This is a genomic window from Mesorhizobium sp. BR115XR7A, assembly GCF_020165315.1.
Classification (GTDB): Bacteria; Pseudomonadota; Alphaproteobacteria; order Rhizobiales; family Rhizobiaceae; genus Mesorhizobium; species Mesorhizobium australicum.
Genome location: NZ_JAIUHW010000001.1, coordinates 557,620 through 612,649, shown reverse-complemented (window position 1 = coordinate 612,649; position 55,030 = coordinate 557,620). Strand labels below are relative to the sequence as shown.

58 protein-coding genes (2 of these 58 running past the window's edge) are annotated in these 55,030 nt (G+C 63.7%); 32 read left to right on the top strand and 26 right to left on the bottom strand.

The features are described 5' to 3' along the window. The 4 genes from LB557_RS03270 to LB557_RS03255 form a co-directional block, all read right to left on the bottom strand. Positions 1 to 34: the start of a DoxX family protein gene (locus LB557_RS03270; RefSeq protein ID WP_140617165.1), read on the bottom strand. The gene continues 389 nt to the left of window position 1, outside the view; only the first 34 of its 423 coding nucleotides appear in the window; it begins with the start codon at positions 32 to 34; the stop codon falls past the left edge of the window. A 226-nt stretch (positions 35 to 260) separates the two neighbouring features. After that, the gene (locus LB557_RS03265) at positions 261 to 683 is read right to left on the bottom strand and encodes a DoxX family protein (protein WP_015318405.1); all 423 of its coding nucleotides are present in this window, start codon (positions 681 to 683) and stop codon (positions 261 to 263) included. A gap of 176 nt (positions 684 to 859) precedes the next feature. Continuing rightward, positions 860 to 2,257 (bottom strand): class II fumarate hydratase, encoded by a 1,398-nt coding sequence (gene fumC, locus LB557_RS03260; RefSeq protein ID WP_224641446.1) that lies wholly within the window; start codon positions 2,255 to 2,257, stop codon positions 860 to 862. A 155-nt stretch (positions 2,258 to 2,412) separates the two neighbouring features. Continuing rightward, positions 2,413 to 2,892, bottom strand: coding sequence for a cupin domain-containing protein (locus LB557_RS03255; RefSeq protein ID WP_140617162.1), 480 nt, complete (start codon positions 2,890 to 2,892; stop codon positions 2,413 to 2,415). A gap of 105 nt (positions 2,893 to 2,997) precedes the next feature. Between LB557_RS03255 and LB557_RS03250 the strand changes: the two genes are divergently transcribed. Continuing rightward, entirely contained in the window at positions 2,998 to 3,963 is a 966-nt protein-coding gene (locus tag LB557_RS03250) for a LysR family transcriptional regulator (RefSeq protein WP_140617262.1), read from the top strand. Positions 3,964 to 3,975: 12 nt separating this feature from the next. Here the strand turns inward: LB557_RS03250 and LB557_RS03245 are convergent, their stop codons facing one another. After that, on the bottom strand, positions 3,976 to 4,749 hold the full coding sequence (locus LB557_RS03245) for an SDR family NAD(P)-dependent oxidoreductase (RefSeq protein WP_224641534.1): 774 nt from the start codon (positions 4,747 to 4,749) through the stop codon (positions 3,976 to 3,978). A 180-nt stretch (positions 4,750 to 4,929) separates the two neighbouring features. After that, positions 4,930 to 5,568, bottom strand: a complete 639-nt coding sequence (gene betI, locus LB557_RS03240; RefSeq protein ID WP_140664782.1) for a choline-responsive transcriptional repressor BetI — start codon at positions 5,566 to 5,568, stop codon at positions 4,930 to 4,932. A gap of 77 nt (positions 5,569 to 5,645) precedes the next feature. On the opposite strand from betI, the gene choX reads away from it, so the two are divergent. Together choX and LB557_RS03230 are read left to right on the top strand one after the other, a co-directional pair. Next, entirely contained in the window at positions 5,646 to 6,578 is a 933-nt protein-coding gene (gene choX, locus LB557_RS03235; RefSeq protein WP_140726236.1) for a choline ABC transporter substrate-binding protein, read from the top strand. Beyond that, positions 6,575 to 7,408 (top strand): alpha/beta fold hydrolase, encoded by an 834-nt coding sequence (locus LB557_RS03230; protein WP_224641448.1) that lies wholly within the window; start codon positions 6,575 to 6,577, stop codon positions 7,406 to 7,408. Before choX ends, LB557_RS03230 begins: the two co-directional genes overlap by 4 nt. Here the strand turns inward: LB557_RS03230 and LB557_RS03225 are convergent, their stop codons facing one another. After that, on the bottom strand, positions 7,409 to 8,182 hold the full coding sequence (locus LB557_RS03225; RefSeq protein WP_140824689.1) for an NIPSNAP family protein: 774 nt from the start codon (positions 8,180 to 8,182) through the stop codon (positions 7,409 to 7,411). Between the two features lie 149 nt (positions 8,183 to 8,331). On the opposite strand from LB557_RS03225, the gene LB557_RS03220 reads away from it, so the two are divergent. Then, a complete protein-coding gene (locus LB557_RS03220; protein WP_224641451.1) occupies positions 8,332 to 8,964 on the top strand; it encodes a TetR/AcrR family transcriptional regulator in 633 nt (210 codons plus the stop codon). An 80-nt stretch (positions 8,965 to 9,044) separates the two neighbouring features. Further along, a complete protein-coding gene (locus LB557_RS03215; RefSeq protein WP_224641453.1) occupies positions 9,045 to 10,178 on the top strand; it encodes a metallophosphoesterase in 1,134 nt (377 codons plus the stop codon). A 27-nt stretch (positions 10,179 to 10,205) separates the two neighbouring features. On the opposite strand, the gene LB557_RS03210 is transcribed toward LB557_RS03215, so the two are convergent. After that, a complete protein-coding gene (locus LB557_RS03210) occupies positions 10,206 to 10,391 on the bottom strand; it encodes a CsbD family protein (protein ID WP_015318399.1) in 186 nt (61 codons plus the stop codon). A 167-nt stretch (positions 10,392 to 10,558) separates the two neighbouring features. On the opposite strand from LB557_RS03210, the gene LB557_RS03205 reads away from it, so the two are divergent. The 8 genes from LB557_RS03205 (at position 10,559) to LB557_RS03170 (ending at position 14,886) form a co-directional block, all read left to right on the top strand. After that, positions 10,559 to 11,227 carry a glutathione S-transferase family protein gene (locus LB557_RS03205; protein ID WP_224641455.1) on the top strand — a complete coding sequence of 223 codons (669 nt, stop codon included), beginning with the start codon at positions 10,559 to 10,561 and terminating at the stop codon, positions 11,225 to 11,227. Positions 11,228 to 11,310: 83 nt separating this feature from the next. After that, positions 11,311 to 12,063, top strand: coding sequence for an SDR family NAD(P)-dependent oxidoreductase (locus LB557_RS03200; protein ID WP_015318397.1), 753 nt, complete (start codon positions 11,311 to 11,313; stop codon positions 12,061 to 12,063). Positions 12,064 to 12,339: 276 nt separating this feature from the next. Continuing rightward, on the top strand, positions 12,340 to 12,549 hold the full coding sequence (locus LB557_RS03195; protein ID WP_010915421.1) for a cold-shock protein: 210 nt from the start codon (positions 12,340 to 12,342) through the stop codon (positions 12,547 to 12,549). Between the two features lie 342 nt (positions 12,550 to 12,891). Further along, positions 12,892 to 13,119 (top strand): hypothetical protein, encoded by a 228-nt coding sequence (locus tag LB557_RS03190; protein WP_015318396.1) that lies wholly within the window; start codon positions 12,892 to 12,894, stop codon positions 13,117 to 13,119. Next, positions 13,119 to 13,526, top strand: coding sequence for a hypothetical protein (locus LB557_RS03185; protein WP_224641458.1), 408 nt, complete (start codon positions 13,119 to 13,121; stop codon positions 13,524 to 13,526). Before LB557_RS03190 ends, LB557_RS03185 begins: the two co-directional genes overlap by 1 nt. A 1-nt stretch (position 13,527) precedes the next feature. Beyond that, positions 13,528 to 13,695 (top strand): hypothetical protein, encoded by a 168-nt coding sequence (locus LB557_RS03180; protein WP_015318394.1) that lies wholly within the window; start codon positions 13,528 to 13,530, stop codon positions 13,693 to 13,695. A 100-nt stretch (positions 13,696 to 13,795) separates the two neighbouring features. Beyond that, complete coding sequence (locus LB557_RS03175; protein WP_224641536.1) at positions 13,796 to 14,152, top strand: YkgJ family cysteine cluster protein; 357 nt, start codon at positions 13,796 to 13,798, stop codon at positions 14,150 to 14,152. A 122-nt stretch (positions 14,153 to 14,274) separates the two neighbouring features. Further along, on the top strand, positions 14,275 to 14,886 hold the full coding sequence (locus LB557_RS03170) for a LysE family translocator (protein WP_224641460.1): 612 nt from the start codon (positions 14,275 to 14,277) through the stop codon (positions 14,884 to 14,886). Positions 14,887 to 14,900: 14 nt separating this feature from the next. Here LB557_RS03170 and LB557_RS03165 read toward each other — a convergent pair whose 3' ends face one another. Then, the gene (locus LB557_RS03165; protein ID WP_140790509.1) at positions 14,901 to 15,287 is read right to left on the bottom strand and encodes a nuclear transport factor 2 family protein; all 387 of its coding nucleotides are present in this window, start codon (positions 15,285 to 15,287) and stop codon (positions 14,901 to 14,903) included. A 17-nt stretch (positions 15,288 to 15,304) separates the two neighbouring features. Beyond that, complete coding sequence (locus LB557_RS03160; protein ID WP_224641462.1) at positions 15,305 to 15,739, bottom strand: OsmC family protein; 435 nt, start codon at positions 15,737 to 15,739, stop codon at positions 15,305 to 15,307. Between the two features lie 206 nt (positions 15,740 to 15,945). On the opposite strand from LB557_RS03160, the gene LB557_RS03155 reads away from it, so the two are divergent. Continuing rightward, positions 15,946 to 16,557, top strand: a complete 612-nt coding sequence (locus LB557_RS03155; protein WP_140790507.1) for a TetR/AcrR family transcriptional regulator — start codon at positions 15,946 to 15,948, stop codon at positions 16,555 to 16,557. 182 nt (positions 16,558 to 16,739) lie between these two features. Here the strand turns inward: LB557_RS03155 and groL are convergent, their stop codons facing one another. The 3 genes from groL to LB557_RS03140 form a co-directional block, all read right to left on the bottom strand. Continuing rightward, entirely contained in the window at positions 16,740 to 18,395 is a 1,656-nt protein-coding gene (gene groL / locus LB557_RS03150; protein WP_015318388.1) for a chaperonin GroEL, read from the bottom strand. A 65-nt stretch (positions 18,396 to 18,460) separates the two neighbouring features. Continuing rightward, on the bottom strand, positions 18,461 to 18,757 hold the full coding sequence (gene groES / locus LB557_RS03145; protein WP_006203049.1) for a co-chaperone GroES: 297 nt from the start codon (positions 18,755 to 18,757) through the stop codon (positions 18,461 to 18,463). A gap of 165 nt (positions 18,758 to 18,922) precedes the next feature. After that, positions 18,923 to 19,720 carry a class I SAM-dependent methyltransferase gene (locus LB557_RS03140; RefSeq protein ID WP_224713005.1) on the bottom strand — a complete coding sequence of 266 codons (798 nt, stop codon included), beginning with the start codon at positions 19,718 to 19,720 and terminating at the stop codon, positions 18,923 to 18,925. Positions 19,721 to 19,807: 87 nt separating this feature from the next. On the opposite strand from LB557_RS03140, the gene LB557_RS03135 reads away from it, so the two are divergent. After that, the gene (locus LB557_RS03135; protein ID WP_224641464.1) at positions 19,808 to 20,659 is read left to right on the top strand and encodes a hypothetical protein; all 852 of its coding nucleotides are present in this window, start codon (positions 19,808 to 19,810) and stop codon (positions 20,657 to 20,659) included. 19 nt (positions 20,660 to 20,678) lie between these two features. Here LB557_RS03135 and LB557_RS03130 read toward each other — a convergent pair whose 3' ends face one another. Then, positions 20,679 to 21,305 carry a TetR/AcrR family transcriptional regulator gene (locus tag LB557_RS03130; RefSeq protein ID WP_140874405.1) on the bottom strand — a complete coding sequence of 209 codons (627 nt, stop codon included), beginning with the start codon at positions 21,303 to 21,305 and terminating at the stop codon, positions 20,679 to 20,681. A gap of 124 nt (positions 21,306 to 21,429) precedes the next feature. On the opposite strand from LB557_RS03130, the gene LB557_RS03125 reads away from it, so the two are divergent. The 4 genes from LB557_RS03125 (at position 21,430) to LB557_RS03110 (ending at position 26,093) form a co-directional block, all read left to right on the top strand. Further along, positions 21,430 to 22,617, top strand: coding sequence for an MFS transporter (locus LB557_RS03125; protein WP_224641465.1), 1,188 nt, complete (start codon positions 21,430 to 21,432; stop codon positions 22,615 to 22,617). 5 nt (positions 22,618 to 22,622) lie between these two features. Further along, a complete protein-coding gene (locus tag LB557_RS03120; protein WP_224641539.1) occupies positions 22,623 to 23,924 on the top strand; it encodes a D-arabinono-1,4-lactone oxidase in 1,302 nt (433 codons plus the stop codon). Beyond that, entirely contained in the window at positions 23,921 to 25,066 is a 1,146-nt protein-coding gene (locus LB557_RS03115) for an alanine racemase (protein ID WP_224641467.1), read from the top strand. The genes LB557_RS03120 and LB557_RS03115 overlap by 4 nt, the downstream gene beginning before the upstream one ends. 76 nt (positions 25,067 to 25,142) lie before the next feature. Then, positions 25,143 to 26,093, top strand: a complete 951-nt coding sequence (locus LB557_RS03110) for a helix-turn-helix domain-containing GNAT family N-acetyltransferase (protein ID WP_224641470.1) — start codon at positions 25,143 to 25,145, stop codon at positions 26,091 to 26,093. 7 nt (positions 26,094 to 26,100) lie between these two features. On the opposite strand, the gene LB557_RS03105 is transcribed toward LB557_RS03110, so the two are convergent. The 6 genes from LB557_RS03105 to LB557_RS03080 all read right to left on the bottom strand — a co-directional run bounded on the left by LB557_RS03105 (position 26,101) and on the right by LB557_RS03080 (position 32,086). Further along, positions 26,101 to 26,934, bottom strand: coding sequence for an AraC family transcriptional regulator (locus LB557_RS03105; protein ID WP_224641472.1), 834 nt, complete (start codon positions 26,932 to 26,934; stop codon positions 26,101 to 26,103). A 169-nt stretch (positions 26,935 to 27,103) separates the two neighbouring features. Then, positions 27,104 to 28,156 (bottom strand): ABC transporter permease, encoded by a 1,053-nt coding sequence (locus tag LB557_RS03100; protein ID WP_140661869.1) that lies wholly within the window; start codon positions 28,154 to 28,156, stop codon positions 27,104 to 27,106. Then, entirely contained in the window at positions 28,153 to 28,950 is a 798-nt protein-coding gene (locus tag LB557_RS03095) for an ATP-binding cassette domain-containing protein (RefSeq protein WP_015318378.1), read from the bottom strand. The genes LB557_RS03100 and LB557_RS03095 overlap by 4 nt, the downstream gene beginning before the upstream one ends. Before the next feature lie 85 nt (positions 28,951 to 29,035). Continuing rightward, positions 29,036 to 30,049, bottom strand: coding sequence for a substrate-binding domain-containing protein (locus tag LB557_RS03090; protein ID WP_023774562.1), 1,014 nt, complete (start codon positions 30,047 to 30,049; stop codon positions 29,036 to 29,038). Between the two features lie 97 nt (positions 30,050 to 30,146). Next, positions 30,147 to 31,052, bottom strand: a complete 906-nt coding sequence (locus LB557_RS03085) for a sugar phosphate isomerase/epimerase family protein (RefSeq protein WP_224641474.1) — start codon at positions 31,050 to 31,052, stop codon at positions 30,147 to 30,149. A 2-nt stretch (positions 31,053 to 31,054) separates the two neighbouring features. Further along, entirely contained in the window at positions 31,055 to 32,086 is a 1,032-nt protein-coding gene (locus LB557_RS03080) for a Gfo/Idh/MocA family protein (protein WP_224641476.1), read from the bottom strand. A 168-nt stretch (positions 32,087 to 32,254) separates the two neighbouring features. On the opposite strand from LB557_RS03080, the gene LB557_RS03075 reads away from it, so the two are divergent. From LB557_RS03075 to LB557_RS03060, 4 genes are all read left to right on the top strand, one after another. Next, positions 32,255 to 33,280, top strand: coding sequence for a LacI family DNA-binding transcriptional regulator (locus LB557_RS03075; protein ID WP_140661873.1), 1,026 nt, complete (start codon positions 32,255 to 32,257; stop codon positions 33,278 to 33,280). A 90-nt stretch (positions 33,281 to 33,370) separates the two neighbouring features. After that, positions 33,371 to 33,850, top strand: coding sequence for a MarR family winged helix-turn-helix transcriptional regulator (locus tag LB557_RS03070; RefSeq protein ID WP_015318373.1), 480 nt, complete (start codon positions 33,371 to 33,373; stop codon positions 33,848 to 33,850). Beyond that, complete coding sequence (locus tag LB557_RS03065) at positions 33,847 to 35,025, top strand: HlyD family secretion protein (protein ID WP_140661874.1); 1,179 nt, start codon at positions 33,847 to 33,849, stop codon at positions 35,023 to 35,025. Before LB557_RS03070 ends, LB557_RS03065 begins: the two co-directional genes overlap by 4 nt. A gap of 305 nt (positions 35,026 to 35,330) precedes the next feature. Next, positions 35,331 to 36,866, top strand: coding sequence for a DHA2 family efflux MFS transporter permease subunit (locus tag LB557_RS03060; RefSeq protein ID WP_224641478.1), 1,536 nt, complete (start codon positions 35,331 to 35,333; stop codon positions 36,864 to 36,866). A 47-nt stretch (positions 36,867 to 36,913) separates the two neighbouring features. Here LB557_RS03060 and LB557_RS03055 read toward each other — a convergent pair whose 3' ends face one another. Beyond that, positions 36,914 to 37,444 carry a CAP domain-containing protein gene (locus LB557_RS03055; protein WP_181166516.1) on the bottom strand — a complete coding sequence of 177 codons (531 nt, stop codon included), beginning with the start codon at positions 37,442 to 37,444 and terminating at the stop codon, positions 36,914 to 36,916. A gap of 70 nt (positions 37,445 to 37,514) precedes the next feature. Beyond that, entirely contained in the window at positions 37,515 to 38,738 is a 1,224-nt protein-coding gene (locus LB557_RS03050; protein WP_224641541.1) for a TadE/TadG family type IV pilus assembly protein, read from the bottom strand. Positions 38,739 to 38,988: 250 nt separating this feature from the next. On the opposite strand from LB557_RS03050, the gene LB557_RS03045 reads away from it, so the two are divergent. After that, positions 38,989 to 39,813 carry a DUF2189 domain-containing protein gene (locus tag LB557_RS03045; RefSeq protein WP_224641480.1) on the top strand — a complete coding sequence of 275 codons (825 nt, stop codon included), beginning with the start codon at positions 38,989 to 38,991 and terminating at the stop codon, positions 39,811 to 39,813. A 4-nt stretch (positions 39,814 to 39,817) separates the two neighbouring features. Here the strand turns inward: LB557_RS03045 and LB557_RS03040 are convergent, their stop codons facing one another. Together LB557_RS03040 and LB557_RS03035 are read right to left on the bottom strand one after the other, a co-directional pair. After that, entirely contained in the window at positions 39,818 to 40,450 is a 633-nt protein-coding gene (locus LB557_RS03040; protein WP_015318367.1) for a LysE family translocator, read from the bottom strand. Positions 40,451 to 40,573: 123 nt separating this feature from the next. Then, positions 40,574 to 42,559, bottom strand: a complete 1,986-nt coding sequence (locus tag LB557_RS03035) for a TadE/TadG family type IV pilus assembly protein (protein ID WP_224641481.1) — start codon at positions 42,557 to 42,559, stop codon at positions 40,574 to 40,576. A 258-nt stretch (positions 42,560 to 42,817) separates the two neighbouring features. Between LB557_RS03035 and LB557_RS03030 the strand changes: the two genes are divergently transcribed. Beyond that, positions 42,818 to 43,678: a TIGR01459 family HAD-type hydrolase gene (locus LB557_RS03030; RefSeq protein WP_224641483.1), complete on the top strand. Its 861-nt coding sequence runs from the start codon at positions 42,818 to 42,820 to the stop codon at positions 43,676 to 43,678. Positions 43,679 to 43,684: 6 nt separating this feature from the next. After that, the gene (locus LB557_RS03025; protein ID WP_224583201.1) at positions 43,685 to 44,665 is read left to right on the top strand and encodes a bifunctional riboflavin kinase/FAD synthetase; all 981 of its coding nucleotides are present in this window, start codon (positions 43,685 to 43,687) and stop codon (positions 44,663 to 44,665) included. Positions 44,666 to 44,694: 29 nt separating this feature from the next. Here the strand turns inward: LB557_RS03025 and LB557_RS03020 are convergent, their stop codons facing one another. After that, positions 44,695 to 45,249: an HdeD family acid-resistance protein gene (locus LB557_RS03020; protein ID WP_015318363.1), complete on the bottom strand. Its 555-nt coding sequence runs from the start codon at positions 45,247 to 45,249 to the stop codon at positions 44,695 to 44,697. A gap of 188 nt (positions 45,250 to 45,437) precedes the next feature. Here LB557_RS03020 and LB557_RS03015 point away from each other — a divergent pair, with 188 nt between their 5' ends. From LB557_RS03015 to LB557_RS03005, 3 genes are all read left to right on the top strand, one after another. Next, positions 45,438 to 46,250 (top strand): MipA/OmpV family protein, encoded by an 813-nt coding sequence (locus LB557_RS03015; protein ID WP_015318362.1) that lies wholly within the window; start codon positions 45,438 to 45,440, stop codon positions 46,248 to 46,250. 283 nt (positions 46,251 to 46,533) lie between these two features. Then, entirely contained in the window at positions 46,534 to 49,518 is a 2,985-nt protein-coding gene (gene ileS, locus LB557_RS03010; RefSeq protein ID WP_224641485.1) for an isoleucine--tRNA ligase, read from the top strand. Between the two features lie 205 nt (positions 49,519 to 49,723). Continuing rightward, a complete protein-coding gene (locus LB557_RS03005; protein ID WP_015318360.1) occupies positions 49,724 to 50,395 on the top strand; it encodes a hypothetical protein in 672 nt (223 codons plus the stop codon). Positions 50,396 to 50,429: 34 nt separating this feature from the next. Here the strand turns inward: LB557_RS03005 and LB557_RS03000 are convergent, their stop codons facing one another. Next, positions 50,430 to 50,879 carry a nucleoside deaminase gene (locus tag LB557_RS03000; protein WP_041163474.1) on the bottom strand — a complete coding sequence of 150 codons (450 nt, stop codon included), beginning with the start codon at positions 50,877 to 50,879 and terminating at the stop codon, positions 50,430 to 50,432. Positions 50,880 to 51,060: 181 nt separating this feature from the next. Here LB557_RS03000 and LB557_RS02995 point away from each other — a divergent pair, with 181 nt between their 5' ends. The 3 genes from LB557_RS02995 to LB557_RS02985 all read left to right on the top strand — a co-directional run. Next, entirely contained in the window at positions 51,061 to 53,073 is a 2,013-nt protein-coding gene (locus LB557_RS02995) for a pseudouridine synthase (protein ID WP_224641487.1), read from the top strand. After that, a complete protein-coding gene (rsmD, locus tag LB557_RS02990; protein WP_015318357.1) occupies positions 53,070 to 53,624 on the top strand; it encodes a 16S rRNA (guanine(966)-N(2))-methyltransferase RsmD in 555 nt (184 codons plus the stop codon). The genes LB557_RS02995 and rsmD overlap by 4 nt, the downstream gene beginning before the upstream one ends. A gap of 119 nt (positions 53,625 to 53,743) precedes the next feature. Then, positions 53,744 to 55,030, top strand: the 5' portion of a protein-coding gene (locus tag LB557_RS02985) for a M16 family metallopeptidase (protein WP_015318356.1). 102 nt of this gene lie beyond the right edge of the window; 1,287 of the gene's 1,389 nt are visible here — the first part of the coding sequence; the start codon lies at positions 53,744 to 53,746; its stop codon lies off the right edge, out of view.

The following is a 55,030-nucleotide window of genomic DNA, read 5'->3' as shown; positions in this document are numbered from 1 at the left end:
GCCGCGAAACCAGAAGCAATGCACTGCGACCCATGGCTCCCTCCCTTGCCGGCACGGTCGCCGGCGACCATTGCAGTCTAATGCATGTCGCCCGGGAGTGTCCTTGGTTCCGGGACAACGACATGCATAAAATCAGAAGCTTACAGCAGCTCGGGCGAAATCTATTTGCCGCGACGTGCTGTAGGCCTGTGGTCACATAACGAAAAAGCGGCACGGAAAATTCCGCGCCGCTCGTTTCAGATCCTTGGGAGGAAAAAACCTCAGCCGCGCTTGGCGTCGATCGAATACGCGCCGGGACCCGAGGAGGCCAGCAGCAGGAAACCGCCGGTGATGGCGACGTTCTTGAGGAACTGGATCATCTGCATCTGGTCGGCCCAGCCGGTGTGGGCGACCAGCCCGGTCGCGATCGTAAAGATCGCGAGCACCCAGGCGGCGACCCTGGTTTGGAAGCCGACGAGGACGGCAAGGCCGCCAAGCAGCTCGATCAGTCCGACGATGACGGCCGTCGCCGTCGGCGCCGGCAGGCCGAGGCCGCCGAAATAGGCGGCAGTGCCGGAAATGGCCGTGAGCTTGCCGAATCCCGAAAGCAGGAAAATGACCGCGAGCAGGATACGGCCGACAAGGATGGTGACAGAGCTGTTGGACGCGGTGCCGCTGCCGGCGAAGGAGGTGTTTGTGGACATGGTGGCTCTCCGAATGGGGTTGATGCCCGTCAGATAGAGCATGCCGACTGTTCACCAAAGCCGCCTATCCGGCGACACATTGTTCACAGGAATACGTTTCTGTGAACCGGTGAAAAGCGGAAATTCATGTCGGTCGATGCGCTGGCGTGAGGATATTCTCCCGCCGAAAAATGCCTTCACCCCGGATGCGTCATGTCCTGCGGCCGCACCAGACGGTCATAGTCGGCCTCGCTGACCAGTCCGGTTGCCAACGCTTCCTCGCGCAACGTAGTGCCTTTCTTGTGCGCGGTCTTGGCGATCTTGGCGGCGTTGTCGTAGCCGATGGTGGGCGCAAGCGCGGTTACCAGCATCAGCGAACGGTCGAGTGCCGCCTTGATGTTGTCCTCTCGCGCCTCGATGCCGACGACGCAATTGTCGGTGAAGGAGACCGAAGCGTCGGCGAGCAACTGCACCGACTGCAGGAAATTGTACGCCATCAGCGGATTGTAGACGTTGAGCTCGAAATGGCCTTGGCTGCCGGCGAAGGTAAGCGCCGCATTGTTGCCGAACACCTGCACGCAGACCTGCGTCATCGCCTCGCACTGGGTAGGGTTGACCTTGCCCGGCATGATCGAGGAGCCGGGTTCGTTTTCCGGCAGCGACAATTCGCCGAGGCCCGAGCGCGGGCCGGAGCCAAGGAAACGGATGTCGTTGGCGATCTTGAACAGTGCCGCGGCCGCGGCATTGATGGCACCGTGCGAGAACACCATGGAATCATGTGCGGCGAGCGCCTCGAACTTGTTCGGCGCGGTGACGAAGGCAATGCCGGTAATGGCGGCGATGCGATCGGCCACCCGCTCGGCGAAACCGACCGGCGCATTGAGGCCGGTGCCGACGGCGGTGCCGCCCTGCGCCAGTTCCTGCAGCCCGGGCAGCGTCTGCTCGATGCGCTTGATCGAGGAGGCGACCTGCGCGGCATAGCCGGAGAATTCCTGGCCCAGCGTCAGCGGCGTGGCATCCTGCGTGTGGGTGCGGCCGATCTTGATGATGTGGTTGAAGTCCCGGCTCTTGGCGGCGAGCGCCTTGTGCAGGTGGTGCAGAGCGGGGATCAGGTCATGCTCGATCCGCTCGGCGCAGGCGATGTGCATGGCCGTCGGATAGGTGTCGTTGGAGGACTGGCTCATATTGACGTGGTCGTTGGGGTGCACCGGCTTCTTCGAGCCCATGACGCCGCCCAGCATCTCGATCGCGCGGTTCGAGATCACCTCGTTGGCGTTCATGTTGGACTGCGTGCCCGAGCCGGTCTGCCAGACCACCAGCGGAAAGTGGTCGTTGAGCTTGCCGTCGATGACCTCTTGCGAGGCCTCGATGATCGCCTTGCCGATGGCCGGATCGAGCCGCTTGAGCTCCATGTTGGCTTCCGCCGCCGCCCGCTTGACGATGCCCAGCGCGCGTACGATCGAAACCGGCTGCTTTTCCCAACCGATCTTGAAATTGCCGAGGGAACGCTCCGCCTGGGCGCCCCAATAACGGTCGGCGGCGACCTCGATGGGGCCGAACGTGTCGGTTTCGGTTCTCGTCTTTGGCGTGCTCACGGCAAGGCTCCGGTCTGTCGATTTGGGCAACGGCGTATCGCGTTGCACAAATGGCTTCAAGCGGAGAATAACGCGGCTGCGGATGCAAATCGGTTGAAGATGCTTCCGATCTCCCCACTGGAACCCTTGGAGCAGAGATCGGCGGCTTCGCGTTCTCAACTCAAGGGCGAACCGACAATATCGATGCCATTTTCCGCGCAGATCCGCACCAGAGCCTCGATCATCTCGGGCGTCGGCTCGGACAGCGGCGGCAATTCCGGCTGTCCGGCGGGGCGGCTCGCCTGACGCAGCATCGTCTCGAACCCGCGGCCGCGCGTGACGGTCAGAGCGCGCGCACCTTCTGGAGATTCGACCCTGTATGTGTGCGGCAGGCCTTTCGGCGCAATGAGGGTCTCGCCGGTACCAGCGACCCGCTCCTGTCCGTCGATCCGAACGCGCAGCTGTCCTTCTAGGATATGAAACACCTCGTCTTCGTGCCGATGCACATGCAGCGGCGGAGAATCGCCATGGGGCATGCGGTGCTCGACGACACAGATGCCGTCCTCGCCCTCCGCCGACGATATCCGAATTGCAACCAGTGTGTTGTTGAACCAGAAGAGTTCCTTGCCTGTAATGGTCCCGACGGTCATTGTCATGGTTCTTCCTCCTTTGTTGACCTCGGACGGGTCGCGGTCGGAAGGATCTGATCAGGTGCATGCCGCCGATGGAAATCCAATGATCGTATGGGGCGGATTGATGCCATGAATTTAAATGCGCTCGACCTCAATCTGGTCAGGGTGCTCGATGCGCTTTTGCGCGAACGAAGCGTGACGCGCGCCGGCGAGCAGATCGGGCTGAGCCAGCCCGCCGTGAGCGCCGCGCTCAATCGCCTGCGTCATGTCCTCAACGACCAGTTGTTCGTGCGGCGCGGCAACGACATGGTGCCGACCCCGCGCGCCGAAAGCCTGACGGAGCCGGTGCGCGCGGCACTGCGCGAGATCGAACGCGCCTTTCATTCGGCGCATTCGTTCAATCCGGCGGAACTTGAGCGAACCTTCACGCTCATGGGGGCGGACTTCTTTTCCATGCTACTGATGCCGACACTGGCGGTGCGCGTCGCGGCTATCGCGCCGCATGCGTCGTTACGGTTTCTCGATAGCGCGCGAGGCGATGTTTCGCGTCTGCTCCAGGACGATGAAATCGATGTGGCTCTCGAACGTCCGCTGGAGGTCTTGGATTGGGTCTCCAGCGTACCGCTGTTCCATTCGCCATTCGCAATCATTGCGGCGCAAAACAATGCTGCAATCAGAATGGCGGGGATCGCAGGGGGCGAGCCTATTCCGCTTGAGCTTTTTTGCGAACTGCCGCACGTTCTTCGCTCTATCGACGGCTCGATGTCGGGCTCCACCGACGAGGCGCTCCGCAAAATCGGGCGAAGCCGCCGTGTAAGCCTGGCACTGCCTCACTTTCAAGCTGTCGCGTTGGCCGTCGCAAACGGAAACTACCTTTCCGCGGTTCCCAGGCAGTTCGCGGTTTGGGCAGCCAAGACCCTGCCTCTCGCCATCTTCGAGCCGCCACTTCCCATCGCCGTTCCTGAAATCAGGATGTACTGGCACGCACGCCGAGACGACGAGCCCCCTCATCGCTGGATTCGCCTTCAGATCCTGGACGTTGTGGGCGCTCTTGGATTTGTGGAAAGCGCCGCTGGTGAAGTTGCCGCGCCATAGCGGCCAGGCAGTTCACCCCGCCGTGTAGCCGCCGTCGACGGCAAAGATGCCGCCACTGGTCCAGCCAGCCTCGTCGCTGGCGAGATAGACCGCCATCCCGGCGAGGTCGTCAGGCCGGCCGATGCGGCCGAGAGGATAGCTGCGCTCGACATAGGCTTTCAGTTCCGCCTGTGCCTCGGCCGGCAGGTTGTCGACGGTCTTGCGCCGCATTGCCGTATCCACCGTACCGGGTGCGATTGCGTTGACGCGGATGCCGCGCGGACCGAGTTCGAAGGCCAGCGATTTGGTCAGCGAGTTCAACGCGCCTTTGGACAGGGAGTAGAGGCTTGATGGCCGTTTCGGGATCATCTTGTTGGCGAAATAAGAGGAGATGTTGATGACGGATGCATCTGCACCGAGATGCGGCAGCAGCCCCTGGGTGAGGAAGAACGCCGCCGTCACATTGAGCGCGAAAGATTGCTGGAACTGTGCCTCGCTGACACTCTCGAACGGCACGAGATAGGCGACACCGGCATTGTTGACGAGAACGTCGAGTGGCCGGCCGGATTCTTTCACCTGCTCGACGATCGCTGCGAGGCCGGGGTTGGTGGCGAGGTCGGCCGACAATGTCGTCACCATGCCTGTCGAGCCGAGGGCCGTAAGCTTCTGGCGAGCGGTGTCGAGTTTGCCCGCGTCGCGGCCGACGATCAGGACATCGGCACCCTCGTGCAGGAATGCCTCGGCGATCGCCAGGCCGATGCCATCCGATCCGCCGGTGATCAACGTCCGCTTGCCGTGAAGCCTCATCACGCACCTCACCATGCGTTTGCCATCAAACAGAGGGATCGCACCGCATGTCCGTGACGGGGTCAAGTCATCAGGCTATCCCAGGGTATGAACTTCGGCCGGCGTCCGGCGCAAGCGCCCGACGACCGGCTGGCCTGAGACCCGTCGCAGCGCGAAAACCGGACGACGTGCGGGTCGGTTTCACGCGCTGGCGGTGGAGCGCTCCTGAGTAGCCAGCCGCGCGGCGACATAGCCCTTGACCTGCCGGATCGCCTGTTCGCGCGAGACGCTGCCCGGCTGCAGGCCGAGCCGAAGCCAGAGTCCGTCGATCAAGGCCGTGACGCCAAGCGCGATATCGTCGGCCTCCCCAGGTGAGGCGAGGCCGCGCAGGCCGGACAACAGGTTCGAGCGCATGCGCCCATGGATCACCTTCTGGATGCGCGCCAGCTTTTCATCGCGCGGCACCTCGGCGCAGAGCGAAAGCCAGGCATGGCATAGAGGCGGCAGGAAGAGATGCTCCTCGAAATTGCCCTCGATCACCGCGTCCAGGCGTTCCATCGAAGTCCGCGCCCGGCGAAGCCTTGCGACCACCGCGTTGCATAGGACTGCGTTGGCCTCGCGCATGGCGTGCTCGAACAATTCCTGCTTGTTGCGGAAATAGTGCAGCACGATGCCTTTGGAGGCGCCTGCATGGGCGGCGACTTTTTCCAGCGTCGCCCCCGCAATGCCTTCGCGCTCCAGAACCGCGAAGGCCGCCTGGCGCAATTCCTTTCGGCGTATGTCGCCAAGGCGTTTCAGTTTCACGAGATTGTTCCATGCCTCACGAATCCACGTTGACATTTTCGCCCCGCGAGATCAATCATTGACCCATGGGGCAATAAAAAGACCGATGGGTCAATACAATAAGGAGAACGGAAATGGTGCGTATCCTTGCAAGCTGTCTGGCCGCGCTGGCCTTGGCCTCGCAGGCTGCCCAGGCGGCCGACGCCGAGCAATGCCGTGTGGTCCGCATGGCCGAGCCCGGCTGGAACGATCTCGCTTTCACCACGGGTGTGGGCAATGTGCTCCTGCAAGCGCTCGGCTATCAGCCACAGAGCGAGGTGCTGGGCATCAACGTCATCTACGAAGGCATGAAGAACCGGGATCTCGACCTGTTCCTGGGCTACTGGGACCCGGCGATGGTCACCTATTACGAACCCTACAAGAAGGACGGCTCGATCGAGAATGTGCGTGTCAATCTCGTCGGCGCCAAATACACGTTCGCCGTGCCGACCTATGTCTGGGAGGCAGGGGTCAAGGACGTCTCCGACCTGCACAAGTTCGCCGACAAGTTCGGCAAGAAGATGTATGGCATCGAGCCCGGCTCCAACCAGCTGATGATGGACGCCATCGCCGATCCGGCCTTCGGCCTCGATGGCTGGCACGTGGTCGAGTCCAGCGAAGCCGGCATGCTGTCGGAGGTCGGTTACGAGATCAAGGAGAAGCAGTTCATCGTCTTCCAGGGCTGGGCGCCGCATCCGATGAACACCATGTACGACTTCAAGTATCTGACAGGCGGCGACAAGTTCTTTGGCCCGAATTTCGGCGCCGCGACGGTGACGACGCAGGTCCGCAAGGGCTACCTGCAGGAATGTCCTAACGTGGCGCAGTTCCTCAGGAACCTGGTCTTCGACATCGACTTCGAGAATGTCGGCATGGGCTACCTCATCAATGACGGCATGAAGCCAGAGGACGGGGCGCTGAAGGCGATCACGCTGAACAAGAACCGTCTCGATGCCTGGCTCGCCGGTGTCACGACTTTCGATGGCAAGCCCGGTCTTGCCGCCGTCAAGGAGAAGCTCGGCCTGTGAGACCGCCGGACGCTTTGTCCATCACCTGTGTGGAACAGAACGCCTGGGCTGGTCGCAAGCAATGGGTCAATATCGGCGATCTCGACATCGCCTATGTCGAGATCGCCGGTGCCGGGCCGCCGCTGTTGCTGATCCATGGTTTCACCGACACCAGCCGCAGCTTTTCGCTGCTGGCGCCGCATCTGGCTGGCCGCCGGCTGATCATGCCCGATCTGCGCGGCCATGGTGCCTCGCAGGCGGGCGGCGGCTACCGCGTCGCTGATTTCGCCGAGGATATTGCCGGGTTGATCCGGCATCTGCGGCTGGACCGGCCTATCGTCGTCGGTCATTCGCTGGGCGGCATGGTGGCAATTGCATTGGCCGCCCGGCAGCCGGACTTGATCGGAGGCCTGGTCGTGCTGGCCAGCACGCTGAAGCCCGGCTTCACGTCGGACCATGCGTTGCCGGTCGGCATCCTGGCCTTGCACGATCCGATATCGCCGGCCGACCCGTTCTTTGCCTGGTGGCATGCGTGCCAAACCTCGGTGCCGCGGACGTTCCTCGCGGGCCTGGCGACGGAAGCTTCCGCCATGCCTGCGGCCCGCTGGCGTGCCATTCTGGAGGAAGTCCGCATCACCGACCTGACCGCCGAGGCACGGGCCGTGCGGGCCAAGGCACTGATCATCGCCGGCGCCTGCGATCCGCTATTCGACGAGCCGCACCAGCAGGCCTTGGCCGACGCGCTGACCGGATCCCGTCTCGTCTGGGCGCAAAATTGCGGTCACAATCCCCATTGGGAGGACCCGGCCTTTGTCGCCTCGGCGATGGCGGGACTGCTGTCCGGCCGCTGATCACCGCAACAGCGATCGGGCCGTGGGCACCAGCCGCAACGTTTCGGCCGGCTTAGTGCTAATGCCCTGCATGTTCTGGCCAAGTGCCTGCCACGCCGGCGAAGTGGCGAGGCGATGGCTGGCGTGGGCATCGCCGTCGGGGAAGCCGGCAACGGTGATAAAGACGTTTTCGCCGGCGCGCACGGGTAGCCGCGGGAAGGTGTTTGCGGCCGGCTCCGTCAGGAAGGCGCCAAGCAGGCGCGCGCCGGTTTGGGCAAGCCGCGCAACCATCTCCGCCTGGAAGCGCCCGGCGAAGTCGGCGCCGATGCCCGGCCGCAAATGATGAATCGAAATCTCAACCAGGCCGGGCAACCCGCTTCGTTCGCTTGTGCTTTTGGCCATGTCGGCCATTGGCCGGCGCAATCCCGACAGATCGAAGCCGGCATCCGGCCACGCCGGCCGCAGCAGCAACACATCGTCGGAATCGATCATCGTCGCGTTGGCCGCGTCGCGGTGCGCCGCCCATACCGGGCCGTCATAGAACGCGCTCAGAGCATCCTTGCGCGCATCCATGCTCTCGAAACCGCGCATCCAGACGAACATATCGGGGCGGTCCAGGTCGCGGAACTGGCCGATGATGGTCATCCCCGCGTCTTCCTGGCTTTCGATGAACTGCGTGTCGAAGATATCGATCAACGTTTCGCGCCGGCCAGGCTTCAACGTGTACTGCCGCAATTCGACGATCGGCGAGGCGAGTACCGCCGGCTTAGGCGTGGCATTCGGGATCGGGCTCATCCGCGGGTTCTCCAAAACAGGTTGATCGTCCTGTTTATAAACAGACCGGTTGCCCTGTTTTGTCAACATGCTATCCTTTTACAATGTCAGCAGAGCTCAACACCCGGCCAGGGCGAGTCCGAGGCAAACGCATCAACGACCCCGAAGGCATGCGCCGCAAAGTGCTCGATGTCGCCGAGGCAGCGTTTCAGGCACGCGGCTATCATGCTTCCAGCCTCGGCGACCTGATGGCGGCGGCAGGCGTCAGCGGTGGCGCGTTGCATCATCACTTCCCGACCAAGAAGGCGCTGGCGCTGGCGGTCATCGACGAGCGCGTGGCGGCGGCGGTCGAGGAGACGTGGATCGCGCCGGTGCGGCAGGCGGCTTCGGCCCGCGAGGGCGTGCGTCAAGTGTTCGACGCCGTGGCGGCGGAACTGGAACGGCAAGGTTTCGTGCGCGGCTGCCCCCTCAACAATCTGGCCCATGAACTGTCGCTCGCCGATCCCGAATTTCGGAATGCCCTTGCCGGCGTCTTTTCGGCATGGCGCCAAGCGATCGCCGACAAGATCAGGGCCGACCAGCGGGAGGGCAGGGAGCAAGGCACGGATCCCGAGCATTTTGCGGTGTTTGCGGTCGCCGCCTATTCCGGCGCCATGTCGATGGCCAAGACGGCGCAGGACGCCGGCCCGTTGCGCGATTGCCTAGCGGCGCTGGAGCGGAGCGCCTCGCAAGCGGCATCATCGCAGGGCGAGCCGGTGGCGCGGCGACGTCGCAGGGTGCTGCGCCGGCATGGCGCCACTTGAGGCAGGTGGATCGCTGGGGCCCGGCTCTGACGTCGCGACCAAGCTGGACGGACAGACGCCGCTTGTGCTGAATTCCGCCGATGATGAATCGCCTTCCGTCCCTATTGTTTTCACGACGCGGCTTTCTGGTGCAGGCCGCCGGTCTTGCGGCTGCCGGTACGCTTTCGCGTCCGGCGCTCGGCCAGACCGGACAGCGCATCCAGCCCGTCGACGCCACCTTCCTGTTCGTCGCCGACGTCCATGCCTGCCGCATGGCGAGCGGCTTGAGCCCCAATTGCAAGTTGGAAGGCAAGACGGACGCGGCGCTGCTGCGCAACGTCGCGGCGTTGAACGCCATCAGTGACAAGGATTGGCCGGCGCGGATCAACGGTATCGCCACGGGCCTGCGGCCGGCCGGCAGCCGCATCGGCACGCCGCTCGGCCTTGTCGTTGGCGGTGACATCACCGACGATGGCGGCGGCCAAATCACCGAGCCCAGCGAAGGCACCCAGCTTCTGCAGTTCAGCCAGCGCTATCAGCAAGGCATGGGCCCCGACCGTGTACACATTCCGGTTTATGTCGGGCTCGGCAATCACGACCTCGATCAGAACGGCCCGCCGCACCATGTCGACTGGTACCGGCGTGAAATGCGCGACTATGTCGAGGTCAATCATCGCGCCGGCGTGTTCTTCAAGCCGCCGGTGCCGGCCACCAGCTACGACGTCGACACTGACTGCTATTCCTGGGACTGGGGTGGCCTGCATCTGGTGCAGACCCATCGCTTCGCCGGCGACACCGGCCATGGCGCCGACAGCAGCCTGCCTTGGCTCAAGCAGGACCTCGCAACTTATGCGGCGGATGGGCGCCCGGTCATCCTGTTCCAGCACTATGGCTGGGATACTTTTTCGATAGAACGGTGGGACCCCGCCAAGAGAGCATTCGACGATGACGGCAAGGGCGCGCCGCATTGGTGGAGCGATGCGGACCGCCAGGCCTTGCTGGCCGCCCTGAAGGGTTACAACGTCGTTGCCGTCTTCCACGGTCACCAGCACGAGGTGCCGATGATCTATCAACGCGACGGCCTCGATCTCTTCAAGCCGAAAGCCGCCTATATGGGCGGCTTCGCCTTGGCACGTGTCACCAGCGACAGCCTGGACGTCGTGCTGGGCGAAGCCGGCGACGATCATGGCGCCGTGGTTTTCACCACCGCTTTCAGCAAATCGCTGAAGACGTGAAAAGGGCCGCTCGACGCGGCCCTTTCTTCAGCGGTCAAGCGATTTCTTGACCTTGTCCTTCGCGTCGCCATAGGCCTTCTGCACCTTGCCGGTGGCCTTGTCGGCCATGCCTTCTGCCTGCGTCTGCCTATCGCCGGTCACTTTGCCGGCGGCTTGCTTGACCGAGCCTTTTACCTGCTTGGCCGCACCGGCGACCTGATCCTTGTTCACCATTTTCGCATCTCCCGGGTTTGGTTCGCCTTGGCAAACGAGCCGGCACGGTTTCGGTTCCGACAGCCGCCGCTTATGTCGGCGAAACAGGGTGTCTTTCGGGCGCCGCGCCGGCAGGCTAGGGTGCCGGCCAGCGCACTCCGCAAGGAGCAAACCGCCAAGGGGGACAAATGTCGGAATTCACGCTCTATATCGGCAACAAGTGCTTCTCGTCCTGGTCGCTCAGGCCCTGGGTGGCGATGCGGCACCTGGAGATACCGTTCGAAGAGGTCTTGGTGCGGCTGCGCACCCCCGAAACCGCCGCCAACCTGGCGAACGTGTCGCCGACAGGTCAAGTCCCTGTCTTGGTTCACAAGCCCTTGAACCACACTGGCGGAATGGTCTGGGAAACCCTTGCCATCCTTGAATACCTCGCCGATCTCTTTCCGGAGAAAAAGCTCTGGCCGGCCGATATCGGCGCCCGGGCGCTGGCGCGTTCGGCGGCGACCGAGATGCATTCCGGTTTTCGCGAAGTCCGCTATGGCTGGCCGATGAATTTGCGGCGGCCAAAGGGCCACAAGCCACTCGACGCCGAGGGCGAGGCGCAACGCGCCCGCATCGAGGCGCTGTGGCGCGAGTGTCGCGAGAAACACGGCAAGGGCGGCCCGTTTCTGTTCGGCCATTTCACCGCGGCCGACGCCATGTATGCGCCTGTCGTCACCCGCTTCGACACCTATGGTGGGGATCTGGCGCCCGACACCAAGGCCTATGTCGACGCCATCCTCGCGCTGCCGGCCATGCGCCAATGGTATGCGGAAGCGGCGAAGGAGCCGTGGCCGGAGCCGGGGCCGGATGAATAGGACCCATCTGCGAAGTGGCCTTCCCCGTTTATCGGGATGGCCTATCTAGGAGCATTGGCGCGGCGCGCTTTGGAGATGTTGCAATGACCGTTTCTTCCATGCTTGCCGGCAAGGTTGCTCTCGTCACCGGCGCTTCCTCGGGCATTGGCGAGGCGACGGCTGCGGCACTGGCTGCTGCCGGGGCAAGGGTGGCGGTCGCCGCCCGTCGGGTCGATAGGCTCGAAGCTCTGGCCGCCCGCATCGAAAAAATCGGCGGAACGGCTTTGCGCATCGAGGCCGACGTCACCAGCAATGACGATGTCGCGGCCATGGTCGGGAAGGTGGTGGCCGAATGGGGTCGGCTAGACATCCTTGTCAACAATGCCGGCGTGATGCTGCTCTCGCCGGCAGCGGAGGCAACGCTCGATGACTGGCGCCATATGGTGGAACTCAACCTGCTGGCGCTGATGGGCGTCACCAAGGCGGCGCTGCCGCATCTCAAGGCTGCCAAGGGCCATATCGTCAATGTCTCGTCGGTCGCCGGCCGCGTCGCCAATCCCGGCGCCAGCGGTTACGCGGCGACCAAATTTGGTGTTGTCGGTTTTTCGGAATCACTGCGGCGCGAAGTCTATGCGGACAAGGTTCGCGTCACCGTGATCGAGCCCGGCCTGGTGCGCACAGAGCTTGGCGACCATATCACCAACGCTGCCTCGAAGGCGGGGCTGGACCAGCGCCTCGCCACGATGGAAGCGCTGACCGCCGAGGATGTCGCCGCCGCCATCCTCTATGCCGTCGGCCAGCCGGCGCGCGTCAACGTCAACGAGATCGTCATCAGACCGACCGACCAGGAACGCTGAGCGGCCGCCGGCAACGCTCAGGTGCGGGCGCTTGTTCAGCATGGACATTGGCCAGATGACGCGCTTCCAGCCGTCGAATTCTCGGATCGATGGCGCAACATTTGACAGGCGTCTGAAACACGCGTAGAAGAAAGTCGTCGATATTTGTTTGACTGACTTTTGTTATCCGCGCTTCCGAGCGCGCCTTTGACGAACTTCCCACATCAAAAATCGAGACAAACGACGTTGTGCATCCGCATGACGGCGAACGAATATTTGCCATGGAAAGGGTTCGTCATGAGCACCGGCACAGTTAAGTGGTTCAACGCCACCAAGGGTTTTGGTTTTATTCAGCCTGACGACGGCTCCGCCGACGTTTTTGTCCACATCTCGGCCGTGGAACGCGCCGGTATGCGCGACATCGTCGAGGGCCAGAAGCTCGGCTACGAGATGGTCCGCGACAACAAGTCGGGCAAGATGTCCGCCGACCAGTTGAAGGCGGCCTGAAGAAAGAATTCAGCCGTCCCGGTGACCACGGATGTACTGGCACCGGTGAACGGCGAATTCGGGCGCATGGCTACGGGAACTTGAGTTTCCACGGCTTCTGCTGCCCATCAGGAGCTGCCTTGTGCATCCAGTTGGATGCGCGGCGCTCCCAGGGAAGGTCAGGCGGTGCCTGGCCTTTTTCATTTTACGCTTGTTGCCGCCGAAAATGCGCTGCGCATTGGGCTGAACGTGCTAAGGGACGCTCCAGCATCTTGAATCCGCTGCCGCATCGCTTTGTGCATGGCCCCGACCGAAGACCCGGTCTCGTCCTATCGGCACCAGGCTCCTGACAGGAGAAAGATTTTGACCGCCCATTCGAAGACAGCCGTCGATCCGGCCGTGTCGCTGTTCAGCAAAACGCAAACCCAGTCGATGTCACTTAACCGCATCATTTCCGAACGCGATGCCGTCAGCGAAGCGCGGGAAGCCAAGACCGCGCGCCTGCGCGAGCTGCGGCTGGAGAAAGAGGCCGACGAGATGGCGGCGGCCGCGGCACTCGCGGCGCTGCCGAAACGAGCCGGAAAACGCTGATGGGCACCAAGCGCGTACCGCAAACGCCAATCGCGGCCGATGCGACCATCGCCGACATGGTCGAGACCCTGGACAAGCCGGTCGAATATGTCCGGCGCGTGCTGGAAAAGCTCGAACGCTGCAAGCGCGCCCATGGCGATGCCCAGGTGCGCGTCGGCGTGCGCGGCCGGGCCGAGTGCCCGAACTACCTCATCGAATATGTCCGCGAAGACGCCAAGACCCATGAGCGGGTCACCTATCAGGATGCCGCCTATAGCGGCAGCACGCATCGTGAGCTGGCCGCGCACCACATCGCGGAAGCCAGGAACTGGTCGCCCGAGGAAATGAACATCACGGCGGTTTCGGCGTTGATCGGCCGCTTGCGCAATCCGCGCGCACCATCATCGCGTTTCGCCGACGAGGATTGAAATGGCCATAAAATTCTCCGCCAAGGATCAGCCGGCAGCGCCGGCTCCCGCCGCAAAGCCGGCCAAGCCGGTTGCCGCGCCGAAGGCCGCCGCCGCCGACCAGGCAGCGACCGATCTGTTCAAGTCGCCAGCGGACGCACCGAAGGGCAAGACCGGCAAGAAGAAGTAGCGCCTTGCCGCGGGACGCCGATCGCAATCTTGCCGCGGCGGGGCCGTTTGCCCAGGCAGCCACGACCAGCCTGCCGTCGGCCCAACCAGGCATCGCTCCTATGTTCGATTGCCAGAGCTGCGGCGCGTGCTGTTCCTATTCAGCCGAGTGGCCGCGCTTTTCGACAGAGGACGATGCGCAGCTCGACCGCATCCCGGAAAAATACGTGGCGGCCGACCTGTCGGGCATGCGCTGTAACGGCGTGCGCTGTTCGGCCCTGTCTGGCGAGGTCGGCAAGTCGACCGCCTGCGCCATCTATGACCTGCGCCCGGATGTCTGCCGCGCCTGCATGCCTGGCGACGACGAGTGCCTGATGGCGCGCCGGGCGCTCGGATTTCCACCTCTTAGCGGCGGCTTCCTGGCGGCGAATGCATGTCGCCCGGAAGTGTCCTCGGTTCCGGGACGACGACAAGCATAAAATCAGAAGCTTACAGCGGGTCGGCGAATCCTATCGCCGCGACATGCTGTAATGACTGTCGCTTGTGCGCACCCCGCTTGCTGGCTAGGCTGCGTCAGGGTAGGGCGCCGGAGGAAATCATCGTGAGCATCGAATTTCTGTTGACGTCGCTGATCGTCGTAGCTTCGCCGGGCACCGGCGTACTCTATACGCTGAGCGCCGGGCTTTCGCGTGGTGCGCGGGCCTCGATCATTGCCGCCTTCGGCTGCACGCTCGGCATCATCCCGCATATGGCGGCCGCCATCACCGGTCTGGCGGCGCTGCTGCACACCAGTGCTGCCGCCTTCGAGACGCTGAAATATCTGGGCGTCGCCTATCTGCTCTACATGGCCTGGAACACGCTGAAGGAAAAAGGCGGCCTGAGCGTCGAGGACAATGTCGCGCCGCGCTCGGCTGGCAAGGTGATCGCCACCGGCATCCTCGTCAACGTGCTCAATCCGAAACTGTCGATCTTCTTCTTCGCCTTCCTGCCGCAATTCGTCAGCACCACCGAACCCAACGCACTGTCGAAGATGCTGGAGCTCAGCTCGGTCTTCATGTTTTTGACCTTCGTGGTTTTTGTCGGCTACGGCATCTTCGCGGCGTCGATCCGCAGCCATGTCGTGTCGCGGCCAATGGTGCTGACCTGGATGCGCCGGACTTTTGCCGGCGCCTTCGTCATGCTCGGCGCTAAGCTGGCGCTGGCGGATAGGTGATCGAGGCGCTTAGTCTAGCCCTTGACATAACCCATCGCCTCGACGATCCGCCCGTCCGCGACGCGCATCAGGTTGACGCCGCGCAGCGAATTGCCGTCGGCCATCCAGTAGCGCCAGCGGATCGTGGCGCGGTCGCCGGCCACGAAAGTCTCTTCGAGGTCGAAGCGCGTACCGGGTGCGGTGGCGATCGCCGACCATAGCTCGACGCAGGCTGCCTTGCCGGCGCGGCGCGCGCCGTCCGGCGCCGGCGTGGTGTTCTCGATCACGCAGTCCTGCGCCACCAGATCGTCGAGAGCCGAGGGATCGTGACCCTGAAACACATCGTTGTAGCGCCGCATGATTTCAGCCGTTTCGCCGGAGCGGCTGGCCGTGGTGATGTCGATGATCAATTCCTGGGTCATGCGATTTCTCCTTCCGTTCAGTGACTTATGAGGTTCGCTTTCAGCGTGATCGTGGCGACGCCGGCCAGCGCCCGCGACACGAGGCATCCCGCCTTGGCCGACTGCGCCAGCCGCTCGAAGTCGGCGGCGGCGAGCCCGGGGACGGTCGCCTCCGTCTCCAATTCAATGCGGGTAATCGTCGGCCCGGCCGCGGTGGCGCCCAGATGCACCTTGGCGGTCGTATGGATGTCGCTCGCGATATGACCTTCACTGCCGAGGACGGCGGTGAGCGCCATCGAGAAGCAGCCGGCATGGGCGGCCGCGATCAGTTCCTCCGGATTGGTGCCGGGGCCGTTTTCGAAGCGGGACGGGAACGGGTAGGCGCCCTCGAACACGCCGCTGCCCAGCCTGAGCCGTCCGGAACCTTCCTTGAGCGGGCCGTGCCATTCGGCCGATGCTTCGCGAATTGTCATTGCTGTCTCTCCTCTGGTTGATGAAATGAAGGCGCAAGCACCGCGACCGCTTCCGCGCGCATCCTCGAGCGAGGCCGCCGTCGCGTCCTTCCAGCCGATACTCCTCCAAATCTGCCCCGAAATATGTAGACCGATTTACATACTATGTAGACCGATTGTCATATTTCGGGCAAGCCTTATAGTGCGCACTCCTGACAGAGGTTGACATGGCGACGGACACACGCACGCGGATGATCGAGGCGACGGCACTGCTTTTGCGGCGGCGCGGCTATCACGGCACTTCGCTCAACGACATTCTGAGCGCCAGCGGCGCACCCCGCGGCTCGCTCTATTTCCACTTCCCAGGTGGCAAGGATCAGCTGGTCGTCGAGGTGACGAGCGCCAGCGTCGCCGAGGTAAGCGAGCGGCTGGGTGAGGCTTTGGCCGCCGAACGCGACCCTGCGGTCGCCGTCCATCACATCTATCAGTCGGTGGGACGCATGCTGGAAGACAATGAGTTCTCACTCGGCTGCCCGGTCGCGCCGGTCGTGCTGGACTCGCCAGGCGACGTGCCCGACCTTGTCGAACTGTGCCGCTCTGCCTTCGAACAGTGGATCGGCTTGCTGCGTGAGGCTTTCGTCAGGGCAGGGGTGCCCGAGCGTCGCGCGCAGGCGCTGGCGCTGCTGGTCGAGTCTTCGCTGGAGGGCTTGATGGTGATTGCCCGCGCCACCCGCGACCGCTCATCGCTCAACGCAGTGGCCGATGAGGTGGCCATCCTTATCGAGCAGGCCGTGCTCGCCGGCAAGGTGGCACAGCGGGCGGAGACTACCGCTGTCTGACCGCTAGTCCCAACTGACTGCGGTGGAACACCAGCCTCAAGACGAAAAGAAAAGGGCGACCTCGAGGGCCGCCCTTCGGTAGCTGAATGCAGATGGAAGCGTGGATTAGAAGTCCATGCCGCCACTCAAGCCCGCTTGCGGGCTTGAGCAACTTGGATTCATGGGCGTGCTTTATGGACTTCTTAGAAGTCCATGCCGCCCATGCCGCCCATGCCGCCGCCGCCCATGCCGCCAGGCATGCCGCCGCCAGCCGAATCCTTCTTCGGAGCTTCGGCGATCATGGCTTCGGTGGTGACGAGCAGGCCGGCGACCGAGGCCGCGTCCTGGAGGGCCGTGCGCACGACCTTGACCGGATCGACGATACCCATGACGATCATGTCGCCATATTCGCCGGTCTGGGCGTTGTAGCCGAAGGTCGCGCCCTTGTTCTCAAGGATCTTGCCGGCAACGATCGAGGCTTCCGCACCAGCGTTGGCCGCGATCTGGCGGGCCGGAGCCTGCAGCGCACGACGCACGATGTTGATGCCGGCGGCCTGGTCGGCGTTGACGCCGGTCACCTTGATGTTGGCCGAAGCGCGCAGCAGGGCGACGCCACCGCCAGCAACGATGCCTTCTTCCACGGCCGCGCGGGTCGCGTTGAGGGCGTCATCGACGCGGTCCTTCTTTTCCTTGACTTCGACTTCCGTCGCACCGCCGACGCGGATCACCGCAACGCCGCCGGCGAGCTTCGCCAGACGTTCCTGCAGCTTCTCCTTGTCGTAGTCCGAGGTGGTCTCCTCGATCTGCTGCTTGATCTGGGCGACGCGGCCCTGGATCTCGGCTTTCTTGCCGGCGCCGTCGACGATGGTGGTGTTCTCCTTGGAGATCGACACCTTCTTGGCGCGGCCGAGCATGTTGAGGCCGACATTCTCGAGCTTGATGCCGAGGTCTTCCGAAATGACCTGGCCACCGGTCAGGATGGCGATGTCTTCCAGCATGGCCTTGCGGCGATCACCGAAGCCCGGCGCCTTGACGGCGGCGATCTTCAGGCCACCACGCAGCTTGTTGACGACCAGCGTGGCGAGCGCCTCGCCTTCGACGTCTTCCGAGATGATGAGCAGCGGCTTCGAGGTCTGCACGACGGCTTCGAGGACCGGCAGCATCGCCTGCAGGTTGGAGAGCTTCTTCTCGTGCAGGAGGATGTAGACGTCCTCCAGCTCGGCAACCATCTTGTCGGCGTTGGTCACGAAGTAGGGCGAGAGATAGCCGCGGTCGAACTGCATGCCTTCGACGACTTCGAGTTCGGTCTCGGCGGTCTTGGCTTCCTCAACCGTGATGACGCCTTCGTTGCCGACCTTCTGCATCGCTTCCGCGATCATCTTGCCGACCGACTCGTCGCCATTGGCCGAGATCGTGCCGACCTGGGCAACTTCCTCGGAGGTCTTGATCTTCTTGGCGGCCTTGCCGAGAGCAGCGACCACTTCGGTGACGGCCAGATCGATGCCGCGCTTCAGGTCCATCGGGTTCATGCCGGCCGCAACCGACTTGTGGCCTTCCTGGACGATCGACTGCGCCAAAACGGTCGCGGTCGTGGTGCCGTCGCCGGCGATGTCGTTGGTCTTCGAAGCAACTTCGCGGACCATCTGCGCGCCCATGTTCTCGAACTTATCTTCAAGCTCGATTTCCTTGGCGACGGTGACGCCGTCCTTGGTGATGCGCGGGGCGCCGAACGACTTGTCGATGACGACGTTGCGGCCCTTGGGACCGAGCGTGACCTTCACCGCGTCGGCGAGGATGTTGACGCCGCGCAGCATGCGCTCACGGGCATCGCGAGAGAATTTTACGTCTTTGGCAGCCATGTTTTAGCTCCTGGCAGGGGCTCGGATAGAGCCCGAAAAATTCAAGTTGAGGGTGAGGCCGATAATCAGCCGATGATGCCCATGATGTCGGATTCCTTCATGATCAGAAGGTCTTCGCCATTGAGCTTGACTTCGGTGCCCGACCACTTGCCGAACAGGATGCGGTCGCCGGCCTTGACGTCCAGCGGGACCAGCTTGCCAGCTTCGTCACGAGCGCCGGAGCCGACGGCGATGATCTCGCCTTCCTGCGGCTTTTCCTTCGCCGTATCCGGGATGATGATCCCGCCAGCGGTCTTGGATTCGGATTCGACCCGGCGAACGACCACGCGGTCATGAAGCGGGCGGAACTTCGACTTTGCCATTTTTTCTTCCTCGATGAGAACGGTGAGAAACAGTTCCTCCGTCCGGCGGCGCCGGACACATAGTTAGCACTCACCAAAGGCGAGTGCTAACGTGGCGCTGAAATAGGCCGCCGACCTGCCAGAGTCAAGGCGCGCCGAGCGCCTCTTGGTACGATGGCGATGAACTTATCGAAGCTTGGCCGAACCGAGCACCAGGAGCGGGCAACGTTCCGCCAGGGGATAACTGCCGCTTGGCACAACGCGCACCTGGTCGAACCAATCTCGCGCCTCATCCTCCAGCATGGCCAGCGTCGCGAAGCTGTACCTCGTTTCGGAGCCCGCATAGACGTCGATCGTGTTGATGGATGCCATGCTCCATCCGGTGCATGCGGCAAGGGCCTCCCGATCCGGAAACAGCTTGTCGAATGCCGCACGGATTGCTTGCACATGGACGCTGCTGTCGCAGTCGCCGGTCGTGCACGCCATGGCTATCCGCCATTTGAGCGCGTGGAAATTCTCGATTCCGCCGGCCAGGACCAGAGCTTCGATGCCGCGCAGGTCATCCGCGGTTTCCGGCCGAGCGAACACGCGGATCGCCGCATGCCGGCCAGGCTTTAGCACCCTTGCGATTTCACCGAACAGCGAACCGCGCGCGGCCTTGGTGTCGACCGCCGACAGGCAGCCGTCGCCGATGACCGCGTCGAAACATTCCCGCTCGACCGGGAGGTCAAGCCAGTTGCCGGCCATCGCCCTTCGCGAGATGTTGTCGCCGGCCCATACGCCGGAAATCATGGCAGCCGATTGATCGATCGCCAGCATCGATCTGCCTAGAACCGCCAGTTCAGGTGTCACCCCAAGCAGAAGGACATCGGCATTTCCGAGATCGAGTTCGCGCTCGAATATGCCGACGGTTTCCGGCGTCGGCCGGAGCGGGGCGTCCAGGAGCTTCCAGTGCCGATGATAACTATCCCAATGATTCGTCATGCAGACCCGTTGGAGCCCAGGAAAGTCTGGCATTGATTGATTAGAGCCGCTTAATGGAAGTGGGGATGGAAGCCAAGGGGTTAGCTGGTGGCGCGCATCATTGTCATAACGCATGAGCATGACCGGTTCCTGGGTCGCGGCGGCCTTCTGCTGCGCCGGAATAGCCGTTACATGCTTTTCGATATTCTGGAGGACCTGAAGAGGCGGGGCCATTCGGTCCGGATTCAGCCTGGCCTCTCCGGACAATCCAGCGCCGATGTCGCGGTTCTGCACGTCGATGCGACCACGACGCCGGCAGATTATCTCGACTATGCGCGGCGTTTTCCCTTATGCCTCAATGTCGGGGCCGCCGACATATCGAAACGGCGGGTAAGCGGAGCGCTTCTGGCCGAGGGCGACGGCTGGCTGGGCCCGGTCATCGTCAAAAGCAATCTCAACAACCAGGGCATTCCGGAGACACGGCTCAATCGGCGGTCGAGGCGTGCCGGCCAACCGGCACCCTTTGCGCACGTGCCAGCCATGCCGTCCTACGCGGTCTACCAATCCCGGGACGACGTTCCCGATGGCGTCCTCGATCGCGATGATCTGGTCGTGGAAAAGTTCATCCCGGAAAAAGAACCTGACGGCTTTGCGGTGCGCTTCTGGGTGTTTTGCGGAGAGCGCGAGCGCTGCACCCGCTACGTCTCGCCAAACAGCCTGGTCAAGGCATCGGAAACGATCCGGCGCGAGCCCGCCGCTGTTCCCGACGAACTGCGCGAACGGCGGCGTGAACTCGGCTTCGACTATGGGAAATTCGATTTCGTCATGCATGAGGGCAGGGCTGTTCTCCTCGATGCCAACAAGACGCCCGGCCGCCCGCAGAACCTGGTGAAGATGTTCGCGGCCGGCGCTTCCGACCTGGCCGATGGTTTCGAAGGCCTCATCCGCCGGGCGAGATAAGGTCCCCGGTTGCCGGTCGCTAAAGAAACAGCCGCAACTGGGTGTGGATGATCGATCGGTAATCCTCGATGGTCCGGCGGCTTTCCGCTTCGCCCTGCGCAAGCGCCAGGCGCACAACGCCGCCGGCGAGCTGGAAGATCAGCAGAACCATGCGTTCGAATTGCTCGTGCTTTTCCGGCTCGAGCAAGGCGATGACGTGGTCGCAGAACATCTTGGCCTGATGCCGGGTTTCGGCGATGTCGAGGTTCTTGAGCGCCTTGTCGGCCTGGATGGCGTTCTGCAGATCCTGGATGGCCGGATCGCCGGCGACCCGGCTGAGGTAGTCGTCAAGCAGCCGGTCGGACGCGGCGATGACGTCCTTGGCTTCGCGGACATCGGCAACGATCGCCGTCAATCGCGACCGGCTGACCTCCGAGAACCGCTCATAGAGCATCGCCAGGATCGCCGATTTGTTGGGGAAGTAGTGGTAGACGGTGGCGATCGGCCCGCCCGCCAGCATGCCGACCTCCTTCATGGTGACGGCGTCGATGCCCTTCTCGCCGATCAGCCGCATGGTGGTCGACAGGATGGCGTCGATGCGCTCGCGGCTGCGCTCCTGCTTGGGCCTGCGCCTGGGCTCGGTGATCGTTCGACCTGCTTGCGTCATGCACCGATCTTTCGCACGAGTTCCCAAATTCCGGTTGACAAGAAATATGATCAAGTATCAGTTTCTGGAATGCTGACAGACTGTCAGCTTTTTTGCCGTGCGGCAAGAACGTTGGGGGGCGCCTATGGCTTCGACAAGCGCTGATCTTCAGGGCGAAGGCGACTGGCTGGTCGGCAATCCCAGCGGCGGGCAGCTCGCCTCGGCCCTGTGGATCGGGTCGGTCGGCCTGCTCATTCTCGGTCTGCAGCCCGTCCTGCTCGGCGCCCTCTATACCGAGGGCCATGTCAGCGGCGACGAACTGGCGTTGGTCGCCACCGCCGAGATGATCGCCATCGCGATTGGTTCGGCGATCGTCGCGATGCTGCTTTCCGCCCACAACATGCGCTGGAAAAGTGCCGTCCTCCTGCTGCTCTTGGCGCTGGCCAATGTGTGGACCGCCTATGCCGCCGGCGCCCACACGCTGATGGCGGCCCGCGCGCTGGCCGGCCTTGCCGAAGGCGGCCTTGTCGCGGTCGCCACCGAACTGATTGCCCGTTCGCGGCGCGCCGAACGCATCGGCGGCTATTTCGTCACCATGCAGACCCTGGCGCAATGCGCTCTTGCCCTGGTGCTGGCGCTCTATGTCATTCCAGCCGCCGGGTCGGCTGGCGGCTTCCTCGTTCTTGCCGTCGTCTGCGTCGCGTCGCTGGTGGTCGCCTTTGCTGTCCCCGCCGATTATGCCGATCTGCCGAAGGACGAAAACCTCGCCAATGTGCTGACGGTTCCCTCGATCACCGCGCTGTTGTCGGTCTTCTGCTACTTCATGTTCTTCGGCGCCGTATGGGCCTTTCTGGAGCCGCTTGGCGCCCAATTCGGCATCGACGGCCGCACCGTCGGGCTGATCGTCTCGGCCAGCCTCGCGGCGCAGGTGCTGGGCGCGATGACGGCGACCGTGTTCGAGGCGCGCATCGACTATCGGCTTGCCATCACGGCGATCGGCCTCGTCGCGCTTGTCGCCTCGCTCGTGCTTGCCAGCGGGCCCGGCCTCACGATGTTCTGGGTCGTCGCCCTGATCATGGGTTTTATCCTGCTGTTCATCGTGCCCTACCAGATCCGGCTGGCGATCACCGCCGACGAGACCCGCACCGCCGTGCTGCTGGTGCCGGCCGCCCAGCTTTTCGGCCTGGCGATCGGACCGGTCGCGGCGTCGCTGCTCATCGACGGCAAGGAGTTTCGCCCGGTTCCCGAGTTCGCCGCCGCAAGCGCTGTCGCCAGCGTGGCGTTGCTCGGCCTGTTTGTCCTGGCGGCGCGGCGTCGCCGCGCGATTGCGTGAGCACTATGTCGAACAGCTGGAGCAACTGGTCCGGCTTTGTCACCGCCGAACCGCGGCTGCTTGCCAGTCCGGCCGATGCCGGCGAACTCGGCGATCTCATTCGCACCGCGCCCGGCCCGGTCCGCGTCGTCGGCGCCGGTCACTCCTTCACGCCATTGGTGAAATCCCAAGGCACCATCCTGTCGCTGGAGAAGCTGGAAGGGCTGGTCGCGCATGACGCGAAAAAACACCAGGCGTGCGTGCGGGCGGGGACGCGGCTTGGTCCGCTCATGCACATGCTGCAAGGCATCGGCCAGGGCCTGCCCAATATGGGCGACATCGACCGCCAGGCGATAGGCGGCGCCCTGGGCACGGCCACCCATGGCTCGGGGCCGACGCTGGGCGCGTATCACACACAGCTGGAAACGGTGCAGATCGTCGACGGGCTTGGCAAGGTCCGCGACTTCAAGCGGGAAGGGGATCAGGAAGCGATCCGTGCGATCGGCGTTGCGCTTGGCGCCTTCGGTGTGCTCAGCGAAATGACGTTGAACAACATCGCGACCTACCGGCTGCGGCGCCGCAAATGGGTGCTGCCGATAGCCGACATGCTGCGCGATTTCGAAACGATGATGAGCGAGCACCGGTCGGCCGAATTCTACTACATCCCATTTTCAGGCTACGCGCAGTTCATCGCCAGCGACTTCAGCACCGAGGCGACCACTCCGCGCCCGACCGACGATGACGAGGGCTCCCTGCGCACGCTGCGCCGCTTGCGCACTGGGCTTGCCTGGCTGCCGTGGCTGCGCCGCAGGCTGATCCTGGGCGCGGTCGCCAAGGTGCCGGCCGAGGATTACGTGCAGGACTGGCTCAACGTCTATGCCAGCGACCGGCAGACCAGGTTCAACGAGATGGAATATCACCTTCCGTTCGAGGAGGGGCCGAAGGCGCTGGCCGAGATCATCGAACTGACCGAGAAGCATTTTCCGGAAGTCTATTTCCCGATGGAAGTGCGGTCGGTGGCATCGGACGAATTCTGGCTCTCGCCTTTCCACAAAAGGCTCACCTGTTCCATCGCCATCCACCATGACGCGGCGAACGATCCGTTGCCGTTCATGCGCGCGGCCGAGCCGATCTTCCGCGGATATGGCGGCAGGCCGCACTGGGGCAAGATGCACAGCCTGAAAGCGGCCGACCTGAAAAAGCTCTATCCGCGCTGGGACGATGCGATGGCGGTGCGCCGCGACATCGATCCGCAGAACCGCTTCGTCTCGCCCTATATGGCCGACCTGTTCGGCATCGAACCCAGTTCTTTCGGCATCCAGCCATGAAGGCGTATTTCGCCACGCTTTCGGATGCGCTGAGAGAGGCGGACATTTTCCAACCCTGCCTGCTGCTCGACCTCGATCGGCTGGATGGCAACATTGCCCTGGTGAAGAAGCGGCTTGACCCCAGTCTTGCCGTCCGTTTGGTCGACAAGTCGCTCGCTTGCCTGCCGCTGCTCTCCCATATCGGCAAGGCGCTTGGAACCCACCGCCTCATGACCTTCCATCCGCCGATCAACGAGGCGGTGCTGAGGGCGTTTCCGGATGCGGATCTGCTGTATGGCAAACCGATGCCGGTTGGTGCGGCAAGGGCGGTGCTTTCTAGAGGCGATGCAGTCTGGTCGCGCGTCTGCTGGCTGATCGACACCCAGGAGAGGCTGGCGGAATATGGCGCGCTCGCCGACGAACTCGGCGCCGAATTGCGCATCGCTTTCGAAATCGATGTCGGACTGCATCGCGGCGGCTTTGCCGAACCGGCGGCCCTGTCGCGGGCGCTGAATGCGCTGCCCACCCACAAAGGGCTGCGCTGCGAAGGCGTCATGGCCTATGAAGCGCATGCGCCGCACATACCCGGCCTGTTTGGTGGACCGGCCAAGGCGTTGGCGCAAGCCTCCGAACAGGCCGCCGCTTTCGTCGCGCGCCTCGGCGCCGACCAGCGCCATATCCTGAACATTGGCGGCAGCAAGACCGCGCTGCTTCATCATGGCGGCATTGCCAATGAAGTTTCGATGGGCTCGGCCTTCGTGCTGCCCGTCGATTTCGACACGCCCGGCCTTGATGGCTTCCAGCCGGCGGCCTTCATCGCAACGCCAATCCTGAAAGTGGTCGAGCCGATGCTGCCTGGCCCGCCGGCGGTCTCGCGTCTGCTGCAGGCGCTGGGCCGGTTTCCGCGCAAGGGCTGCTATCTCTATGGCGGCAAGTGGATGGCCGAACCGGTGTTTCCCGACGGCATGACGACAAACGGCCTGCTTGGCCTGTCTTCCAACCAGCAATTCATGGGTCTGCCCGCCCAGGCCGTCGTTAGGCCCAGTGACTATGCGTTCCTGAGGCCCACGCAGAGCGAGGCCATGCTGCAGCAATTCGGACCGATCGCGGTATTTTCCGGTGGCAGGATCGTCGACCGCTGGCCGGTGCTGCCGATGATGTAAGCATCTCGGGCGCCTTCTCTGATAGTTGACTCCGTCAAGTAAATGATCGATCCTGTGCCAGCAGGAGATGACTCGAATGACAATCCACCATCAGCCAGACAAGGCTGCGCCCAACAAGGGCCTGATCGATGCGGTGCGGGCGTTCAACCGCTTCTACACCCGCCAGATCGGACTGCTCGATGAAGGGCTGCTGAAGAGCGCCTTCTCGCTGACCGAGGCACGCGTGCTCTACGAACTGGCGCATCGTGACGGACTGACCGCGACCGATCTCGGGCGCGATCTCGGTCTCGACGCCGGCTATGTCAGCCGTTTGCTGAAGAAGTTCGAGCGCCTTCACCTCATCTCCAGGGCCACGCTGGCTTCGGACGCTCGGCAATCGTCGATCGCGCTGACGCCGGCGGGCAGGAACGCCTTCGCGCCGCTGAACCAGGGTTCGCACGACCAGGTCGCGGCGCTGCTCGATCGTCTGCCTGCGTCGGAACAGGAGCGTCTGGTCAAGTCCATGCGCACGGTGCAGCGTCTGCTGGATGACGATGCCGAGCCCAAAATCCCTTATCTGCTGCGGCCGCCGCAGGTCGGCGACATTGGCTGGATCATCCGCCGGCAAGGCATGCTCTACGCGCAGGATTATGGCTGGGACGAAACCTATGAGGCGCTGGTCGCCGAAATCCTCGCGGCGTTCGTAAAATCCTACGATCCGAAATGGGAGCGCGGCTGGATCGCCGAGCGCGAAGGCGAGGTCGTCGGCTCGGTCTTCGTCGTGCGCAAGTCGGATCAGGTGGCCAAGCTCAGGCTGCTCTATGTCGAACCTTCGGCGCGGGGCCTCGGCATCGGCAAGCGCCTGGTCGAGGAATGCATCGGCTTTGCCCGCGCCAGAGGGTACAGGACGCTGACCCTATGGACCAACGACATTCTGACCGCCGCCCGGCACATCTACCAGACGGCCGGTTTCAGGCTGATCGAGGAAGAGCCTCACCATTCCTTCGGCAAGGATCTGGTCGGCCAGAACTGGGAACTGGAGCTGTAGCAGCGCGTCATGCCTTGACGGGCACCCAGATCTCCAGCCCGCCATTGCCGGTGTGGGCATCGAATTCAGGCCCGTAGCGCTCGAATTCCGGCGCATCGGCAACCTCATGGCCGGACGCCGGCAGCCAGCTGTTCCAGATCGTATTGATCGTCCGCCGGATGGTCGAGATGTGTTCGCGATGCGTGAAAACGGCGTACTTCCGCGCCGGCACCCGCACCCGTTGGAACTCCTTCGGCAGATCGGCGAAGTCGCGCACCTCGACGCCGACGACATAATCGAAATTGCCGGCATCGTCGCCATTGAGGCAGACGCCGTAGAAAACGCCGGCCACTTGCCCGGGGATGTGGCCGATATGGGGAGCGAAGCGCTGCCATTGCATTGGAATGCCGGCGCTGGACTCACAACTGTAGCGCTCGCCCAGTCCGGCGATGAGGAATGGCCGGCTGGTCTCGAAGCGCGGTGGTTCAAGTGTGGTCAAAAGCGAATTGTCCATCAGGATGGGCTCCACGAGGTCGAGGGTCTCAGTCGAACCTTGCGCGCGCACCAGTTCCGGCGTGGTGCCGAACTGGTCGCGGAAGGCCCGGGTGAATGCCTCATGCGAGTTGTAGCCGGCGTCGAGCGCGACGCACAGGATGTCGGGCGCCCCGCCGGCCAGCCTGCGCGCCGCCTCGGTCAGCCGGCGCGAGCGCATGTAACCCATGACGGAGCGGCCGGTGGCGGCGCCGAAGGCGCGCGTCACATGAAAGCGCGATACGCCGCTGCTTTGGGCCACGTCGTCGAGCGTAACAGCCTCCGGCAGGTGGCTTTCGACAAACCATAGCGCCTTCTCGGTCGGGTTCATGTGTTCCTCGCATGTGGCGTCCTCACTCTGGCGCCTCGTTGCCCGGCCAGCTTGATCGAAATTGCGCATCGCGCAAATAGGCGATCGGGCCCGCGCGGTGTCGTCCGCGCGGCCCGTCGTCTATCGTTGGCTCGGATGACCGGCAAATCGCCGTTGAACTGCCGCTGGTTCAGCGGTAGCGCGCCTGGTTCCATTTGTGGCCAAGCAGCGAAAGGATGATGATCAGCCCGTTGAAGAACTGGACGTAGAAGCCGCTGAGCCCAGCCGCCACGACGCCGGTTTGGATAAACGACACGGTGACGGCGCCGATCGCGCCGCCGGCCACGGTGCCGATGCCACCCCAGGTCGGCGTGCCGCCGACGAACACCGAGGCCAGCACCGGCAAGAGATAACCGTCGCCGGCGGTTGGCCACCAGGTGAAGTTGATCATCACCGAGAACGTGCCGGCGATCGCGGCCCCGATGCCGACGAAGACGAACACTTTCACCCGCACGCGCTTGACGTCGATGCCCATCTGCTGGGCACTGTCGGGGTTATCACCGACCACCTTCACCTGCGCGCCGAAGCGGTGGCGGTTGTAGAGCATCGCCGAAAGGACGACGAAGGCGATGGCCCAGAAGATCTGCACCGGAATTCCAAGGACCTGGCTGGAGAAGATCCTGTAGGCCCAACTGTCGGCAAGGCTGGTCAGCGAAGTCGATCTGCCCTCATTGATGATCTGGATCAGGCCGCGCAGCAGGAAATTCATGCCGAGCGTGGCGATCAGCGACGACAGCCCGCCATAGACCACCAGCGACCCGACGAGGAAGCCGAGCAGCGTGCCGGTGACCAGTGCCGCCGCAATGCCGAGGAACGGATCGTAGCCCGCCTGCACCACCAGCGCGAAGACCCAGGAGGCAAAACCCATCGTCGCGGGAAACGACAGGTCGATCTCGCCGCAGGTGACGACGAAGACCAGCGGCACGACCACGAACAGCGCCACGGGAAGCGTGGTGAGCACGGCGCTGTAGAGATACCAGGTTGTGAAGACCGTCGGGTTGGCGATCATGAAGACCGCCATCATGACGACGAACACGCCGAGCGTGCCAAGCGACGCGCGGTTGTCAAGGATGAAGCCGCGCATCCAGTGATCGGACGGGTGCTTCCACTCGTTCTGGGAACTGCCTTGGCGGGAAATGCCGGCCGACGGCTCGTGCAGATCGGGCTCCATGGTCTTGCTCATCGTGCTCTCTGCTCCGCGTCGCCGGTGTCGTGCAGCCCGGCCAACCCGCCCGGATGCGCGACGTCTTCCATAAAGTTGATGAGGTCTTCGGCCGACTTGACCTCGCTGCGATCGGCGGTGAGCGCGACCTTGCCGCGATCCAGCACCACGAAGCGATCGGCGATATCGAAGACATGATGGATGTTATGGCCGATGAAAAGGATCGAGCGGCCGCTCGCCCGCACCTGGCGCACGAAATGGAAGACCTTGGCGGTCTCGGTCAGAGACAGCGCCGTCGTCGGCTCGTCGAGGACGATCAGTTCGGCCTGCTTGTAGATGGCGCGCGCGATCGCCACGCCCTGGCGTTCACCGCCCGAAAGCTGGCCGACGATCGAATGCGGCGTGAACACTTTCGAGGTGAAGCCGATCTCGCGCATCAGCCGGCTCGCCTCCTCGATTTCCTTGCCGACCTTCAGCCAGCCGAAAGGGCCGGTGAGTTCGCGGCCCATGAAGATGTTGCGGACGATCGTCTGCTGCACGGCCAGCGCCCGGTCCTGGAACACCGTTTCGATGCCGGCCTCGCGCGAACGTGCCGCATTCCATCCGGTCACCGGCTTGCCGCGGATGAGGATCTCGCCGCTGGTCGGCTTGACCACACCGGAGAGGATCTTGATCAGCGTCGACTTGCCGGCGCCGTTGTCGCCGATGAGGCCGACCACCTCGCCGCGATCGACGCTGAGATTGACCCCGCCAAGTGCGTAGACATGGCCGTAGGACTTAGCGATATCGCGCAGTTCTATGAGACGTTCGGCCATAGCATCCTCGCTTGATTGTCGGCGCCAGCGTTCTCGCCAGCGGCCCCGCCGGCCGGGGCCTGATCCCGGCCGGCGGCTTGGGAGGTCAGCGCAGCGCCTGCTTGGCGAGTTCTGCGACGATCTCGTAATTTTCGGGCGTGACGAAACCGGCGCCGGTGTCGACGTTCATCGGCGCCAGACCCAGCACCACCTGCTGGCACAAGCTGAGGATCGGCAGATAGCCCTGCAGGAATGGCTGTTGGTCGGCCGTCAGTTGCACCCAGCCCCCCTTGAAGCCCTCGACGATCTGCGGGCTGGTGTCGAAGCCGAAGTTGAAGATATCGCCAGGCTTTCTGCCAGCTGCCTGCATGTATGTGGCGACATTGCCGAGCATCTGTCCGCCGGGATAGCCGACGGCCTTGACATCAGGGTTGTTGAGCAGCGCTGCCGTAAGCACCGGTATCGCCAGATTGGGGTCGGAAGCCCATTCGCCGCTCGGCGGCGACGACAGCTGGATGACTTCGACGCCCGCCTCCTTCAAGGCCGCCACCGTGCCGCGCTCGCGTGCGCCGCGGCTCTCGTTCTCGAACGGGCCGATCATGATCGCCTTGTCGCCGGCCTTCAGCTTACCGAGCTTGAACGCTTCGGCGCCAAGTGCGCGGCCCTGCTGTTCCTGCTGCGCGCCGATATAGCCGCCACCGAACGCCGCCGTCACCTTCGGCACCGGGACGTTCTGGTACATCATCTTGATGCCCTCCTTATGGGCCTCGTCGGCGAGCGGCATGATCGCGGCGTCGCCCGGATGGCCCATCATGGCGATGCCCTGGGGCTTGACCGCGACCGCTTCGCGCAATTGCTGCACCATCTTCTCCGCGTCCCACTGGGAGAAGATGTAGTCGACCTTGGGTCCGAGATCTGCCGCCGCCTGCTTGGCGCCATTGTAGACGATGGTGCCGAAGGCGTCGCCCTCGGCGCCGCCGACGAAGAAGCGGATGTGGACGTCCTTGCACCATTGGGCGTCGAGCGCCTGCGCCGGCAAGGTGAAGATTGCGGCGGTAAGCGCGGTGGCCGCCGCCACGACGGTCGTGCGCAGAAGTGTCGTCCTGATCGCGATGCTCATGCACGTTCCTCCCATTGTTTTCCTCGTCAGCCGAGGGGCCTTTGAACGATTGCTTTGGCAATGCCACTTGCGGCCGGCTCCTCCCGCCGACCGATCCTCACGCCGGATTTGGCAGGTAGCTCGCACCTCCCCGGCATAGTTTGAGATACTCCAGGGCGCGTGCCTGCCCCGTGATCTCGAGGTCGCCGCGATAGACCGGGTCGTGCCAGCCTTCGATGTCGATGGCGCCCTTGTACCCGGCCAGCCTCAGTTCACTGATCACCCGGGACCAGTCGCTGTCGCCGAAGCCGGGCGTGCGCATCTGCACGAAGGGCAGGCGGCCGAACACGCCGTTCTCGCGGATGACGTCCCAGCGCACCGTGGCGTCCTTGCCGTGGACATGAAAGATGCGATGCGCCCATTTGCGGATCTGCGGCATCGGATCGATCAGGTAGACGAGTTGGTGGCAGGGCTCCCATTCGAGACCGAGATTGTCGTTGGGCAATTCGTTGAACATCAGCTCCCAGGCATCCGGATTGTGGGCGATGTTCCAGTCTCCGCCGGCCCAATTGCCGTCCATGGCGCAATTCTCGAAGGCGATGCGCACGCCCTTGTCGGCGGCGCGTCTGGCCAGTTCGCCCCAGACTTCGCGATAGCGCGGCAGGCTGTCGGTCAGCGGTTTCCCGCGGATGCGGCCGGTAAAACCGCTGACCAGCCTGGTGCCGAACAGATGGGCGTTGTCGATCACCGTTTTCCAGGCCTCGAGCACGCCGCGGTCGGTGTCGCCGCTCTCGAGCGGATTGCCGAACACGCCGATCGAACTGACGGTGACGTCGGCATCGCCGATCGCCTCTTCAATCTCTCCGGCGAGCCGCGGCAGATCCTTGCCGCCGAGCGTCTGCCAGAAAAAGGGCTGGATGCTCTCGAAGCCGAGCGGCAGGATTTGCCTGATATAGGCGGCCGGGTCTTCGAGATTGGCCCGCACCATGGTGCCGATCCTGATGTCGAGAAGCGGGTTCGGCATGGTCATCCTTCCTGCGATGCGATGTTCACGCGACGACCGGTCTCGGCGCTCTGGATCGCCGCGAAGACCATGGCCAGGCTCTTGATGTTGTCCGAGCCCCGTGTCTCCGGCTCGGTGCCGGTTTCCACGGCTTGCACGAAGTCGGCAATGACGCCGAGATGCCCGCCGATACGGTCGGACGGATCGAGGGGAGGCACTGTCACCGGCCCGACCTTGTCGATCAGGCCTTCGCGCTCCGGCAGCACGACTTCCGCCTTCACCTCGTCATGGCCGTCCCAGATCAGGCTGCCGCGCTCACCGACGACACGCCAGCTGCCCTCCCAACTGGTGCGAAAGCCGTCGGCGCACCAGCTGCCCCGATAGGTGAACATCCTGTTTCGGCCGAGCCCGAAAGTGGCGCTTGCCGACGACCCTTGCCGATACCAGGAATTGGCCGGCTCCCATTCCTGGCAATAGACATCGGCCGGTTCGCCATTGACCATGTAGCGAGCGGCATCGAAGGTGTGAATCGCCATGTCGAGCAACAGCACGTGACGCATCTCTTCGCGGAAACCGCCAAAGTGCGGCGCCACGAAAAAATCCGCGTGGATGCTGGTCGGCGCGCCGATGGCGCCTGAATCCAGAAAGCGGCGGATGCGCCGGACATTGGCGACATAGCGGCGGTTCTGAACGACGGCGTGGACGCGGCCGGCGCGCCGCGCGGCGTCGACGATGGCGCGGGCGTTGGCCGGACTGTCGGCGAGGGGCTTTTCCGTCAGCAGGTGACAGTGATGGGCAAAGGCCGAATTGGCCACCTCGCGGCGGGCGGCCGGAACGACCACATCGAATACCGCATCGGCTTTGGTCTGATCCAGAATGACGTCGAGATCGGTGCCGATCGCGGCCCCGGCAACGTCGTATTCGCGGGCTCGCTCGCGTGCCCTGTCGGCGTCGAGGTCGACGAGACCGGCAATCCTGATTTCAGGGGACTGACGGGCGGCCTCGAGCCATGTTTTGCTCATGGCTCCGCACCCGACCAGGACGACATGCAGCATCCGGCGCTCCTCCGCCAACCCCTCCCGGTTGGCATTCACGGTTCTTCCGTAAACGTTTACGATGACACACCCGAAGGCGTAGAATGTCAACCGGATTTGTGGTCGTTCGTCTGAGTGGCCTTGGCCGCAAGGTCCGCTAATGTTAGCGGGAACGGAAGGGGATTGGTCTTGGCATCCAGCATTCACGATCTTGCGCGTCATTTGAATATTTCGATCGGCACGGTGTCGCGGGCGCTCAATGGGCGCGCCGATGTCAATGCCGAGACGCGGCAGCGCGTGCTCGATGCGGCGCGCCTACTCAACTATTCACCCAACCAGTCGGGCAGGAACCTGCGCCGGGGCACCACGCATGCCGTCGCGTTCATGCTGCAGCCCCACCCGGGTGATCAGCAATATGGCGAGCCGTTTTTCATTCCGTTCCTGAGCGGGCTGCAAGCGGCACTGGCCGAGCACGGGCTCGACCTGATCATCGTCATGGGCGCGCCCGCCGACTATCAGCAGGAGCGCCTGCGACGGGTCGTCGAGACACGCCGCGCCGATGCCGTGTTGCTGGCCTGGACCCGGCGTGAGGACGATCGCATCGACTATCTCAGCAGGGCCGGCTTTCCCTTTGCGACGCTCGGCCGAAGCCAGTCCGGTGACGAGACCTATCCCTCGCTCGACCTCGATTTCGAGAAGGCGGGCGCCGACGCAGTCGACCGCCTGGTTGCACGCGGCCACCGCCGCATCGCCGCCATCCGGCCGTCACTCGACCTCAACTTCGGCTATCTGTTTCTTGACGGCTATCGCAAGGCGCTGCGGCGGCACGGCATCCACATCGATCCCGAACTGATCGCCGACGGCTTCATCAACGAAGCCGGCGGCTACGCGGTGACGCCGCAAGTCATGCGCTCGAAGGATCCGCCGACAGCGATCATCTTCAACAATGACGCGATGGCGCTCGGCGGCTGCAAGGCGCTTGCCGAGATGGGGATCATGCCCGGTCAGGGCATCGCGGTGATGGTCATCGTCGATACGCCGCTCTGCCGCTATTTCTCCCCGGCGCTGACCGCTTTCCGCCCGGCATTGGAGCCGATGGGACGGCGGCTCGGCGAAATCCTGCTCGCCTCGCTGCCGGCTTTCGCCGGGCCCACGGGGCCGCAGACCATCAGGGAGGTCTGGCCGCTGGAACTGGTCGCGCGCGACAGCGATTGACCACACGCCTGTTTCCGCCATCCGCATTTGCCGGCTTTCATAGCGAAGTGGCATCTTGAATAGTAAGCACGCTTATTATATGTATCGCTCATGGTTTCAGATGGCATCGATAGATTGGGATTTTTGATCCACGACGTGCAACGCCTGATGCGCAAGCGCTTCGAGGCGCGCGCCAGCGGGCTCGGCCTGTCTTCGGCGCAATGGCGGCTTCTGGTCCGCGTTGCCAAGGAGGCGGGCGTTGCACAGGCGCGGCTCGCCGAACTGCTCGAAATCGAGCCGATCAGCGTTTCACGCCTGGTCGATCGGATGGAGGAGGGCGGCTGGATCGAACGCCGCTCCGACGCGACCGACCGGCGCGTGCGCATGATCTTCCCGACCGAGAAGGCGAATGCGGCCTATGCGGACGTCAAGAGCCTTGCTGGCGAGGTTTATGAGGAATCGCTCAGCGGCGTTTCGCCGGAAGACCGGCGCATCCTGATCCGGGCGCTGGATGTAATCGTGCAAAATCTGACGGACAGCGAAGCTTCGTCGCTTGAAAAGATCAAGAGTGCGGAAGGTGCGGCAGCATGAACGCGGTAGCCAAGGTAGAAGAAAACGCTCCCAAGGTGGAGATGGAAGCGCCGGTCCAGCCGGCATCAACCCCGGTCGCGGTCGCTCCTCCAGTGCAACCCGCGCCGGCGCCGAAGAAGAAGCGCCGCATCGGCCGCTTCTTCTTGATGTTCGCCTTGCCGGCGGCATTGATCATCGGCGGCGGCTATGTCTGGGTGACGGGCGGCCGCTACCAGGAAACGGAAAACGCCAATCTGCAGCAGGCCAAGGTGTCGATCGCCTCTGACACGGCCGGTCGTATCGTCCAGGTCGCCATATCGGACAACCAGACGGTCAAGCAGGGCGATCTCCTGTTCGCCATCGACCCCGAGCCCTACCGGATCGCGCTCGCCCAGGCGGACGCCGCGGTCGCTACCGCGCGTCTCAATGTCGAGCAGTTGCGCGCGGCCTATAGCCAGGCGCAGTCGCAGCAAAAGTCCGCTGCCAGCGAGGTCGACTATGCGCAGTCGCAATTCGATCGCGCCGCCGATCTTGCCCAGAAGGGCATCAACGCCAAGTCATCGCTGGATCAGGCCAAGAACGATCTCGACAAAGCCAGGCAGCAACTGGCTGTTGCCGAGCAAGGCATCATCAGCGCCAAGGCGGCACTCGGCGGCAACCCCGACATCGAAACCGACAAGCACCCGACGGTGATGTCGGCGCTCGCGGCGCGCGACAAGGCTGCCTATGATCTGGAGCAGACCACCGTGAAGGCGCCTGCCGATGGGGTCGTCTATCAAGCCGCGTCCTTCAAGGTCGGCCAGTATGTCGGCTCCGGCACGCCGTTGTTTGCGCTGGTCGAGACCGGCGACACCTGGGTCGACGCCAATTTCAAGGAAACCCAACTGACCAACATGAAGCCGGGCCAGAAGGCGGAGATCGTGGTCGATACCTATCCGGGCAGGACCTTCGAGGCGACGGTCAGGGCTATCGGTGCCGGCACCGGCGCGGACTTCTCGCTGCTGCCCGCCCAGAACGCCACCGGCAACTGGGTCAAGGTCACTCAGCGCATCCCGGTGCGCCTGGAACTGACCGACCCCGATGCCAAGATGGCGCTGCGCACCGGCATGAGCGCCTCTGTTACGGTCGATACGGGCGTCGCGCGTGGCTGGCCGTCGATCTTCGGTCACGCTACGGCCGGCGAGCCCGCGAAGTAGTCGGCAGAAGCCCGCGGAGACCAGGCGGGTGAAAGCGAGTTGAAGGATTGGTCTGACGGGAGGGGTGGGAAGGATCAGCGTTTGGGCCAGCCGCGTGGCAGCGGTCCAAAATCTGAAATCTTCGACACGGACCTGTCGGTCCTCAGGTTTCCGGGCGGCAGGCATCCGCTCATCAGAGACTTTCAGTCGATGTAACCCCCACATCGATAATCGCGTCCCACCGCGACGAAGGTCTCTCAACGGAAGGCTTTGCCGCCCGGAAACCCGTTGTACACGTTTCTGTTACCTTCTGGAAGTTCTGCGCCATGAGCACGTCCGAGCCATTCAAAGAAGTGCCGCATCGTGGCCTGATCACGGTCGCGCTCATGCTGGCGACGATCATGCAGGCGCTCGACACCACCATCGCCAACGTCGCGCTGCCGACCATGACCGGCGATCTCGGCGCCTCGCCCGACAACATCAACTGGGTGCTGACCTCCTACATCGTCGCCGCCGCCATCATGACGCCTGTCACCGGCTGGCTCGCCGACCGTTTCGGCCGCAAGGAACTGTTCCTGACGGCGGTGGTCGGCTTCACCATCTTCTCGATGTTGTGCGGCTTGGCGTGGAGCCTGGAAACCATCGTGCTTTTCCGGCTGATGCAAGGTGTGTTCGGCGCCGCGATCGTGCCGCTGTCGCAGACCTTCCTGCTCGACATCAACCCCAAGGAGCGCCATGGTCAGGCGATGGCCATATGGGGCGCCGGCATCATGCTGGGACCGATCCTCGGCCCCACGCTCGGCGGCTGGCTGACCGAGAATTTCAACTGGCGCTGGGTGTTCTTCATCAACCTGCCGGTCGGCATCGTCGCCTTTCTTGGCATGGCGGCCTATCTGCCGGCGGTCGCTCGGCGGGTGCGCAGCTTCGATTTCTTCGGCTTTGCCATGATATCGCTCGGCGTCGGCGCCCTGCAGCTGATGCTCGATCGCGGTGGCGAGGTCGACTGGTTTTCCTCGGTCGAGATCTGGATCGAGCTCGGTCTTTCGCTCACCGGCTTCTGGGTGTTCATCATCCACACGATGACATCGGAACATCCCTTCATCGATCCGAAGATTTTCCTCGATCGCAATTTCGTCACCGGGCTGGCGTTCATCTTCGTCATGGGCGTGCTGATCCTGGCCTCGATGTCGCTGCTGCCGCCGATGCTGTCGACTATCTTCGGCTATCCGACAGTCACCATCGGCATCGTCATTGGGCCGCGCGGTGTCGGCACCATGATTTCGATGCTCGTCGTCGGGCGCATCATGGGCAAGGTCGATGCCAGGATTCTCGTCGTCATCGGTTTCCTCCTGACCGCGCAGTCGCTCTACACCATGGCAAGCTTCACCCCGCAGATGGACAACTGGCTGATCCTCAGCTCCGGCGTGATCCAGGGCCTGGGCATGGGCATGGTGTTCGTGCCGCTGTCGACGGTTGCCTTCGCCACGCTCGACGCCCGCTACCGCACCGATGCAACCTCGCTGTTCAGCCTGGTGCGAAATCTTGGCTCGTCGATCGGCGTGTCGGTCGTGACCGTGCTGCTGGTGCGCAACACGCAGATCAACCACGCCGAGCTTTCAACCTTCATCAACCCGTTCAATCCCAATCTCTGGGCGATCTCGCCGGCAGCCGCCGGCGGCGACCCGACGGCACTGTCGCAGGTCGACCGCATGGTCAATCTGCAGGCGATGATGATTTCCTACGTCAATGACTTCAAAATCCTGATGATCATGACGCTGGCCGCTATCCCGTTCGTCTTCCTGTTGCGCAAGCCGAAAACGGCGCCGGCCGGCGGCGGTGCGCCCGCCGCTCATATGGACTGAAGTAGCGGCTGCTCGTCAGCGGATGTCCGCTGCCGGCGATGTCTTTGCTACCTGCCGAGCACCAGCGACCAGTAGCGCAGGTTGGGGTCGCGGCCGTCACGGACATAGGCAAGTCCGAAGCGGTTGAAGTCCGGATCGAGTATGTTGCGCCGGTGTCCCTGCGAATGCATCCAGATATCGAACAGCTTCTGTTGGTCGAAGCGGCCGGCCGCGATGTTCTCGGCCGCGGCACCGTGTACGCCATTGTCCCTCATGCGCGAGGCGAAATCCTTGCCCCAGCCGGTGGTGTGGCTCATGTTTTCACGCTGCGCCATGTAGCCGGCCTGCTGCAATGCTGCTTGCTCCAACTGCGCGTCCGGGGTCAGCGGGCCGCGCCCGGCCGTCGCACGCAGGCTTGCCAGCGTGCCGGTTGCCGAGGAGGAAACCCCGGCGCCTTGCCCTGTCGGCAGCGAGACGGTGCTGCAGGCGGCAAGCCCAAGCAAGGCCGCCAGGCCAGCCGCCTTGAGCCCAGCCGCCTTGAGCCAACTGCGCCTGTTCAAGTTCGCGATCTGGTCGCAATCGATTTTCGAAGTGGTCATGCGTGCCTGACTCGGTCCCGATCATGGCTTTTGCCGGGCAGGCGGTGAAAAATCTCGATCGAAGCGGCCCCTAGTTCACAAGCGTGATGAGGCGGCTGGAGTACATCTCTCGATTTCCGAACACCGCCGTGCAGTCGGTCTTGATGGAAGAGTTGCCTGTCATCTGCACGGTCAAGCCAACAAGCCTCAGGCAGTCCCCCTGACCACTCATGTCCGAATTGCCGGCAAACGAAACGGCCGCGTCAGGCGCATAGACGAATCCGCTGATCACGGAATTTGCGCCGCCATTCAGGGTCAAGGCTGAAATGTTCCCGCGGCTCTGGAAGATGGTGATGCCGGCGTAAGGCCCGCTGGTTGGCGGGGAAAGGTTCACCTTTTCATTGGCGTTTATGATGATCTGTGCCCCTTCGGTGAGGAATATGGTTACGCCCTGGCCGCTCAGGCTGCCATTCCCGCCCGGCTTCAGGGTGACGCCACGCAAGATGTAGACGCCCGGGTTGAACGTGATGTTTCCTGACAATGTCTTGTCGCAATAGGTGCCGGGCGACAGCGTGTAGGTTTTGCCGTTCGGCACCGGCAGGCAAAGTGTGTAGGGGGGAGGGACGATGTCGGCCAGGGGATCGAAGGACGCATATTGATGTTCGAGCGGCGTGCCGCAGGTGAGGTTGGCAGCGGGCGGAGAAAGCCCGGAAGTGCCACCGACGGCCGATACGCAGCCCGCCGAGACCTGCGCGGAACCGCCCCTGCTGACGGCATCGGAGGCGTCCGAGTTTGCCGCGATCACGCAGTTGCTCATGGCGACATCGGTCGAGCCTTGCAGGCTCACCGCCGCCGACGCATGCGGATCGAGCGCCAGCACGCAGGCCTGGGCGCCCGGGTGCATCTTGACCGTCGCCGACCGGTGAGCTGGCCAGGGGGCAGCGCCATTGATGAAGCTCGGACGGTTGATGCCGGACGACAGCGAGATGTAATAGGCGCTCGGATCGCCGCTGGCGGTGGCCGAAAAGGCGGAAACGCTGTCTGAATACTCCTGCTGGTCGGCAATGCTCAAATTGGCTGCGAAGAATGTCAGCCCAAGCCCCTGGACATCGTTCGCGCTCATGCTGGGCAGGTATTTGGTGCCGACGGCAAGGCCAGCCGCGTCCAGCGAGTTCTGCAGTTGCGCGGCGTCATCGCTCGTGCCCGTCAGGTCGAGGGTGCCGGCGACGACAGCCATTATCGGCAGCAAGGCTACGGCGGTCGCCATGGCGAAATTGCCGCGTTCGCAAGACCAGAAGCCCTTCAACGTGAACATCGCCCCTCGCCAACGTTTGTAAAGCTCAGGTGATACGCTGTGGGTCTCTACGAGTAATTTAAGCAATAGCTAAAATGCATGGATTCTAAAATGAACTCAGTGGTTCGCCAGACGATGACCGCTCAGCAAACCTTATGAGACGCGGCGACAATCCCGGGAAGATCGGCTATCATGCGAGCGTTCTTCAAGTGGCAGCTACGGGCAGCCACCCTAGGCGGTGACCGCCCCCCGAGAAAAACGGAGGAAGGTTATGGCCGGCTTTCATGTCATGGCGGACGCGTACGGGATGCATATGCAACCAGCGGTCCGCCGCATTTCCACGGCGGACCTCTGGGACGCGCTCAGGCTTGGCGCCGAGGACTTCTGGGCCAAGCCCTCGCATTACGTGTTCCTGTGCCTGATCTATCCGGTCGCCGGCCTGATCCTGACGCAGTGGACGTCCGGCTCCAATGCCATCCAGCTCGTCTATCCCTTGATGTCGGGCTTTGCCCTGGTCGGGCCGTTCGCCGCGATCGGACTCTATGAGATCAGCCGCCGGCGCGAGCTCGGCATGAACACCAACTGGCGGCATGCGCTCGATGTTCGCCATTCATCGGCGCTGCCCTCGATAGCGGTTATCGGAATCATGCTGTTCGCGCTGTTCCTGTTGTGGCTGTTCACGGCGCAGTCGATCTACACCAGCCTTTTCGGCGGCGAGCCGCCGGCTTCGGTCGGGGCCTTCCTGCGCGATGTGCTGACGACCAGCAAGGGCTGGAGGCTGATCCTTCTCGGCAACGCGGCCGGCCTGGTCTTCGCGGTGGTCGTGCTGGCGACCACGGTCGTTGCTTTTCCGCTTCTGCTCGATCGGGATGTCGGCGCCGTTTCGGCGATAGAGACCTCGGCGCGCGCGGTCATGGCAAATCCGCTGCAGATGGCGCTATGGGGCCTCATCGTCGCGGTGCTGCTGGTGATCGGCTCGATCCCGCTGTTTGCCGGTCTCGCCGTCGTCATGCCGATCCTCGGCCACGCGACCTGGCATCTCTACCGCAAGGTGGTCGAGCCGGCCCAGATCCGGCCGCTGCGCCGGCCGATGTGACGCTTCAGCGCTGCGCGTCGGTCGCCATCTTCAGCGCCAGCGCCGTCAGCACGGTTCCCATCATCCAGCGCTGGATGACCAGCCACAGCGGGCGTCCGGCGAGGAAGGTGGCGATCGAGCCGGCCGTCAGCGCGATGACGGCGTTGACGCTGAGGCTGATCGATATCTGCGTCGCGCCCAGCACCAGAAGCTGCGACAGGACATGGCCCTTGCCGGGGCTGATGAACTGCGGCAGCAGCGACAGATAGAGAACGGCCACCTTGGGATTGAGCAGATTGGTCATCAATCCCATGGCGAACAGCTTGCGCGGCCGGTCCTTCGGCAGATCGCGCACCTGGAATGGCGAGCGTCCGCCCGGTTTCACGGCCTGCCAGGCCAGCCACAAGAGGTAGAGTACGCCGGCAAAGCGCAGCACGTCATAGGCATAGGGCACCGCGATCAGCAGCGCCGTGATGCCGAACGCGGCCGACAGCACGTAGAACAGGAATCCGACCGCAACGCCGCCAAGCGAGATCAATCCGGCCTTCGGCCCTTGCGACAGTGAGCGCGAGATCAGATAGATCATGTTCGGACCCGGCGTCAGCACCATGCCGAGGCAGACCAGCGCGAAGGCGAGATGGTTGGCGGTATCGGGCATTGTTCGTTCCCCAGCCTGCCGCGATGGATGAGAGACCATGCGAGCGGCCAATCTGTGCCTGTCACCGCAGGCGCCCGCAAGGGCTTGACGGCGCCGGGCGTTGCGCCAGGGAACGAACTCGGGTTAGCCGACGACGCGCAGGTTCGACAGCTCGTTGCCGATTTCCTTGAAATCGTTTGCCAGGCTGGCGCCGGTCGCATTCCAGAACAGCTTCGCCGGTTTGCTCGGATCCGTCGCATCCTTGCGGAAGCGTGAATTCGACGAGCAGGATTTCAGCGCATCGATCGCCAGCTTGTCGCTGGCCTTGGTCGTCGATAGGTCGAGCGCCACCGTCATCACCATGATGTTGGCTGCCTTGGCGTTGTTGCAGAGCGTGGCCATCTGCTCGTTGAGGGCATTGGTGTAGTTGCCGTTCGAATAGTCGAACTGACCGATGGCGCTCGATGTGCCCATGAACAGGCGTCCGACCGAGGTGCCGTTGTAGCCGGGGTTGAGGTAGCCGAAGGAGGCGTAGGTCGATTTCGAATTGGCGGGGTCGGAATAGCCCAGCGAGGATGGCGTATAATAGGTGTTGGCGCCGTCGGTCAGCACGATCACCACCTTGTCGTTGCCTCTTTCGGCTTCCGGGCGCCCTTGCGTGAACGGCTCTCCGCTCGAGACCACCCGCCAGCCCCAGGCCATGCCCTCGGGAACATTGGTGCCGCCATTCGGCTGCATCAGGTCGATCGCCGCCTTGATCGAGGTGAGCCCGTCGGCGACGCTGACATCGGTCAGCGGCGTGATCGGGTTGGTGGTGCAGCTGTAATTCGGCCCGTTGCCGGCAGGCAGTGCCGGCGCATCGATCGGCCGCGGCTGGAAATATTTGGCCATGTTGCGCAGCCGCGATTGGCCGCTGCTGCTTGATGGATCGTCGTTCCACCAGCTGTTGATGGCACCATAAGTTACCGGTGCGGCCTCGTCGGGGTCCTGGGTGAGTTTCCAGTGATTGCCGGGTTCGTCGGGCGCGAACATCGGCACGAACATCGTTGCCGGATCGCCGACGCCGATGCCGGTGTTGGCCGAGCCACCGGACGGCGTGGCGTCGTTGACATTGTAAGGGTAGGGCCGTGCCTCGACGCAGCCTTGCCAACTGGCGAACGGACCGTAGGAATCGACATAGTCATATTCGTTGTGGCTGCTTTTGCAGGTGTTGTTCGAATTGTATGCGTCGCAGACCACGCGCTTGCTATTGACGATACGCTCGTGGTTGGTGACGACCTTCATGTCGCGATAAAGCGAAAACCGGGTCAGCATCTGGCCTTCCTCGGTTCCCCAGCCGGTGCCGCGCTTGTACCAGATGCCGTTGGTCTGCTGGGCGTATTTGTTGGCGCCGTTCAGCGTCGACCAGTCGAAATTCTCGTTCGATACCGGCGACAGACCCTCGGTGTCCATCCACGAGGCGTTGCCGTTGCCGGGGCCGACATTGACGGAGGCGGCAAAGGGCACGAGGCCGAATTGCACCGGCCTGTCGACCTGCTTGATCATCGCGGCCTGCTGGGCAAGCGTGTCGACCAGTTGCTTGGCCGCTGTTTTGAGCAGATCGATGCGCTTTTGTCCTGAGCCGGTGCCGGGCGTGACCATCGATCCGGAATTGTCGAGCACCAAGGCAACCTCCAGCGTGTTCTTCAGCCGTACTTGCGAGGTGACGTTGAAGCTGAGCCTCTGGTTGGCATCGGTCGCCGATTTGCCGACGAACTGGGCGAAGGCGGGGTAGAAATAGGGTTTGTAATTAAGTTGGGCGGTCATGGTCAGCAGGCCGCCGCCGCTGGTGTTGCTCGGCAAGGTGACGTTGAGCGTCGCGCTGGCGGGATCGATGTCGTTCAAATTGGCGTTGAAAAAGTCGAGCGCGTAGGCTCTCAGCTGATCGTCGGTGGCGCCTTCCGTCAGCCGGCGGGCCGTGGCGAAGTTGGCGGCGTCGAGCGCGTTCATCACCATCTGCTTTTCACGGTTCATTTCCGTGAAATCGACCGCGATCGCCAGGCCGCCCATCAGCGGCACCATCGCCACAGCCGTCATGAGAGCATAGTTGCCGCGCCTGTCGCGGCGGAACTGACGCCAGATTTCAAACATGCTTGCAGCGGCCCCCGCCGACGGATTCTCGGCCGGCGCCAGCTTTCCACAAAACGCTGAAGGACGGGTTTGGGAAACCGCTCTATTGCTTGGTCGGCGCTTCACCAACCGCTAACCAATCAAGGCCGCGGCTTGCGCCGCAATTCGCGCCGATCAAGGCGAAAGCTGGTGACAGCATGGGCCGGTTCGGATAATTCGAACCGGCCGCGGGGAACCGTCGGCCGCTGTAACCGCAACGATCATACTGAAGGAAACGGCATGGCGGATTCGCCTGAAATCGTCGGCTCGCTCGAAGACGTCTCGAAAGCCTATTCGGCAATTCTTTGCGATGTCTGGGGGGTGGTGCACAATGGCGAATGGCATTTTCCGGCTGCCGCGGCTGCGCTGGCAGCGGCAAGGGCGGACGGCACTCCTGTCGTTCTGATCACCAATTCGCCGCGCCGCCGCGCCGATGTCGTGGCGCAGATGAGCGTGATCGGCGTCCCGCCATCAGCCTATGACCGTGTGGTGACCTCGGGCGACGTGACCCGTGATCTGATCGCGGAAGGCCCGCGCAAGGTCTTCCACATCGGCGCCGACCGCGATCTGACCCTTTATGACGGCCTCGATGTCGAACTCGTCGAGGAGTTCGAGGCCACCGGCGTCGTGTGCACCGGGCTGTTCGACGACGAGGTCGAAAAACCCGATGACTATACGGAACTGCTGCGCCGGTTGCGCGCCAGGAATCTGCCGTTCATCTGCGCCAATCCCGATATCATGGTGGAACGCGGCGAACGGATGATCTGGTGCGCCGGCGCGCTCGCGCGCGACTACGCGCAGCTCGGCGGTCGCACGCTGATCGCCGGAAAACCCTACGCGCCGATTTACGAGGTCGCGATGAAGGAGGTGGCCGAGGTCCTCGGCCGGTCGGTTGAGCGTTCGCGAATACTGGCAATCGGCGACGGCATGATGACCGACGTCAAGGGCGCTGCCGACAATGGTTTCGACGTCCTCTATGTCTCTGGCGGCATTCATGCCCGCGACTATGGCGATCCATCCCGGCCGGATCCGGCAAAGCTCGGGCTCTTCCTGGAGCGGCACGGCTATCGTCCGGTGGCCGTGATCGCAAGACTGCAGTAGGTGGCAATGGTGGCGTTCCAGCATCTTACGACAACCGCGCCGCTGCCCGCCGATCTGCGAGGGGGCGTGGTCGCGATCGGCAATTTCGATGGCGTCCACCGCGGCCATCAATCCGTGCTCGAACGGGCATTGGCGGAGGCCGTGCGGCGTGGCGTACCGGCCCTGGTGCTGACCTTCGAACCGCACCCGCGAACGGTTTTCAGGCCTGATCTGCCGCTTTTCGTGCTGACGCCGCCGCCGATGAAGGCGCGCCTCCTGTCGCTGCTGGGCTTTGCCGCGCTCGTCGAGCAGCCCTTCACGCGCGACTTCGCCTCGCTGTCGGCGGAAGCCTTCGTCACCGATGTGCTGGAGAGGGCGCTGGGCATTACCCACGCCGTGACCGGTTTCGATTTCCATTTCGGCAAGGACCGCCAGGGCGGGCCGGCTTATCTGATGGCTGCCGGCGAGCGCCACGGCTTCGGTGTTACCCTCGTCGACGCCTTTCGCGACGAAGGCGCCGAGGTGGTTTCGTCGAGCCGCATCCGTGCCTTGCTTTGCAAGGGCGAGGTGGCCGAGGCCGCCGGTCTGCTTGGCTATCGCTTTACGGTGGAAAGCGAGGTTGTCGGCGGCCAGCAACTCGGGCGAACGCTCGGCTTTCCCACAGCCAATATGAGGCTTCCGGCGGAAGCCACGCTCAAGGAAGGGATCTACGCCGTCCGCTTCCGTCGCGCGGACGGTACGCTGCACGACGGCGTCGCCAGCTTTGGCCGCCGCCCGACCGTCGACGACAATGGCGCGCCGCTCCTGGAAACCTTCGTCTTCGATTTTTCCGGCGATCTCTATGGCGAGACTTGCGAGGTGTCGTTCTTCGGCTTCCTGCGCAGCGAGATCAAGTTCGACGGGCTCGACGCATTGGTCGTGCAGATGAAGCGCGATGAAGCCGAGGCCCGCGCGCTGCTTGGCGGCGTCAAGCCGCTCTCCGGCCTGGACGCCGCGGTGGCGTTCTGAAGCATGATCCCGAAAGGGGAAACGAGTTCCTATTTCTTCAACGCAAGGCCGACGGCGATGAAGGTCCAGCCCTGGAAGATCAGGTCGATCGCCAGGAACAGTCCGAGCACCCACAGGCTGTTGACCGGCCAGCCCATGGCGATGATCAGGCCCGCGAGCACGCTGATGACGCCCGCCGCGACAATCCAGCCCCAGCCGCGCTCCGGACGGTGGCTGTAGCCGACCCAGGCCCGCAGCGCGCCGGAAGCTACGAGCGCGATGGCCAGCAGGAAGGTCAGCACCGCCGAGGCGAGCAGCGGATTGTCGAAAGCGAAGAACCCTGCGACCGCATAAAGCAGTCCGCTGAGCAGCCAGTAGAAGAAGCGGCCCCAGGTCTTGACCCCGAAAGCATGCATGATCTCGATGATGCCGGCCACCAGCATCAGCCATCCGACAACGTAGACGGAAGCCACCGTGGCGATGAACAGATTGCCGAAGGCTACACCGCCGAGGATCAGCAGCACCACGCCCAGACCGACGAACCATCCCCATTTGTCACGCGTCCGGCCGATCGCGTTCTTCAGAGTATCGCCGTGCAAGGTCATGTCGCCACCTCCATAGAGGACCCCCAGCATGCAGGGAGGTTACCCTCGGCGCCGACCCGCGTCCAGCCGATGGCGGGCGCGATGGTGCAGGCAATGCGCGCTGGATGTCTCGCCCTTAAATCAAATTTTACCAAAGCCTCGTCAAAGCTGTCGCCGCAGGGCAGTTGTATCGTGTTAGTGGAGTGACCATGAGTCAGGTCGGGAAGATTTCTGTAGCCGTGGCTACTGTCGTGCTCGCCATGTCAGGCGCGGCCGAAGCCGGTGATGGCGCTTTCGGCTGGCTGTCCGGCGACTGGTATCTGACGGTCGGCGCGACCGGCCTGGTGGCGCCCAATTTCGAAGGCGGCAAGAAATACATGCTGAGCGCCCAGCCCATCATTTCGCTGGGCAAGGCCGGCCCTGCGGCTCGCTTCACCTCACGCAACGACAATATTTCGCTGGCGCTTGTCGACGACGGCGGCGTCCGTGCAGGCCTGACCGGCAAGTTCCTGTTCTCGCGCGACGACGGCGATGCCGACGAGCTCAGGGGGCTCGACCCGGTCCGCTGGGGCGGCGAGGTCGGCGGCTTCTTCGAATTCTATCCGACGGACTGGATGCGCGCGCGCGCGGAATTGCGGCATGGCATCCGAGCCCATAACGGCTTTGTCGCCGACATCGCCGCTGATGCTTTCTACGACCTGACGCCAACCGTCAGGATCTCGGGTGGCCCGCGCGTGTCGTTCGCCTCGGCGAACTATTTCGATGCCTATTACGGTGTCAACGCGCAGGAAGCCGTGGCCTCGGGCCTGAGCCAGTACAATCCCGGCGGCGGCCTGAAATCCGTCGGCCTCGGTGGCGCGGTGACCTGGAAGGTGACCGATCCGATGACTGCCAGCCTGTTTGGCGAATATTCGCGCTTGGAGGGTCCGGCCGCCGATTCCAGCCTGGTCAGGGAGCGTGGCGACCGCAACCAGTTCATGGTCGGCGTGTCGACCACCTACCGCTTCGACTTCAAGATGTAAGCGAATCGAACGAGACGCTTTATTCCTGCGCTCTTCTCCGCTAAAAGCCCAGCAATGACGAGCTTTTTGCGCCTTCACGCGCCGACGATACGAATTACCAGCCCGGTGTTCCCAGCAGCCTGAAGGCTGTAGGAGCCGCCGGGAATATTGCGCGCGGCCTCTCGCGCTTTTCCAGATCATCAAAGCATGTCGCCCCGAGTGGGCCCCTTTTTGGGAACGGCATGCGTGTAAAATAGAGTTTCACGCCGCAAGCCACGTGGCCCGGCATGCACATGGCAGACCAATGACCGACGAAACCCAATCGACGATCGACTATTCGAAGACCCTTTATCTGCCGCAGACGGAGTTTCCGATGCGCGCCGGCCTGCCCGAGAAGGAGCCGGTGCTGGTCAAGCGCTGGCAGGACATGGACCTCTACCGCAAGCTGCGCGAGAGCGCGGCGGGGCGCACAAAATACGTGCTGCATGACGGTCCGCCCTACGCCAACGGCAACATCCATATCGGCCACGCGCTGAACAAGATCCTCAAGGACGTCATCACCCGCTCATTCCAGATGCGCGGCTACGACTCGAACTATGTGCCCGGCTGGGACTGTCACGGCCTGCCGATCGAATGGAAGATCGAGGAACAATACCGCGCCAAGGGCAAGAACAAGGACGAGGTGCCGGTCAACGAATTCCGCCAGGAATGCCGTGAATTCGCCGCGCACTGGATCTCGGTGCAGGGTGGAGAGTTCCAGCGTCTCGGTGTCATCGGCGACTTCAAGAACCCTTATACGACCATGGCCTTCCACGCCGAGTCGCGCATCGCCGGTGAATTGTTGAAGTTCGCCATGTCCGGCCAGCTCTACCGTGGTTCCAAGCCGGTGATGTGGAGCGTCGTCGAGCGGACTGCGCTCGCCGAGGCCGAGATCGAGTACCAGGATTACGAGTCCGACACGATCTGGGCGAAGTTTCCGGTGGCCAATCTCGTCGTCGCCAGTGTCGTGGACGGGCAGCCGGCGGAGCTCGATCCGGACCTGAGCGGCCGGTCGCTTGACCTGCTGGATGCTCATGTCGTCATCTGGACGACGACGCCGTGGACCCTCCCGGGCAATCGTGCCGTCAGCTATTCGCCGCGTGTCGCCTATGGCCTCTACGAAGTGACGGCGGCCGAGAATGCGTTTGGCCCGCAGCCAGGCGAGAAGCTGATCTTTGCCGATGCGCTGGCAGAGGAAAGCCAGGCCAAGGCCAAGGTCATCTTGAAGCGTCTTCACGGCATCAGCGCCGAACAGCTTGGAAATCTTGTGCTTTCGCATCCCTTCAAGGGCCTCGGTGGCGGCTATGAATTCCCGGTTGCGATGATTGCCGGCGACCATGTCACCGACGATGCCGGCACCGGCTTCGTGCACACCGCTCCCGGCCATGGCCGGGAGGACTTTGATGCCTGGATGGACGCCGCGCCCGCGCTGCGCCAACGTGGCATCGACACCGAAATCCCGTTCACCGTCGACGATGCCGGCTTCTTCACCAAGGACGCGCCGGGCCTCGGCCCTGACCGCGAAGGCGGAGCAGCGCGCGTGATCGACGACAATGGCAAGAAGGGCAACGCCAACCAGGCGGTCATCGATGAGCTGATCAAGCGCAATGCGCTGTTCGCGCGCGGCCGGCTGAAGCACAGCTACCCGCATTCATGGCGTTCGAAGAAGCCGGTCATCTTCCGCAACACGCCGCAATGGTTCGTCTACATGGACAAGGACCTCGGCGACGACACCACGCTGCGGGGCCGCGCGCTGAAGGCCATCGACGAGACGCGCTTTGTCCCGGCCGCCGGCCAGAACCGCATTCGCGCCATGATCGAGGAGCGCCCGGACTGGGTGCTGTCGCGCCAGCGCGCCTGGGGCGTGCCGATCGCCGTCTTCGCCGACGAGGATGGCAATGTGCTGAAGGATGAGGCCGTCAACCGCCGCATCATGGACGCCTTCGAGGCGGAAGGCGCCGACGCCTGGTTCGCGCCCGGCGCCAAGGAGCGCTTCCTCGGCAATCACGATGCCTCCAAATGGAAGCAGGTGATGGACATTCTCGACGTCTGGTTCGATTCGGGCTCGACACATGTCTTCACCTTGGAAGACCGGCCCGACCTGAAGTGGCCGGCCGACGTCTATCTCGAAGGCTCCGACCAGCATCGCGGCTGGTTCCACTCCTCGCTGCTCGAAAGTTGCGGCACCAGGGGCAGGGCGCCTTACGACACCGTCGTCACCCATGGCTTCACCATGGACGAGGATGGGCGCAAGATGTCGAAATCGCTCGGCAACACGGTCGTGCCGCAGGATGTGATCAAGCAGTCCGGCGCCGATATCCTGCGGCTCTGGGTGGTGACGACCGACTATTGGGAAGACCAGCGCCTCGGCAAGAACGTGCTGCAGACCAACATCGACGCCTATCGCAAGCTGCGCAACACCATACGCTGGATGCTGGGCACGCTCGCCCATGACGATGGTGAGGTCGTTCCCCTGGAGACGATGCCGGAGCTTGAGCGGCTGATGCTGCACCGGCTGGCCGAACTCGACGAGGTGGTACGCCAGGGCTACGACGCCTTCGAGTTCAAGCGCATCACGCGCGCACTGCTCGATTTCATGGTGGTCGAGCTGTCGGCCTTCTATTTCGATATCCGCAAGGACGCGCTCTACTGCGACGGCCCGTCGAGCGTGAAGCGCAAGGCCTCGGTCCAGGTGGTGCGCCATCTCTTCGATTGCCTGGTGAAATGGCTGGCGCCGATGCTGCCCTTCACCATGGAGGAGGCGTGGCTCGAGCGTCATCCCGATGCGATGTCGGTGCATCTCGACCAGTTCCCGCAAATCCCGGCGGGTTGGAGGAACGAGGCGCTGGCGGAGAAATGGCGCAAGGTCAGGCAGGTGCGCCGCGTCGTCACCGGCGCGCTTGAGATTGCGCGTGCCCAGAAGGTGATCGGCTCCTCGCTGGAGGCTGTCCCCGTGGTCACGATCAACGATGCGGCGCTCGAGGCGGCGATATCGGACGTCGACATGGCTGAAATGGCCATCACCAGCGATCTCGTCATTGCCCATGGCGAGGCGCCGCGAACCGCCTTCGCCCTCGATGATGTCAAGGGCGTTGCCGTGGTCGTCGAGAAAGCGCAGGATCGCGGCCTGGTCAAATGCGCGCGTTCCTGGCGCTACACCGCCGATGTCGGGCAGGATCCCGAGTTCCCGGATGTTTCGGCACGGGATGCCGCGGTGCTGCACGAATTGAAAGCGCTGGGAAGGCTCTAGTGCCTGTCGCCCAAAGAAGTGCACAAATGCCACGCCGCGCGGGTGCAAACCCGCCCGTGCGTTGCCCTTAACGAGTGGTTGAGGTAAACACGCGAAACTCCGGAAGACAAATTGTCGCCGGATTTCCGTCGCAAGTGCTTGCACGATGGGGACCGGACACAAGGCCGGTGCGATCGAGAGGTTGTCTAGAGTGGGACTTTTTGGCATGACCGAAAGATATAACGCGCGCCTTGCGCTGCTGGCGCCGCTTGTCGCATCGGGCCTCGCTTTGTCCGGCTGCATGGGCTCTCCGACCTACGGCACCGACAAGACCGCCGCCGAGCAGCTGGCCGGCGATCTTACAGGCGCCGTTTCCTTCGCGCCGAAGCGCAAGGACCCGATCGACTACAAGCCACGTCCCACCCTGGTGAAGCCGGCACCTGGCCAGAAGGAAGCGCTGCCTGCCCCGCAGGAAAGCATCCAGACGGCAAACGCCGGTTGGCCCGAATCGCCCGAGCAGCGCCGCGCGCGCCTGCGCGCCGACGCCACCGCACACCAGAATGATCCGGCCTACCAGTCGGAGATCGTCGATGACGTGCAGACGGATCCGGCTTCGGTGAAAAGGGCGATGGAGGAATCAGGATCCAGCCACCCGCCGGCGTGGAAACCCGCCGATTCCGACAAGGGCCGCGCCGCCGAGATCCAACGCCGCCTTGCCGAGAGCAAGCAGGGCGATCCGAACACGCGTAAATACCTCAGCGAGCCGCCATTGGCCTACCGTGTCGCCTCCGATGCCGCGCCGCAGAACGAACTCGGCGAAGACGAGTACAAGAAAGAACGCGCTCTCAAGGCAAAGGCCGAGGGCAAGAAGGGCGGCTGGTTCGACTGGTTGCAGTAAGAACAAGTCGCCCAGGTCTTGCGGCGGCCTTGGCTCAGTCTCGACGTCCCCTGAAAAAATCCTTCAGCAGCAGGCCTGCTTCGGTCTCGGCCATGCCCGGATAGATGTCGGGCGTGTGGTGGCAGGTCGGAGAGGCGAAGAAGCGCACGCCGTTGACGACGGCGCCGCCCTTTTCGTCGGCCGCGCCAAAATAGAGACGGCGCAGCCTGGCGAAGGAAATTGCCCCGGCGCACATGGCGCAGGGCTCCAGCGTGACATAGAGATCGTGGCCGGTGAGCCGCTCGCTCGAGAGTTTGCCGCAGGCTTCACGGATCACCAGCATCTCGGCATGGGCCGTCGGGTCCGCAAGCTCGCGCGTGCGGTTGCCTGCACTGGCAATAACCGCGCCGCCATTGGCGATGACCGCGCCGACCGGCACTTCGCCACGCAAGGCTGCCGCTTCGGCCTCTTTTAGGGCCAGGGCCATGAAATCCGGCCTCTTCAAGGGGTTTGTCTTCCCATTATATCCTCGCCACCCGGCGGTGATCCTGTTATGGAGCGCATCAACCCGAAAAATCGGACTCGATTTTCGGAAATGATCATGCGCCAAATCAAAAGTGCTACAGCGTTCGTTGCGCGCCGAACGGATGCGCCACGCTGTAGCAGCGCAAACGGACAAAGGCCACATGGACGACAACGACAAGAAATCTCCGCGCAAAGCCGGCCCGGGCAGGAGTGGCCCGAAATCGGCAGGTGCACGTGGCCGCGATGCCGGCAAGGGCGGGAAGCCGTCCTTTGCTGCGAAAAAACCTTATGCGCCACGTGGCGATCGGCCGATGGCCGCCGACGGCGACCGGCCGAAGCGGGACTTCAAGGGCGGCGACAGGCCATTCAGCAAGGGACCGCGCCCCGAAGGCAAGCCTTATGAAAAGCGCGAAGGCCCGCGCAAGCCCTATGCGCCGCGTGGCGACCGCCCGATGGCGGCCGAAGGCGAGCGCAAGCCTTATGAAAAGCGGGAGGGACCACGCAAGCCCTACGCGCCGCGCGGCGACCGCCCGATGGCAGCCGAAGGCGAACGCAAGCCCTATGAGAAGCGCGAGGGACCACGCAAGCCCTACGCGCCGCGTGGCGACCGTCCGGTCTCTACTTCGGCGGAGGGCGGTGAAAAGCGCTTCGACCGTCCCAAGCGTGATTTCGGAGATCGTCCGAAGCGGGATTTCGCTGACCGTCCAAAGCGTGACTTTGGCGGCGACAGACCCAAGCGTGATTTCGGTGATCGGCCGCAAGGCGCGTCTGGCGGCGGCTTCAAGCCGCGCTCGCGGCCTGCCGAAGCAACGGAAGAAGCCGGCGAGCGCATCGCCAAGCGGCTGGCACGCGCCGGGCTCGCCTCGCGCCGCGACGCCGAGGAGTTGATCGCCGCCGGCCGCGTCAAGGTCAATGGCAAGGTGCTGGCTTCGCCGGCGTTCAACGTCATGCCCAATGACATCATCCATCTCGATGGCATGGAAATCCCGCCGATCGAACGCACGCGCCTGTTCCTGTTCCACAAGCCGGCCGGCGTCGTCACCACCAACCGCGATCCGGAAGGCCGCAAGACCGTCTTCGACGTGCTGCCGGCCGAACTGCCGCGGCTGATGACCATCGGCCGCCTCGATATCAACACCGAAGGCCTGCTGCTGCTGACCAATGATGGCGGCCTGTCGCGCGTACTCGAACTGCCGGCCACTGGCTGGTTGCGCCGCTACCGCGTGCGCGTTCATGGCAAGGTCGAGGAAAGCGCGCTCGCCGGCCTGCGCCAGGGCATTGCCGTCGACGGCGTCTTCTACGGCGCCATCGAAGCCAGCTTGGATCGCGAGCAGGGCTCCAACGCCTGGCTGACGATCGGTCTGCGCGAGGGCAAGAACCGTGAGGTCAAGAACATCCTCGGCGCGCTCGGCCTCGACGTCACGCGGCTGATCCGCATCTCCTACGGTCCGTTCCAGCTCGAGGACCTCGCCGAGGGCCATGTTCTGGAGATCAAGGGCCGGGTGCTGCGCGACCAGCTCGGCGAGCGCCTGGTCGAGGAATCCGGCGCCAATTTCGAGGCCGAGATAACAAAACCGTTTTCCAACCAGCCGGTGCGGCGCACCGAAGTGCGTGAGGTCGAGCCCGAACGGCCGAAGTTTACGCGAGATGGCGAGCGCCGGCCGATCGGCGAGGGCGGGCTGATCAAGAACCGCAAACGCCGGGAAGGCAGCCGCGACGAGGCGCTCGGCAAACTGTCGACGAGCCCCGACAGGGGTGAGAGACCAGAAAAGAGCTTCGGCGATCGCGGTCCGCGACCGGAGCGCGGTGGCTTTGGCGATAAGCCGCGTGGAAGTTTTGGCGACAAGCCGCGCGGTGGATTCGGTGACAAGCCTCGCGGCGGCGGCAAGAAACCCGAGCGCGAGCAACGGCCGATCGAGCCGCCCGGCCAGCGCAAGGCCAATGTCTGGATGGCGCCGGGAGCCCGGCCGATCGGCAAGGGCAGGGCGGAGGCCGATGCGGCCAAGACGGCCGAGAACAAGGCACGCAAGGCCTCGTTCAAGCCGTCTTATGGCAAGCCCGCCGGCAAGCCAGGTGGCGCGAAACCGTTCGGCAAGCCGCGTGGCGAGCGTCCAGGAGGCGCCGGTGGCGGCGAGCGGCCGCGCGGCGGCCCCAAGGGCCCCCGGACAAGATGAGAATCGTCGGCGGTGAGTTTCGCGGGCGTCCGCTGGCGACGCCCCGCAGCAGCGCCATCCGCCCGACGACCGATCGCACCCGCGAGGCCGTCTTCAACGTTCTGGCGCATCGCTTTGCCGGGCAACTGGACGGCGCGCGCGTGCTCGACCTGTTCGCTGGCACCGGCGCGCTTGGCCTGGAAGCCCTGTCGCGCGGGGCATCCTATGGCGTCTTCATCGAGGAATCGGCCGAGGGCCGTGGTCTGATCCGCGACAATGTCGAAGCCTTCGGCCTGACCGGACGCACCAAGATCTTCCGCCGCGACGCAACCGGCCTTGGCGAGGCGGGCACGCTGGCGCCGTTCGGCCTGGTCTTTGCCGATCCGCCCTATGGCAAGGGCCTTGGCGAGCTAGCCCTGCGGTCGGCCCAGGCCGGCGGCTGGCTGCGGCCAGGCGCACTCTGTGTGGTCGAGGAGACGGCGGTGGTTCCCTTCGAGCCAGGCCCGGGCTTTTCCGTGCTTGATGAGCGCAACTATGGCGAGACCGTGATCCGCTTCATCGAAGCTGCCTGAGAGGCCTGCTTTCAGCCGTGGCCTCTTTGCCGCCGCCTTTGCCGGCAACATGACCAACAATTCACTTTGCTTGTCGCCAGCGCCTTGCCTATCGTCGCTGCATGAAACCGGAGCCATCGATGACATCAAGGACTGAATGGCTTCGGGCCACGCTGCTGGCGACGTCGCTGGCATTGTTCATGACCGCCCCCGTCCTGGCGGACGGCCCCGTATTGCCAAGCACAGTGCCGGCCGAGTTCAAGGTCACGGACTTCCTGCTCGACAACGGCATGGAAGTGGTCGTCATTCCCGATCACCGCGCGCCGATCGTCACCCACATGGTCTGGTACAAGATCGGCAGCGCCGACGAGCCGCCGGGCAAATCCGGCATCGCCCATTTCTTCGAGCATCTGATGTTCAAGGCCACGGCCCACCACGCGGCCGGCGAGTTCGACCGCGCCGTCTCCGACATTGGCGGCTCCAACAACGCCTTCACCTCCTACGACTACACCGCATTCCATGAGACGGTGGCACCGTCGGCGCTCGAGCTGATGATGAGCTTCGAAGCCGACCGCATGCGCAACCTCATCCTCACCGATGACGTCATCAAGACCGAGCGCGATGTCATCCTGGAGGAGCGCCGCTCGCGCATCGACAACAATCCGCAGGCCGTGCTCGACGAAGAGGTCGATGCCACGCTATGGCAGAACCAGCCCTATCGCATCCCAGTCATCGGCTGGATGCAGGAGATGGAGCAGCTGAACCGCACCGACGCGGTGGCGTTCTACAACAAATACTACCGGCCCAACAACGTCGTGCTGATCGTGACCGGCGATGTCGAACCGGACACGGTGAAGGCGCTGGCCGAGAAGACCTATGGCAAGGTGGCGCGCGGGCCGGACCTGCCGCCGCGCGTCCGCCCGGTCGAGCCGGAGCAGAACACCAGGCGCACGGTCACGCTTTCCGATGCTCGCGTCAGCGTGCCGAGTTTCTCGACGCAATGGGTGGTGCCATCCTACCATACCGCCAAGCCGGGCGAGGCCGAGGCGCTCGACCTGCTGGCCGAGATTCTCGGCGGCGGCAACCGCAGCCGGCTTTACCAGGCCCTTGTCGTCAAGCAGGGCATTGCTTCCGGCGCCGGTGCGTACTTCCAGGGCACCATGCTCGACGACACCAATTTCACTGTCTACGGCGCGCCGCGCGGTGACGCCAAGCTGGCCGACGTCGAAGCCGCGGTCGATGCGGAAGTGGCGCGCATCGCCAGCGACGGCGTCACCCCGGACGAGCTCGAAAAAGCCAAGGACCGCTATGTCAGGTCGATGATCTTTGCTCGCGACAAGCAGGATTCCATGGCCAACATCTATGGCTCGACGCTTGCCACCGGCGGCAACGTCCAGGATGTGCAGCAATGGCCGGACCGCATCCGC

What these genes read in the sequence shown, in the direction of transcription:
- LB557_RS03265 (WP_015318405.1), bottom strand. Translation starts at nt 683, where the DNA reads ATGTCCACAAACACCTCCTTCGCCGGCAGCGGCACCGCGTCCAACAGC.
- LB557_RS03255 (WP_140617162.1), bottom strand. Translation starts at nt 2,892, where the DNA reads ATGACAATGACCGTCGGGACCATTACAGGCAAGGAACTCTTCTGGTTC.
- LB557_RS03250 (WP_140617262.1), top strand. Translation starts at nt 2,998, where the DNA reads ATGAATTTAAATGCGCTCGACCTCAATCTGGTCAGGGTGCTCGATGCG.
- LB557_RS03245 (WP_224641534.1), bottom strand. Translation starts at nt 4,749, where the DNA reads ATGAGGCTTCACGGCAAGCGGACGTTGATCACCGGCGGATCGGATGGC.
- betI (WP_140664782.1), bottom strand. Translation starts at nt 5,568, where the DNA reads ATGTCAACGTGGATTCGTGAGGCATGGAACAATCTCGTGAAACTGAAA.
- choX (WP_140726236.1), top strand. Translation starts at nt 5,646, where the DNA reads ATGGTGCGTATCCTTGCAAGCTGTCTGGCCGCGCTGGCCTTGGCCTCG.
- LB557_RS03225 (WP_140824689.1), bottom strand. Translation starts at nt 8,182, where the DNA reads ATGAGCCCGATCCCGAATGCCACGCCTAAGCCGGCGGTACTCGCCTCG.
- LB557_RS03220 (WP_224641451.1), top strand. Translation starts at nt 8,332, where the DNA reads ATGCGCCGCAAAGTGCTCGATGTCGCCGAGGCAGCGTTTCAGGCACGC.
- LB557_RS03215 (WP_224641453.1), top strand. Translation starts at nt 9,045, where the DNA reads ATGATGAATCGCCTTCCGTCCCTATTGTTTTCACGACGCGGCTTTCTG.
- LB557_RS03210 (WP_015318399.1), bottom strand. Translation starts at nt 10,391, where the DNA reads ATGGTGAACAAGGATCAGGTCGCCGGTGCGGCCAAGCAGGTAAAAGGC.
- LB557_RS03205 (WP_224641455.1), top strand. Translation starts at nt 10,559, where the DNA reads ATGTCGGAATTCACGCTCTATATCGGCAACAAGTGCTTCTCGTCCTGG.
- LB557_RS03200 (WP_015318397.1), top strand. Translation starts at nt 11,311, where the DNA reads ATGACCGTTTCTTCCATGCTTGCCGGCAAGGTTGCTCTCGTCACCGGC.
- LB557_RS03195 (WP_010915421.1), top strand. Translation starts at nt 12,340, where the DNA reads ATGAGCACCGGCACAGTTAAGTGGTTCAACGCCACCAAGGGTTTTGGT.
- LB557_RS03185 (WP_224641458.1), top strand. Translation starts at nt 13,119, where the DNA reads ATGGGCACCAAGCGCGTACCGCAAACGCCAATCGCGGCCGATGCGACC.
- LB557_RS03180 (WP_015318394.1), top strand. Translation starts at nt 13,528, where the DNA reads ATGGCCATAAAATTCTCCGCCAAGGATCAGCCGGCAGCGCCGGCTCCC.
- LB557_RS03175 (WP_224641536.1), top strand. Translation starts at nt 13,796, where the DNA reads ATGTTCGATTGCCAGAGCTGCGGCGCGTGCTGTTCCTATTCAGCCGAG.
- LB557_RS03165 (WP_140790509.1), bottom strand. Translation starts at nt 15,287, where the DNA reads ATGACCCAGGAATTGATCATCGACATCACCACGGCCAGCCGCTCCGGC.
- LB557_RS03160 (WP_224641462.1), bottom strand. Translation starts at nt 15,739, where the DNA reads ATGACAATTCGCGAAGCATCGGCCGAATGGCACGGCCCGCTCAAGGAA.
- LB557_RS03155 (WP_140790507.1), top strand. Translation starts at nt 15,946, where the DNA reads ATGGCGACGGACACACGCACGCGGATGATCGAGGCGACGGCACTGCTT.
- groL (WP_015318388.1), bottom strand. Translation starts at nt 18,395, where the DNA reads ATGGCTGCCAAAGACGTAAAATTCTCTCGCGATGCCCGTGAGCGCATG.
- groES (WP_006203049.1), bottom strand. Translation starts at nt 18,757, where the DNA reads ATGGCAAAGTCGAAGTTCCGCCCGCTTCATGACCGCGTGGTCGTTCGC.
- LB557_RS03140 (WP_224713005.1), bottom strand. Translation starts at nt 19,720, where the DNA reads ATGACGAATCATTGGGATAGTTATCATCGGCACTGGAAGCTCCTGGAC.
- LB557_RS03130 (WP_140874405.1), bottom strand. Translation starts at nt 21,305, where the DNA reads ATGACGCAAGCAGGTCGAACGATCACCGAGCCCAGGCGCAGGCCCAAG.
- LB557_RS03125 (WP_224641465.1), top strand. Translation starts at nt 21,430, where the DNA reads ATGGCTTCGACAAGCGCTGATCTTCAGGGCGAAGGCGACTGGCTGGTC.
- LB557_RS03120 (WP_224641539.1), top strand. Translation starts at nt 22,623, where the DNA reads ATGTCGAACAGCTGGAGCAACTGGTCCGGCTTTGTCACCGCCGAACCG.
- LB557_RS03115 (WP_224641467.1), top strand. Translation starts at nt 23,921, where the DNA reads ATGAAGGCGTATTTCGCCACGCTTTCGGATGCGCTGAGAGAGGCGGAC.
- LB557_RS03110 (WP_224641470.1), top strand. Translation starts at nt 25,143, where the DNA reads ATGACAATCCACCATCAGCCAGACAAGGCTGCGCCCAACAAGGGCCTG.
- LB557_RS03105 (WP_224641472.1), bottom strand. Translation starts at nt 26,934, where the DNA reads ATGAACCCGACCGAGAAGGCGCTATGGTTTGTCGAAAGCCACCTGCCG.
- LB557_RS03100 (WP_140661869.1), bottom strand. Translation starts at nt 28,156, where the DNA reads ATGAGCAAGACCATGGAGCCCGATCTGCACGAGCCGTCGGCCGGCATT.
- LB557_RS03095 (WP_015318378.1), bottom strand. Translation starts at nt 28,950, where the DNA reads ATGGCCGAACGTCTCATAGAACTGCGCGATATCGCTAAGTCCTACGGC.
- LB557_RS03090 (WP_023774562.1), bottom strand. Translation starts at nt 30,049, where the DNA reads ATGAGCATCGCGATCAGGACGACACTTCTGCGCACGACCGTCGTGGCG.
- LB557_RS03085 (WP_224641474.1), bottom strand. Translation starts at nt 31,052, where the DNA reads ATGCCGAACCCGCTTCTCGACATCAGGATCGGCACCATGGTGCGGGCC.
- LB557_RS03080 (WP_224641476.1), bottom strand. Translation starts at nt 32,086, where the DNA reads ATGCTGCATGTCGTCCTGGTCGGGTGCGGAGCCATGAGCAAAACATGG.
- LB557_RS03070 (WP_015318373.1), top strand. Translation starts at nt 33,371, where the DNA reads ATGGTTTCAGATGGCATCGATAGATTGGGATTTTTGATCCACGACGTG.
- LB557_RS03065 (WP_140661874.1), top strand. Translation starts at nt 33,847, where the DNA reads ATGAACGCGGTAGCCAAGGTAGAAGAAAACGCTCCCAAGGTGGAGATG.
- LB557_RS03060 (WP_224641478.1), top strand. Translation starts at nt 35,331, where the DNA reads ATGAGCACGTCCGAGCCATTCAAAGAAGTGCCGCATCGTGGCCTGATC.
- LB557_RS03055 (WP_181166516.1), bottom strand. Translation starts at nt 37,444, where the DNA reads ATGACCACTTCGAAAATCGATTGCGACCAGATCGCGAACTTGAACAGG.
- LB557_RS03050 (WP_224641541.1), bottom strand. Translation starts at nt 38,738, where the DNA reads ATGTTCACGTTGAAGGGCTTCTGGTCTTGCGAACGCGGCAATTTCGCC.
- LB557_RS03045 (WP_224641480.1), top strand. Translation starts at nt 38,989, where the DNA reads ATGGCCGGCTTTCATGTCATGGCGGACGCGTACGGGATGCATATGCAA.
- LB557_RS03040 (WP_015318367.1), bottom strand. Translation starts at nt 40,450, where the DNA reads ATGCCCGATACCGCCAACCATCTCGCCTTCGCGCTGGTCTGCCTCGGC.
- LB557_RS03035 (WP_224641481.1), bottom strand. Translation starts at nt 42,559, where the DNA reads ATGTTTGAAATCTGGCGTCAGTTCCGCCGCGACAGGCGCGGCAACTAT.
- LB557_RS03030 (WP_224641483.1), top strand. Translation starts at nt 42,818, where the DNA reads ATGGCGGATTCGCCTGAAATCGTCGGCTCGCTCGAAGACGTCTCGAAA.
- LB557_RS03025 (WP_224583201.1), top strand. Translation starts at nt 43,685, where the DNA reads ATGGTGGCGTTCCAGCATCTTACGACAACCGCGCCGCTGCCCGCCGAT.
- LB557_RS03020 (WP_015318363.1), bottom strand. Translation starts at nt 45,249, where the DNA reads ATGACCTTGCACGGCGATACTCTGAAGAACGCGATCGGCCGGACGCGT.
- LB557_RS03015 (WP_015318362.1), top strand. Translation starts at nt 45,438, where the DNA reads ATGAGTCAGGTCGGGAAGATTTCTGTAGCCGTGGCTACTGTCGTGCTC.
- ileS (WP_224641485.1), top strand. Translation starts at nt 46,534, where the DNA reads ATGACCGACGAAACCCAATCGACGATCGACTATTCGAAGACCCTTTAT.
- LB557_RS03005 (WP_015318360.1), top strand. Translation starts at nt 49,724, where the DNA reads ATGACCGAAAGATATAACGCGCGCCTTGCGCTGCTGGCGCCGCTTGTC.
- LB557_RS02995 (WP_224641487.1), top strand. Translation starts at nt 51,061, where the DNA reads ATGGACGACAACGACAAGAAATCTCCGCGCAAAGCCGGCCCGGGCAGG.
- rsmD (WP_015318357.1), top strand. Translation starts at nt 53,070, where the DNA reads ATGAGAATCGTCGGCGGTGAGTTTCGCGGGCGTCCGCTGGCGACGCCC.